The organism is Mucilaginibacter sp. A5337 (assembly GCF_059690695.1).
On record NZ_JCAWEC010000001.1, the window covers coordinates 807,178 to 864,848 of the forward strand.

Annotated in this window: 48 protein-coding genes; 25 read left to right on the plus strand and 23 right to left on the minus strand. The window is 43.0% G+C overall.

Annotated elements, in window-relative coordinates; all coding sequences use genetic code 11:
• The first annotated feature begins 289 nt into the window (after window positions 1–289).
• From AC59JO_RS03260 to AC59JO_RS03270, 3 genes are all read left to right on the plus strand, one after another.
• Window positions 290–1,087: a HipA family kinase gene (locus AC59JO_RS03260; protein WP_413669176.1), complete on the plus strand. Its 798-nt coding sequence runs from the start codon at window positions 290–292 to the stop codon at window positions 1,085–1,087.
• Window positions 1,074–1,448 (plus strand): DUF3037 domain-containing protein, encoded by a 375-nt coding sequence (locus AC59JO_RS03265; protein WP_114936820.1) that lies wholly within the window; start codon window positions 1,074–1,076, stop codon window positions 1,446–1,448. The genes AC59JO_RS03260 and AC59JO_RS03265 overlap by 14 nt, the downstream gene beginning before the upstream one ends.
• Window positions 1,449–1,874: 426 nt before the next feature.
• A complete protein-coding gene (locus AC59JO_RS03270) occupies window positions 1,875–2,720 on the plus strand; it encodes a ThuA domain-containing protein (protein ID WP_497303391.1) in 846 nt (281 codons plus the stop codon).
• Between the two features lie 48 nt (window positions 2,721–2,768).
• Here AC59JO_RS03270 and AC59JO_RS03275 read toward each other — a convergent pair whose 3' ends face one another.
• From AC59JO_RS03275 to AC59JO_RS03305, 7 genes are all read right to left on the minus strand, one after another.
• Window positions 2,769–3,257: a hypothetical protein gene (locus AC59JO_RS03275; protein ID WP_413669178.1), complete on the minus strand. Its 489-nt coding sequence runs from the start codon at window positions 3,255–3,257 to the stop codon at window positions 2,769–2,771.
• 25 nt (window positions 3,258–3,282) lie between these two features.
• Window positions 3,283–5,490 carry a penicillin acylase family protein gene (locus tag AC59JO_RS03280; protein WP_497303393.1) on the minus strand — a complete coding sequence of 736 codons (2,208 nt, stop codon included), beginning with the start codon at window positions 5,488–5,490 and terminating at the stop codon, window positions 3,283–3,285.
• Between the two features lie 450 nt (window positions 5,491–5,940).
• Complete coding sequence (locus AC59JO_RS03285; RefSeq protein ID WP_413669180.1) at window positions 5,941–7,032, minus strand: DUF3810 domain-containing protein; 1,092 nt, start codon at window positions 7,030–7,032, stop codon at window positions 5,941–5,943.
• 134 nt (window positions 7,033–7,166) lie between these two features.
• Window positions 7,167–7,682: a DUF2911 domain-containing protein gene (locus AC59JO_RS03290; RefSeq protein ID WP_091217799.1), complete on the minus strand. Its 516-nt coding sequence runs from the start codon at window positions 7,680–7,682 to the stop codon at window positions 7,167–7,169.
• 322 nt (window positions 7,683–8,004) lie between these two features.
• Window positions 8,005–8,232, minus strand: coding sequence for a hypothetical protein (locus AC59JO_RS03295; RefSeq protein WP_413669181.1), 228 nt, complete (start codon window positions 8,230–8,232; stop codon window positions 8,005–8,007).
• Between the two features lie 5 nt (window positions 8,233–8,237).
• The gene (locus AC59JO_RS03300) at window positions 8,238–8,477 is read right to left on the minus strand and encodes a hypothetical protein (RefSeq protein WP_413669182.1); all 240 of its coding nucleotides are present in this window, start codon (window positions 8,475–8,477) and stop codon (window positions 8,238–8,240) included.
• A gap of 118 nt (window positions 8,478–8,595) precedes the next feature.
• Window positions 8,596–8,802: a hypothetical protein gene (locus tag AC59JO_RS03305; RefSeq protein WP_413669183.1), complete on the minus strand. Its 207-nt coding sequence runs from the start codon at window positions 8,800–8,802 to the stop codon at window positions 8,596–8,598.
• 291 nt (window positions 8,803–9,093) lie between these two features.
• Between AC59JO_RS03305 and AC59JO_RS03310 the strand changes: the two genes are divergently transcribed.
• On the plus strand, window positions 9,094–9,741 hold the full coding sequence (locus AC59JO_RS03310) for a DUF47 domain-containing protein (protein ID WP_497303397.1): 648 nt from the start codon (window positions 9,094–9,096) through the stop codon (window positions 9,739–9,741).
• Between the two features lie 122 nt (window positions 9,742–9,863).
• On the opposite strand, the gene AC59JO_RS03315 is transcribed toward AC59JO_RS03310, so the two are convergent.
• Window positions 9,864–12,347, minus strand: coding sequence for a TonB-dependent receptor domain-containing protein (locus tag AC59JO_RS03315; protein ID WP_497303399.1), 2,484 nt, complete (start codon window positions 12,345–12,347; stop codon window positions 9,864–9,866).
• Window positions 12,348–12,494: 147 nt separating this feature from the next.
• Window positions 12,495–12,908, minus strand: a complete 414-nt coding sequence (locus AC59JO_RS03320) for an EamA family transporter (protein WP_091217818.1) — start codon at window positions 12,906–12,908, stop codon at window positions 12,495–12,497.
• Window positions 12,909–13,064: 156 nt separating this feature from the next.
• Between AC59JO_RS03320 and AC59JO_RS03325 the strand changes: the two genes are divergently transcribed.
• The 9 genes from AC59JO_RS03325 to AC59JO_RS03365 all read left to right on the plus strand — a co-directional run bounded on the left by AC59JO_RS03325 (window position 13,065) and on the right by AC59JO_RS03365 (window position 24,432).
• Complete coding sequence (locus AC59JO_RS03325; RefSeq protein ID WP_413669186.1) at window positions 13,065–13,742, plus strand: response regulator transcription factor; 678 nt, start codon at window positions 13,065–13,067, stop codon at window positions 13,740–13,742.
• A complete protein-coding gene (locus tag AC59JO_RS03330; RefSeq protein ID WP_497303402.1) occupies window positions 13,742–14,989 on the plus strand; it encodes a sensor histidine kinase in 1,248 nt (415 codons plus the stop codon). The genes AC59JO_RS03325 and AC59JO_RS03330 overlap by 1 nt, the downstream gene beginning before the upstream one ends.
• A gap of 78 nt (window positions 14,990–15,067) precedes the next feature.
• Window positions 15,068–16,315, plus strand: a complete 1,248-nt coding sequence (locus AC59JO_RS03335; RefSeq protein WP_497303404.1) for a TolC family protein — start codon at window positions 15,068–15,070, stop codon at window positions 16,313–16,315.
• 1 nt (window position 16,316) lies between these two features.
• Window positions 16,317–17,246 carry an efflux RND transporter periplasmic adaptor subunit gene (locus AC59JO_RS03340; RefSeq protein ID WP_497303406.1) on the plus strand — a complete coding sequence of 310 codons (930 nt, stop codon included), beginning with the start codon at window positions 16,317–16,319 and terminating at the stop codon, window positions 17,244–17,246.
• 158 nt (window positions 17,247–17,404) lie between these two features.
• Window positions 17,405–20,497, plus strand: a complete 3,093-nt coding sequence (locus tag AC59JO_RS03345) for an efflux RND transporter permease subunit (RefSeq protein ID WP_497303408.1) — start codon at window positions 17,405–17,407, stop codon at window positions 20,495–20,497.
• A gap of 56 nt (window positions 20,498–20,553) precedes the next feature.
• Window positions 20,554–21,555 (plus strand): YncE family protein, encoded by a 1,002-nt coding sequence (locus tag AC59JO_RS03350; protein ID WP_497303410.1) that lies wholly within the window; start codon window positions 20,554–20,556, stop codon window positions 21,553–21,555.
• Between the two features lie 130 nt (window positions 21,556–21,685).
• The gene (locus AC59JO_RS03355) at window positions 21,686–22,723 is read left to right on the plus strand and encodes a fatty acid desaturase (protein ID WP_413669192.1); all 1,038 of its coding nucleotides are present in this window, start codon (window positions 21,686–21,688) and stop codon (window positions 22,721–22,723) included.
• 429 nt (window positions 22,724–23,152) lie between these two features.
• The gene (locus AC59JO_RS03360; RefSeq protein WP_497303412.1) at window positions 23,153–23,386 is read left to right on the plus strand and encodes a hypothetical protein; all 234 of its coding nucleotides are present in this window, start codon (window positions 23,153–23,155) and stop codon (window positions 23,384–23,386) included.
• A gap of 137 nt (window positions 23,387–23,523) precedes the next feature.
• Window positions 23,524–24,432, plus strand: a complete 909-nt coding sequence (locus AC59JO_RS03365) for a hypothetical protein (protein ID WP_497303414.1) — start codon at window positions 23,524–23,526, stop codon at window positions 24,430–24,432.
• Between the two features lie 76 nt (window positions 24,433–24,508).
• Here AC59JO_RS03365 and AC59JO_RS03370 read toward each other — a convergent pair whose 3' ends face one another.
• Window positions 24,509–26,728 (minus strand): putative Ig domain-containing protein, encoded by a 2,220-nt coding sequence (locus AC59JO_RS03370; RefSeq protein WP_497303415.1) that lies wholly within the window; start codon window positions 26,726–26,728, stop codon window positions 24,509–24,511.
• A gap of 291 nt (window positions 26,729–27,019) precedes the next feature.
• Here AC59JO_RS03370 and AC59JO_RS03375 point away from each other — a divergent pair, with 291 nt between their 5' ends.
• From AC59JO_RS03375 to AC59JO_RS03410, 8 genes are all read left to right on the plus strand, one after another.
• On the plus strand, window positions 27,020–27,376 hold the full coding sequence (locus AC59JO_RS03375) for a hypothetical protein (RefSeq protein WP_497303417.1): 357 nt from the start codon (window positions 27,020–27,022) through the stop codon (window positions 27,374–27,376).
• A 114-nt stretch (window positions 27,377–27,490) separates the two neighbouring features.
• Window positions 27,491–27,853 carry a hypothetical protein gene (locus AC59JO_RS03380; protein ID WP_413669197.1) on the plus strand — a complete coding sequence of 121 codons (363 nt, stop codon included), beginning with the start codon at window positions 27,491–27,493 and terminating at the stop codon, window positions 27,851–27,853.
• Window positions 27,854–28,042: 189 nt separating this feature from the next.
• On the plus strand, window positions 28,043–28,399 hold the full coding sequence (locus AC59JO_RS03385; protein ID WP_413669198.1) for a hypothetical protein: 357 nt from the start codon (window positions 28,043–28,045) through the stop codon (window positions 28,397–28,399).
• A 147-nt stretch (window positions 28,400–28,546) separates the two neighbouring features.
• Window positions 28,547–28,918, plus strand: coding sequence for a hypothetical protein (locus tag AC59JO_RS03390; RefSeq protein WP_091217873.1), 372 nt, complete (start codon window positions 28,547–28,549; stop codon window positions 28,916–28,918).
• 305 nt (window positions 28,919–29,223) lie between these two features.
• Complete coding sequence (locus tag AC59JO_RS03395) at window positions 29,224–31,581, plus strand: TonB-dependent receptor (RefSeq protein ID WP_497303420.1); 2,358 nt, start codon at window positions 29,224–29,226, stop codon at window positions 31,579–31,581.
• 2 nt (window positions 31,582–31,583) lie between these two features.
• The gene (locus AC59JO_RS03400; protein WP_497303422.1) at window positions 31,584–33,032 is read left to right on the plus strand and encodes a PepSY domain-containing protein; all 1,449 of its coding nucleotides are present in this window, start codon (window positions 31,584–31,586) and stop codon (window positions 33,030–33,032) included.
• Window positions 33,033–33,035: 3 nt separating this feature from the next.
• Complete coding sequence (locus AC59JO_RS03405) at window positions 33,036–33,257, plus strand: heavy metal-binding domain-containing protein (protein WP_413669201.1); 222 nt, start codon at window positions 33,036–33,038, stop codon at window positions 33,255–33,257.
• Window positions 33,258–33,719: 462 nt separating this feature from the next.
• Window positions 33,720–34,013, plus strand: coding sequence for a hypothetical protein (locus AC59JO_RS03410; RefSeq protein WP_091217888.1), 294 nt, complete (start codon window positions 33,720–33,722; stop codon window positions 34,011–34,013).
• A gap of 14 nt (window positions 34,014–34,027) precedes the next feature.
• On the opposite strand, the gene AC59JO_RS03415 is transcribed toward AC59JO_RS03410, so the two are convergent.
• Together AC59JO_RS03415 and AC59JO_RS03420 are read right to left on the minus strand one after the other, a co-directional pair.
• Window positions 34,028–35,266, minus strand: coding sequence for a DUF3179 domain-containing (seleno)protein (locus tag AC59JO_RS03415; protein WP_497303425.1), 1,239 nt, complete (start codon window positions 35,264–35,266; stop codon window positions 34,028–34,030).
• Window positions 35,267–35,381: 115 nt separating this feature from the next.
• Window positions 35,382–36,761 carry an outer membrane protein assembly factor BamB family protein gene (locus AC59JO_RS03420; protein WP_497303427.1) on the minus strand — a complete coding sequence of 460 codons (1,380 nt, stop codon included), beginning with the start codon at window positions 36,759–36,761 and terminating at the stop codon, window positions 35,382–35,384.
• A 219-nt stretch (window positions 36,762–36,980) separates the two neighbouring features.
• On the opposite strand from AC59JO_RS03420, the gene AC59JO_RS03425 reads away from it, so the two are divergent.
• The 3 genes from AC59JO_RS03425 to AC59JO_RS03435 all read left to right on the plus strand — a co-directional run bounded on the left by AC59JO_RS03425 (window position 36,981) and on the right by AC59JO_RS03435 (window position 39,902).
• The gene (locus tag AC59JO_RS03425; protein WP_497303429.1) at window positions 36,981–37,688 is read left to right on the plus strand and encodes a DsbA family oxidoreductase; all 708 of its coding nucleotides are present in this window, start codon (window positions 36,981–36,983) and stop codon (window positions 37,686–37,688) included.
• A 111-nt stretch (window positions 37,689–37,799) separates the two neighbouring features.
• Window positions 37,800–38,471 (plus strand): hypothetical protein, encoded by a 672-nt coding sequence (locus AC59JO_RS03430; protein WP_497303431.1) that lies wholly within the window; start codon window positions 37,800–37,802, stop codon window positions 38,469–38,471.
• A 189-nt stretch (window positions 38,472–38,660) separates the two neighbouring features.
• Window positions 38,661–39,902: an MFS transporter gene (locus AC59JO_RS03435; protein WP_413669206.1), complete on the plus strand. Its 1,242-nt coding sequence runs from the start codon at window positions 38,661–38,663 to the stop codon at window positions 39,900–39,902.
• Here AC59JO_RS03435 and AC59JO_RS03440 read toward each other — a convergent pair.
• The gene (locus AC59JO_RS03440) at window positions 39,865–40,152 is read right to left on the minus strand and encodes a hypothetical protein (RefSeq protein WP_413669207.1); all 288 of its coding nucleotides are present in this window, start codon (window positions 40,150–40,152) and stop codon (window positions 39,865–39,867) included. The genes AC59JO_RS03435 and AC59JO_RS03440 overlap by 38 nt on opposite strands.
• Before the next feature lie 95 nt (window positions 40,153–40,247).
• On the opposite strand from AC59JO_RS03440, the gene nhaA reads away from it, so the two are divergent.
• Window positions 40,248–41,573, plus strand: coding sequence for a Na+/H+ antiporter NhaA (gene nhaA, locus AC59JO_RS03445; protein ID WP_497303433.1), 1,326 nt, complete (start codon window positions 40,248–40,250; stop codon window positions 41,571–41,573).
• Here nhaA and AC59JO_RS03450 read toward each other — a convergent pair.
• From AC59JO_RS03450 to AC59JO_RS03495, 10 genes are all read right to left on the minus strand, one after another.
• Complete coding sequence (locus tag AC59JO_RS03450) at window positions 41,570–42,697, minus strand: glycoside hydrolase family 26 protein (RefSeq protein ID WP_497303435.1); 1,128 nt, start codon at window positions 42,695–42,697, stop codon at window positions 41,570–41,572. The genes nhaA and AC59JO_RS03450 overlap by 4 nt on opposite strands.
• Window positions 42,698–42,818: 121 nt before the next feature.
• Window positions 42,819–44,579: an alpha-L-arabinofuranosidase gene (locus tag AC59JO_RS03455; RefSeq protein WP_497303437.1), complete on the minus strand. Its 1,761-nt coding sequence runs from the start codon at window positions 44,577–44,579 to the stop codon at window positions 42,819–42,821.
• Window positions 44,576–45,799 carry an AGE family epimerase/isomerase gene (locus tag AC59JO_RS03460; RefSeq protein ID WP_497303439.1) on the minus strand — a complete coding sequence of 408 codons (1,224 nt, stop codon included), beginning with the start codon at window positions 45,797–45,799 and terminating at the stop codon, window positions 44,576–44,578. Before AC59JO_RS03460 ends, AC59JO_RS03455 begins: the two co-directional genes overlap by 4 nt.
• Window positions 45,800–46,261: 462 nt before the next feature.
• Window positions 46,262–47,458 carry a glycoside hydrolase family 130 protein gene (locus AC59JO_RS03465; protein WP_413669212.1) on the minus strand — a complete coding sequence of 399 codons (1,197 nt, stop codon included), beginning with the start codon at window positions 47,456–47,458 and terminating at the stop codon, window positions 46,262–46,264.
• A 12-nt stretch (window positions 47,459–47,470) separates the two neighbouring features.
• Window positions 47,471–49,303, minus strand: a complete 1,833-nt coding sequence (locus AC59JO_RS03470; RefSeq protein ID WP_497303441.1) for a sodium:solute symporter family protein — start codon at window positions 49,301–49,303, stop codon at window positions 47,471–47,473.
• 258 nt (window positions 49,304–49,561) lie between these two features.
• A complete protein-coding gene (locus tag AC59JO_RS03475) occupies window positions 49,562–50,440 on the minus strand; it encodes an AraC family transcriptional regulator (protein WP_413669214.1) in 879 nt (292 codons plus the stop codon).
• A gap of 84 nt (window positions 50,441–50,524) precedes the next feature.
• Window positions 50,525–51,067: a carbohydrate binding domain-containing protein gene (locus tag AC59JO_RS03480; RefSeq protein WP_497303443.1), complete on the minus strand. Its 543-nt coding sequence runs from the start codon at window positions 51,065–51,067 to the stop codon at window positions 50,525–50,527.
• Window positions 51,068–51,127: 60 nt separating this feature from the next.
• A complete protein-coding gene (locus AC59JO_RS03485) occupies window positions 51,128–52,288 on the minus strand; it encodes a hypothetical protein (protein WP_497303445.1) in 1,161 nt (386 codons plus the stop codon).
• Window positions 52,289–52,295: 7 nt separating this feature from the next.
• Window positions 52,296–53,960, minus strand: a complete 1,665-nt coding sequence (locus tag AC59JO_RS03490) for a RagB/SusD family nutrient uptake outer membrane protein (protein ID WP_413669217.1) — start codon at window positions 53,958–53,960, stop codon at window positions 52,296–52,298.
• 18 nt (window positions 53,961–53,978) lie between these two features.
• Complete coding sequence (locus tag AC59JO_RS03495; protein ID WP_497303447.1) at window positions 53,979–57,140, minus strand: SusC/RagA family TonB-linked outer membrane protein; 3,162 nt, start codon at window positions 57,138–57,140, stop codon at window positions 53,979–53,981.
• Window positions 57,141–57,671: the final 531 nt, after the last annotated feature.

The window sequence follows — 57,671 nt, forward strand, 5'->3', positions numbered from 1 at the left end:
ACTTGATTTATTCGCTGATTATTTTCTTTTATCGGAGCTCATGAGTTTCGCTGCGCTTCAGTTTTTGGTTACTTTTGTATCAAGACAAAAGTAACAGCCACCGCGGCAATTGAGCGGCGAATGATTGTTGGTTAAAATCTAAGCTCAATTAATTGGGCGTTCCCGTTAGCTAACGGGCGGGCTTTCCGCTCATACGCCTGCGGGGCTTGTCCCGATATTTATCGGGTCATTACGATCGTGGCCGGTATCCGCTGCAATCCCTAACGCTGGCTTTTGTTTAATTAAAACTATGAATTATACACCACCACAGCTCCGCACCGTTAACGTGATCCGTTACGTAACGCCGTTGCGCGAGGGCGGGTCATTACCGGCCATTGCCGAAGCTGATGACGAATTTTTATATGTACTGAAATTCCGCGGAGCCGGACAAGGCGTAAAAGCCCTTATTGCCGAGCTTATCGGCGGCGAGATTGCCCGTTTGCTTGGGTTTAAAGTGCCCGAATTAGTTTTCGCTAATCTTGATGAAGCTTTTGGCCGCTCAGAAGCTGATGAAGAGATCCAGGACCTGCTTAAATTCAGTGTTGGGCTTAACCTGGCGTTGCACTATTTATCGGGCGCCATTACTTTCGATCCGGCGGTTACTATTGTTGATTCCAAACTGGCTTCGCAAATAGTATGGTTCGATTGCTTGCTTACCAATGTCGACCGTACCGCCCGCAATACCAATATGCTGATATGGCATAAAGAACTATGGATGATTGATAACGGCGCTGCACTGTATTTCCATCACTCATGGAACAACTGGCAGGAAATGGCTGCCCGTCCGTTTTTACAAGTGAAAGATCATGTGCTGTTGCCACGGGCTAACCAACTGGATATTGTTGACGCCGAATTTAAGGCGATACTAACACCCGAAAAGATCCGTGATATTGTAGCGTTGATTCCCGATGAGTGGATCACCTACAGAGATTTTGAAGAAACGCCTGATGAGGTGCGAAATATATATGCCGAGTTTTTGATAACCCGATTAGCCGCCTCAGATGTATTTGTTACAGCCGCAAAACAAGCCCTATATGCAGGTATTTGAGTACGCCGTTATCCGCGTTGTACCAAGGGTGGAGCGCGAAGAGTTTATCAACATCGGGGTTATCCTGTTTTGCCCTAAACAAAAGTTTCTAAAAGTACTGTTCAAACCTGACGATGAACGGCTGGCCGCTTTCTGCGGTGATCTGGACCTGGACTGCCTGAAGGAAAATATCAATTCGCTTGAGCGCATTTGTAATGGCGAAAAGGATGCAGGGCCAATCGCGCAGCTTGATCAGCCATCACGTTTTCGCTGGCTTACGGCTACGCGCAGTACAGTGGTACAGGCATCTAAGGTACACCCGGGTATGACTGCCGATGCAGAGGCTACGCTGAACAGATTGTTTGAGCAGATGGTGTTGTGATATGCATATTGCCCGTGAGGACACGGGCAAGGGGGAAAGGCAAAAAACTCGCGCTTGTTTTGTAATGAGTGCGTGGCTGGCTTTGCGTTTGTAACGCAACGGGCGATGCAATCGCCAAACCATATCTTGCGCTCGTTGCAAACGAGCGCAAGATAACAAGGTGGTAAAAATATGTCGTTGCGAGCGATAGCGTGGCAATCTCGTAGCCAATTCATGTTCGCCCTGTATAGCTACGAGATTGCCACGTCGCTCCAGCGCTTTTGCCATTTCCGCTCCTCGCAATGACATAATTTATTTGGCTTGTGGTTGGTGTTTTTACCGCCGGCATCTAACAACCCCTACATCACCTCTCATTACATCGTTTTGTTAACATCATAAAATCAAATCCTTTAGTTTTATAATCACAATTATAAACACACGATTATTATGATCAACCGGACTATGATTAACAGGATGATGCTGTTTGCAGCTCTCATTGTTATGGCTGTTTTTACTGCGGTAAATGTTAATGCCCAAAGCAAAAAGAATTTTAAAGTAATAGCTTTTTATACCGGCCGGAATGACTTGGCGCATATCAGCTTTATGCACGAAGCCAACCGATGGTTTCCGGCTATGGCTAAAAAGTACAACTTTACTTATGATAGCACCAATAACTGGGCAAACATGAACCCCGAGTTTTTAGCCAAATATCAGGTGGTTATATTTTTAGATACCCGAGCCGATAATCCTGAGCAACGTGCGGCTTTTGAGCAATATATGAAAAAGGGCGGCGCATGGATGGGTTTCCATTTCTCTGCCTTTGCACTTACACCATCCGATTTTCCGCAAAACTGGGACTGGTACCATAATGAGTTTTTAGGCTCGGGGCAGTATGTAAGCAATACCTGGCATCCAACGCCTGCTATTTTACATGTGGAAGATCCCAATCACCCTGTAACTAAAGGCTTGCCGGTAACCTTTAAAACGAACCCTAATGAATGGTACCGCTGGGAGCATGACCTTCGAAAAAATCCCAATATTGATATCCTGCTGGCGGTTGATTCAACAAGTTTTCCGTTGGGCACCGGCCCAAAACAATACGAGATCTGGCATAGCGGCTACTACCCCGTAGCCTGGACAAACAAAAACTACCGTATGGTATACTTTAACATCGGCCATAATGCTATGGACTATGATGGCGGTACTAATAAGGAGCTTTCCCAAACCTTTGAAAATGCCGATGTGGATAAGCTAATCATCAATTCGTTGCTGTGGCTGGGGAGAGGAAAGTAGTGTCCCGCCCCTAATACCGGGATTAAATTATAGGCATATCTTTGTTCCTCAATCAAACCCTAAATACTCCTTCTGGTGCACCTCAACTGAGCCGGAGATATTATCATGATTGAGGAATATAACGATATGAAAAAAGTCGTTATCGAAAAGATAGATATCATTTTTGGCATCAGAACCATGAAGCTTCATAATGAGCCCCATGTGCTTTGCCTGGCCTATTAAATTAATGATATGCTGCGATGTCGACGTGGCGTAAGTTACGGTACGCAATATTGTCCCGCTGCTCAGCTTACTGCCAACGCCTATTACAATGGTTTCTTCCTTATTGTCGGGCCCTACCTTGTTTAGGTGCTCAATGCTGTTGCCGTCAATATCCTGGAGATACTGGCGCTTGAATTTTTTACCAAGGGTAAGATAGTTATGAGCTTCGGCGTTTGAAAGATTGGAGATATTTGCCAAATCATTAATAGTTATGCTTTGGGCAAACACGGCTGCACTGCAAAACAACAATAAGGCAATTAATAGGGCTCTCTTCATTTTTTAACTTACCAAATATACTTTTTTACTGTTTAAAATAATCGCCGGGATGATAAGTGTGCTGTGCATGCTTTAAAACATCTTTTTTATAAAACAGCACATCTTTAAATTTACCATCAATAATACCCTGTTCCTGGTCTGTAAAATTTTTTGATGCAGGGTCAAAAGAACTGCCACCATTCACAATGCTTTTAGCTTTTATCCGTGTACCAAATTCCACAACAGCGATAAAACTATTACCCGAATATCCATAGCGCTTAGTAGTGTTCATCGTGCGACTTTGGAACGATGGCAACTGCCCAAAGCCAGAACCTGTTAATCCAACAGGGATACTCGGTTTACTGTCATCAAAGGTAATGCCATCATCGGGGCATTGGTACCGGTTCATATCCCCCCACTCTACTTTCCAGGTGCCAAAACGGCTCTGCAAATTTTTAAGCACATCGTTTAACCATGCTAATTGCTGCGCCGCACTTATGGTTTTAACCAATGTTTGAAAGCGACGGGTAATAAACGTGCTCTCCTGGTCGGTTTGGGGTGGCGGCAGGGCTTTCATCATCAATGTACCCCATTCAATAGCAAGCGAACTCGCTACTGAATGAATTGCTGTATTCCTGTCCCATTGCTGCAGCATCTTTATTGGTTCGTCCAGTGTTTGTTTAACCGAATCGGGCGCAGCGTCATAGGCTTTAAAAAGAGAAGGCAGCAGGTCGTCGAAAGCAGCGAGATAATGATCATAACCTTTGGCTACGAGGCCGTCAAGCGTAAGGTTCCTTGCATCTTTCAGGATCCTGATTGCTGTTATTGCCCGGTAATTTTCGCCATCGGGCGCCATGTAAACGGGATACTTGTTCCTATCCGGACTTGATACGCCCGAAGCGGTGTAGGGGGTTGAATTACAGTTCTGGATCCAACCCGTAGCTGGATTAATATTAGTGATGATCTCGCTGAGTTTATGTACACCCTGCCATTCGGTAGCTGATGTGCTGCCATCGACAGGCAGGCTCCAGTCATACTTCGGATCACGTTTAGGAATGTAGTTTCCGTACCAAAAAATGGTATTCCCCTTATCATCGGCATAAACCGTGCTGTTGGTAGCATTTGATACCAGGCTCATGGCCTTTTTATATTCGGCCAGGTTATTGGCCTTGGTTATCAGCCATGACTCAACTAGTGCATTGTACGAGCGATTATTGGCCTTAAGCGCAAGCCACTTACCGTTCCTTGCACCAAGTACCGGACCATGATGCGTATAATAACCTATTATGGTACGCAGTTCTGTTTCATCGCCCTTCTTTATTTTGAAGGATAGTTTGCGGGATGTAACCGGCCGTAGTTTACCATCGTATTCGTAATACCATTTACCATCCTTTTTACTTACCTTTTCGGCGTACAAATCGGCTACATCTGCATAGGCACTGGTATGCATCCAGCCACAATGCTGATTAAAGCCCTGGTAAATAAAAAACTGGCCCCAGGTAACGGCACCATATGCGTTAAGCCCTTCATCGCTTACCAGCTCAACCTCACTGCGAAAATAGAACGGCACATGCGGATTAATGTATAATAAAGCATGGCCCGAGGCCGACCTTGACGGCGATATAGCAAACCCATTTGAACCGGTTTCGCGCTCATTTACCATATCATAGATATTTTTTGCAGGTTGGCCGGTTACCGCGCCAAGCTTTTCGGGGCCGGCACTGTAAAAGTCTTTTGTTTCGCTTAATTTGAGGCTTCCGGTTTCAGTGGCGGCAACACTACCATCGGTAAACATCAACGCATACCAGGGTTCAAAATGTTTAAATACCTGTGGCTTTACTTCGGGATGTTTGTACAGGTAGTAGTTAACACCATCGGCAAAGGCATCCAACAGTTTCCTGAACCAGGGTGCACTTGTGTGATAATCTTTAATAGCATCGGTACTGTCGGCAATCAGCTGCAGCTGCACATCGGTATATAAATTGGTTTCGCCATCAACCTCGGCCTGTTTACCTAACTGGTAAAGATAATTGCGTTCGATCCCCTTAAAGTTATCCTCGCATTGGGCATACATCAGCCCAAAAACAACCGAAGCATCTGTTTTTCCATAAATGTGAGGAACTCCCCAATTGTCACGAATAATAGTTACCGCTTTTGCCAATGTTTGCGCCCGTTTTATTTCCTTTTGATTAATTTTTTGAGCAAAAACCAAAGCAGGAAGAAACATTAAAGCGATGCCTAAATTAACTTTCATGGTAACAGTAATTTTACTAAACAAATTATCCATATAAATGTGAAGAAAACGATGCTTTTTAAAGATTTTGAGGTAAATTTGGAGATTAATTCATAATAATTACATCGTACTGCCGTTTTTATTCAACTATTCACAATCGGTTTTTTGGAGGTAATTATTTCTATACTGCCAAAGCGGCATAGCGAATTGTTAATGACTTTTCTGTACCGGATTTCATTCCGGTATCCGAATATAAAGAGCTTGGGTATGCATTTAATATGATATCTGAGATTTAGTTGATTCAATATCATTTGAGACGTGATATTGTGTGCGTTCCGGGGTGAGATACGGAACGCATTTTTTGTTTATGAAGGAGATCATAGTTCATAGTTAATGGTTCATGGCAATTAGTGGTAATCACTAACGAGATTCAAATTCGGCCATGATCTATGAACCATCAACTATGAACTACTAATGAACCCACTGGTTTCGGTACCACGCCATAGCCAGTAACACCATGCGGTTATAAGTTTCCAGGCCCTGGGGTTGATTATTGGCTTTCAGGAAATTATCGTAAAAGATGCTGCTTACGGCGCCCAGCTTGTTTTCGTAAGCCAGCCAGTAATTTCGCTCGGTGATATAATCGCTGCGCACTTCTTTGCTGATCATTGCTTTAAGCTCTTTATGGGCAAGAGTATCTCGTGCCCCCAGCGAATACATGAATTCCTGCACGGCAAGGTGGTAGGCCGAATAACGCAATAACCTGTCGTGCGATTTTACGGCGATGACAAAACCGGCAAAGTCAGCTTCATCCTCTGCCCCATACCCCATTTGGTGCGACATTTCATGACAAACCACAAAAGGCCGGTTAAAAACGGGCATCTGGTAATTTACCTGGGCTTCAGAAGTAAAAGGATTATAATAACCCGATGTGCCGATGTAATTTAATAAGGGTGTAAGTATAGATGGTTTAATATCGGGGTTATATGCCCTGAAATTGGCAGAATCTTTACTGAGCGTGTAAATAGCGTGGCGGGCTGTATTATAAATATGGGTGTTACTCTGCGCCCAATCTCCCGGCGTAAGGCGTGCACGGGTAGCATTGGCGCTGTCAATCAGCATGCAGGTTACGGCTTTAAGATCAGCGGTGGTAAAAGCTGTATCCCTGAGTCCAAACCGCTCGGAGGCCGGCAGCCTGAAATAGTTCATCCCCCATAAAAGATAAAAAGCCAATATGCCTGCCTGTACCCCGATAATCAGTCCTAAAAAAAACCGGCCGGCCTTTTGAAATTGCTTTTTAAACAGCAGGGTTACTAACCTGATTACTGCGTAAATCAAATAAACAACTACGGCTACATACAAAACATCGCCAACACTAAATGGAAATACGTTTAAAACTGAATGAAAAACCCGGCAAACAATAATGTAAAAGCCATTGGCATAGTAACGTTCAACAGCGGCGGGATGATTAGCAAATAGCATCAGCAAAAAAATGGCCAATGCCATCAATATTATAGCTATGATCCTTTTTAATACAGGTTTTTTATTGGTTTGATAGCCCATTGTGCAGGGTAAATATAGCGCTTTGGGGGCATGTAAAAAAGATAACTGCGGTATGCGATAAAAACCGGGGTAACAGAAAAGGCCCCGGACAAGGGGCCTTCAAAATTGTGAAAAATAAGGCTGCTGAATATCATTTACTTTACAGAAACAGGCACTACGATCTTATCCCAGAACATGCAAAAGCTTTTTGCATCAACTGTATAAACTAATCTTTCGTGCATTGGCGCTGCTTTGGTTTTAACATCTACACGCAGGGCGTCTTTTGACTCGTCGTATTTAAACGCACCCCACTGCTTAGCTACTTTGTTAAAAATTACTGTCCAGGTGCCGTTTTCATTTGGGATCAGGAAAAATCCATAAGTACCCGCTGCCAATGCTTTGCCTTCAACTTTAATATCTTTTGTTGTTGTAAAAGTAGTGGCTTCATTAGCACCTGCACGCCATACTTTACCGTAAGCTTCAAGTCCGCCCCAAATTTTACGGCCTTTAACCGATGGGCTGCCATAATTAATAGTAATAGTTGAACCTGCAGCTTTGCCGCTAACGCTATCGCGCGGGCTTGCTGGTTTGTCTTGCGCAAAAGTTGCTACCGATACCAATAACGCAAAAGCAAACAGGAACGCTGCCTTAAGCTGAAATGATTTTTTCATAAGATTTCTCATAATTTATTTAATATAAAGATAGATTGAATTTCGATTTAAAAACAACTATTCGTTTAAATACCTCCAACAGGTGATTTTAACACATAAAACATTGAAAATAACCAACTGAGGATTAAACCATTTGAATTTTATATTGTTTAATTAATTGAAGGACCATATTGCAGTTAGGAATAGACCGGAGGGATTCATAGCCCAAAGGTTAAACAATTGTTGTGGTTTTTTTACCCTGCCTACCATGGCAGGGTTTTTTATGTGCCGGCATCACTGCACTTTGTAAGTAAACACCGCGCGGCCAATATTACCTGCTTCATCAATCCATCATCATACAGCAAGTTTTTGAAAGTAAATTGCCATCATGGTCAAAGAAATTAACCTCTCCGTTATTCAACATCCATCTGGTGTATGCCCTTATATGATAAGTCCCCCCGGGTAATATGTTTGAAAGACTAAAATCGCCGGTTGCCAAACCGTTAACCAATTGCAGCGAGATGGATTTCAAGAGAGAATCGGCTGGGCTGACGAGGTCAACGTGTAGCATGCCGCTTAGTTTTGATAGTTCATGTTGTTCGCCCAGGGTAATGTATGCATTAAAATAAAGGGTATCACCTGCGTTATAATAGGACCTGTCAAAATGCAGGAAAGCTTTTCAATCGCTTTGCCGACCGATAGCGTTTGCAGGCGCGACACAACAGTATCTAATGGAATAACTGGCTGATTATTTTGTGAAAAAACAGGCGCAGAACAGCACAATACCGCCAACAGCGGTAATACTATTTTTTTCATAACAGGAAATGATAACAGGTTAAAACTGGTTATATAAAGGCAATTAATTATAAGTATTTATTTACAAATAAAACACTCATTTAAAATCAGTTATATAAAACACCAGTAACCAGGGCAGCTATTGCGTCAGCTCCGCATCCTGCTTCATTTCTTCCCAATAAAGTGTTTCAAGGTATATGCCGTTTTGAATAGCTACACGTGTACGTATTTTTTCTAATTCGGCCTTCACTTCTTCACTGCTGAGCCCACGGCCCAGCGAATGGTAATAAATGGCGTAACCAGTTTTACTGTTTATGCATTTATAATGCTTTTCCCCGGCTTTCATAATCGGATTAACTAATATAAATACAATACTGCAGATGGCAGGATTGTTTTAATTAAACTTAAATGTTACACAATTTTCTTAATTCAACCAGTGGGTTTCTTTTCACTTTAAATCAACCACTTACACCCTTATCAATTTAGTTTTATTACATTGGCTTAACCATTCTTAACATTAACTTAACAATTAGCATCATATTAATGGTTACTTTTATCCGCTGAATAATTTATAGTGACATATTTTAAAATCCGCTTAATATAACTACTGTAAATTCACGACTGATAAAACAGATCAATGAAGAGCACTAACTCAAAATCGATATTTCCAAACTCAAACCAGGTTTTTTACGATTTGTTCAACTCGGCTGTAGCCAATGTTACCGAAATGGCCAGGTTGCTGAACGAAGCCGTTAACGCCCCAACCTCATATGAGCAAAAGTTTAATTTCGCCCATATTGATAAACTGAAATTTAAAAGCTACGAGATCACACACAGGGTATTTTCAGAATCGGGCAGGATGCTGATATCACCGTTTAACCGTAAGGATATGTGCGACCTGGCTTCGGCAATTGATGACGTAGCCGACAGAATCACCATGGCCGCCCGCAGGATAAACCTTTACAACGTGCCCGCCATTACGCAGCCTATGATTGATTTATCGGCACTGATCCTTAAAACCAGTACCGAGCTTGAGAAGGCAGTTAATGCGATGAACAATCTTAGCAAATCATCCGAAATTTTTGAGCTTTGCAGCAACATCAAAAAACTGGAAGCCCAGGCCGATTCGGTTCACAATAAAGCCTTTGCCGATTTGCTTAATAACGAAAAAGATCCTATTGAATTAATTAAATACACCGATGTTTTTGCGGCCATGGAAACCGCTACCGACAGCTGTGAAGATACAACCCTGATTATTGAAAGTATTTTGATCAAGAACGGGTAACCTCACCTAAATCCTCTCCAAAGGAGAGGACTTTTATTAACAAAAAAGCGATGATAACTCATCGCTTTTTTGTTAATGCCGTTTATTATAAAGCCCTCTCCTTTGGAGAGGGTGGGCTGAGGTTACTTTCCTTTTTCAGATTGCGGGCCGTTATCGCCGCCATTATCCTGCTCGTTATTTTTATCCTTTTCCCTGTCTTTCTTAAACTCAAGCTTTCCAAACTTATAGCTCAGGCTTATACCGAACGATTGTACCGGCACCAGCCTCACGTTAGTTTGGTAAAAATTGCTGCCAAATGTTGATGAACTTTGGCTAACATACTTTGCGAAAGGGTTGGTAGCCGTAAGACCAATGCTTGCCTTTTTATTCATGAACATTTTGCGCATGGCAAAGTTGTAAAACACAAACTTGGGGTTGGTACCCTGAATACCTTTTTGTGATGAATTATAGTTACCAAAAAACTCGGCACTTAAATCATGGCCAAAATTGTATTGCGCGTTGAGGTTAAGGCGGTAAGCAAAAGCGCTTACATTGGCAAAGCCCGGATTTGTACTCCTTCTATCACTAAATATCATGTTGGTACGCAGGCTCAGCTTGTCGGTTACCGGCACCGATGCATAAATGTTGATGCCTATCCGCTCTTCCGAACCTATATTATAACGCTGGTTCAATGATACATCGGTATAGGTAGTGCCGTTTACATCGTATGTAGAATAAAAAGTGGTGAACTGCTGAATATCATCGGTATTACGGCGATAGAATGCCGCAACATTGATATTGGCGCCCTTGTCAAATGATTTGTTATAACCTAACTCAAAATTATCCCCTTTTTCGGGCTTCAGGTTGGGGTTACCAGTGCTGATGTTATGCGGGTCGCTGATGTTAAGGAACGGGTTCAGGTCACCGTAATCAGGGCGCTGGATGCGGCGGGTGTAGCTTAATTTAAGTGATTCGCCGCCGTTCCCAAACTTATGAGAGAAAACCAATGATGGCGCAAGGATATTATAAGACGGGATATTTACCCCCTGAAAGTCGGCTGTAGTGGTGGTATATTCATCTCTTAAACCGGCTTTCACATCCAAAAATTTATTAAATACCGATGTTGATGCAGACAGGTAATAGGCATACACTTTACGGTCGTAAGTAAAACCATAGGTCTGGCCCGGGTTGGGCACAAAGGTATTACCTCCAAAAAGGGTATCTGTTACTACATTATTGTTGATATGGTTGAATACAAGCTTGCCACCGGTTTCAAGTGTAAAGTTTTTGCTTACAGGCTGGGTATAATCAACAGAGATATCAGTTTCTCTATCCTTACCGGGATTATTGTTAGAGATGCCTGATGAAGTTATGCCCGAGTCATAATCCTGATGTTGGAATGAGCTGAACGAGTTGCGGCCAAAACTTGATGAGTATAATACATCAAGCTCCTGCCCTTCCTTAGCGAAATTCTTTTTATAATTCAGGCTCACATCGGTTGAAGTACCATTGAATTTGCTGCTTGAGTTGCGGATACTTCTGATATCAGATACCGGGTTACCTGCTGCGTCAACCTCGTTTTGATCCTGATTGGTAATACCGTTGCCATGGTTGCCGAAGTGGTTAAAACCCACACCGGCGGTCAGCTGATCTTTAGGAGTAATATCCCACGAAAAATTGATCCCCGATTCGTAACCATTACGTTTAAAATTATTACTTCCCTGCTGGAACAAGGTAGTTTTATTATTGGCCGAATCAGTAGACACACGGTTACGGGTATTGGGGGCGTTAGTGTTGATCTGGGCGTTACCGCTGAAAAAAGCGTTCACACCAAAATTGCCTTTACGGGCATTCAAGTTAAATGAACCGTTTTCGCGGCGGGTACCTGCCGATAGGTTAACACTGCCATTAACACCCTGCACCTTGCTATCTTTTAAAATAATGTTCACAATACCACCCGTACCTGCAGCATCATACTTTGCGCCCGGACTGGTAATCACTTCAATACTTTTGATCTGGCTGGCCGGGATACTGGCCAAAGCATCGGCAAGGCTGGCGCCGAAAATGCTTGAGGGTTTGCCATTGATCAGGAAACGAATATTAGCATTGCCCTGCAGCTCCACATTGCCGTCAATATCAACGGTGATCTGTGGTACCTTTTTCAAAACATCAATAGCGACCCCGCCCTGTGCACTTAAATCGTTCTGTGGGTTGTAAACCATTTTATCAATCCGGTTTTCAACGGTAGGCACTTTGGCGGTTATGGTTACCCCTTTTAGTTCATTGGCAACCGGAGCCAGTTTGATTTCGCCCAATGATATTGTGCCGTCCTTAACTATCACATGTTCGATAGTGGCCTTTTGGTAGCCTAAAAATTCGGCGGTTATTTTATATTCCCCTGCAGGGATATTGTTAATAGAAAAATTTCCTTTAGGGTCGGTGCTGATACCATTAAACGGCGATGTAGCACCTTGTTTAAATACAGATACTGTGGCGTAATCAACCGGTTGCTTTGTGGTGGCATCGGTAACTTTACCTGTAATTTTCCCCTTTGCTCCCGGGGTTGTTTGGGCGTGTAAGGCGGTTATAAAAACAAAAGAAAATAATATCAAAAAAACAGACTTCATTATATATTGCGGGTATTTGAACCACAAATTTTATAAGAAAGATTGGATTAAATCTGAATTAAATGGTATTGAAGTGTATTTGTTACAATATGATTTTGCAATGTATACATGCTTGTTACATTGTATATGAGCGCGTTACAAAACAAACTAAAAAATCAGCACAATTGTGCCTCCGATAATAAGCAAAGCGCCTATGGCGTTTTTAAGGGTTAGAGGTTCGCCCAGGAAAATAACAGAGAGCGCAATGGCTAAAGCAACACTCAGTTTATCAACCGGTGCCACCTGGCTTACTTTACCCAATTGCAGGGCGCGAAAATAACAGATCCATGAAAGTCCGGTAGCACAGCCAGACAAGATGAGGAAAGTCCAGTTGGTTTTAGTGAGACTGTTGATACCGCCATGTGTTCCTTTAAATAATGCTATGCCCCAGGCCAGTATCAGGATGACCACGGTGCGAATAGCCGTAGCCAGATCGGTATCAACTCCTTTTATACCTATTTTGGCAAAAATAGCGGTAAGCGCCGCAAACAGTGCCGAAAGTAATGCGTATATCCACCACATAATGATCAGATTTTGTATTTAACTTGCAACAAGTGAAGTACGAATTTGCTTACGTATTCTGTATAAAATCTGTGAGTAGTTTTTCGTGGCCCTACCTGCTAACCAAAAAATCCAGAATCCGTACAAATTCACAATCTAACTTTACCTAAAAAAGATTTGAAATTACTGATCATTGAAGACGAAGAAGGCCTGCGCGAAAGCATTGAAGAATACTTTGCCGAAGCCGGCAATATCTGTGAAACCGCGGCCAGTTATACTACTGCCCTTGCCAAGGTTGAACTGTACAGGTATGACTGCATCCTGCTGGATATTACCCTGCCCGGCGGCAATGGTATAGATATATTAAAAGTACTTAAAAACAATAATTATACGGATGGTGTGCTCATCATTTCGGCCAAAAACTCATTGGATGACCGCCTGCAGGGCCTTGATCTGGGGGCAGATGATTATTTGGTAAAACCCTTCCACCTATCTGAGCTTAAGGCAAGGGTTTCAGCCATCATCAGGCGTAAAATGTTTAACGGCAGCAATGTACTTAACTTCAATGAGCTCAGTATCGATCTGATGGCTAAAACGGTAGCAGTAAACGGCACGCCAGTGAAGTTTACCCGTAAGGAGTTTGCCCTGCTCATCTATTTCATCTCCAACAAAGGCAAAGTGATTTCAAAAAATGCTATTGCCGAACATTTATGGGGCGATGGTATTGACATGGCCAATAATTTCGATTTTATTTATTCACACATCAAAAACATCCGCAAAAAAATAATGGAAGCCGGCGGTAAGGACTATATTTATGCGGCCTATGGAATGGGCTACAAATTTGCCGATCAGTAATGAAGCTTTCGGAAAGGTATAACCGGGTTAATTTAATTGCTACTATTGTTATCATGCTGATAACAGGCGCTATTTATTACCAGGCTATCAGCCTGATCCTTACCAATCAAAAAGACAATTCACTGGAGGTTGAGGAGCATGAGATTTTTGATTACGTAAAGCTCAACCACCATCTCCCGCAGGTTTTTGAATCAAAAGACCAGCAGATCACCTTCTTTTCGGCCGAACCAAACTCTGTTAAACGTGAGTTTTTCAATACTACCTATTACCGCGAAAAAGATGAGGCCGAATCTGGCAGGGGGTTAATCACTTCGGTAACAGTTGGTGGCAGGTATTATAAAATCCTGATAGTTGAATCAAAAGTAGAAACAGAAGACCTTATCCAGATCATCTTCGGTATCACTATCGGCGTTATACTATTGTTACTACTGGTACTGGTAATTACAAACCGCCTGATATTGGGCAGGCTTTGGCAGCCTTTTTATAGCATTTTAAGCGAGTTAAAACTATTCAATGTTACCGATAACCGGGAAATGCCAATGTCCAATACCCCCATCGATGAATTTAACGAGCTCCAGGCCGAAGTAACGGCTATGGCCGAAAGGGTAAAAAAGGACTATAAAGACCTTAAAACCTTTACCGAAAACGCATCGCATGAGTTGCTTACCCCCATTGCAGTCATCAATTCCAAATTGGATACCCTGATCCAGACAGAAAACTTCAGCGAGCATCAAAGCAAATTGCTGAATGACCTTTACAGCGCAGTATCACGTCTGAGCAGGCTTAATCAGTCGCTGTTATTGCTGGTCAAAATCGAAAATAAATTATTGAACGACCGTCAGCACCTGGATTTGCAGGAACTAATAGACGAGCTGTTATACCAATTGGAAGATATTTTTGGCGATAAGGAGATAACTGTTATTTCATCGCTTAGCGAAAAGGAAATTGAGGCCAGTAATTATCTCATTGAAATATTATTAAACAACCTCATTATCAATTCGGTTCGCCATAACCGTGCCGGTGGAGAGATCATCATCAACCTCACTGCCGAAAGTTTAACGATCAAAAACACCGGTGAGCAAGTAGCCCTTAATCCCGAAAATATCTTTACCCGCTTTCATAAAGCATCCACATCTGAAGGCAGCGGCCTGGGGCTCACCATCTCTAAACAAATCTGTGAAAGTTTGGGTTATCAGCTGGTTTACAGCTATGAAGCGCCATACCATTGCTTCGCCGTTAACTTTTAAATTTGTTACACTCCCCGTACCAAATTTTTCCAGAATTATCCTGTAGCTTAGCTATTATTTAACACAACATATATTATTTTGACCATCCGGATAAAATGGGTTTGCGGCTTTTTATTTTGCCTGCTTAGTGCTGCTACACAGGCACAAACCTACAATCTTGAACATTATTTGGAGCTTGCCAAAAACAATAGTCCGCTGTTGAAAGACCTGCAAAACCAGGTAGCCTCGGGCCAGTTGGATATTCTCCGGATCCGGGCAGGTTACCGCCCCCAGGTAAATGCTACCAGCGGCGGTCTTTACGCCCCGGTTTCCGGCGGTTATGGCTACGCCCCGGCTATTACCAATGAGCATACACTCAACGCCTTGCTGGGCATCAACCAATCGCTCGACAGTAAAAAGAATATTGCCGCGCAGATAGACGCTGTGAAGCTGCAATCCCAATCGGCACTCAATACCGCTAAAATATCCGAGCAGGATTTGAAAAAGGCAGTTACTGCACAATACATCGCAGCGTTTGGCAGCCTGCAGCAGGTAAAATTTAACCAGGAAGTGATCACCCTGCTTAACCGAGAAGAAGAGTTGCTTAAAAAACTAACCCGTACCAATGTTTATCGCCAAAGTGATTACCTTACTTTTTTGGTTACCCTTAAGCAACAGCAATTAACTTTGTCGCAGGCAAGGCTGCAATATAAAAATGACTATACTACACTTAACTATTTAACCGGCATTGCCGATACCAGTTACATTGAGTTGCAGGACCCGGGCATCCAAAAAACTATCCGGGCAGATATCAGCAATAGCATTTTTTTTAATCAGTATAAAACCGATAGTCTTAAGCTGGTGAACAGCCGTACATTGGTTGATTTCAGCTACAAACCCAAGATCAATCTGTTGGCAGATGGTGGTTACAATTCTGATTTCCTGAGCGGGCCTGCCTATAAAAATTTCGGTGCCAGTATCGGTTTTAGTTTTACGTTACCGCTATACGATGGAGGCCAGCGTAAGATCCAGTATCGCAAGCTATCGTTAGAGGAAGATACCCGCCGCAGCTATAAAGCATTTTTTGACACACAATACCGCCAGCAGCTTGCACAGCTAAACCAGCAGATAGATGGCTCAGAAAAGCTGTTAGCACAGATAGATGAACAAATGAAATACACCGAGAGTTTGGTAAAGGTTGATACCCAATTACTGCAAACCGGCGATGTGCGTGTAGCCGACCTGGTGCTGGCGATTAACAATTACCTTGCTATAAAGAACCTTAAAACACAAACCAATATTAATAAGCTGCAACTTATTAATCAGCTCAATTACTGGAACAAATAATATGAAATTCAAACACATATACCTGGCTGCCGGCCTTTTAACACTACTGTATAGCTGCAAAGGCAATACCCAGCCCGCAGATGACGCGGGCGATGCAGGTTCGGCCGCTCAAACGCCTGTAACCGTAACCGCCGTTGCCGACAGCGCCATGGTTGATTATATCGACCTGAGTGCAACATCTGTTTTTCAGCAAAAAAATATTGTTAAGGCTAACGCAAACGGTTATATCCAAAAGGTAAACATCCTGCCTGGCCACTATGTAAATAAAGGCGAGTTTTTATTCAGCATAAAAACCAAGGAAGCACAAAGCATTGGCAATAGCATTAATGTATTGGACACAACGTTTAAGTTTTCAGGGGTTAATAAAATAAAAGCTGCCGGTAATGGCTATGTTACCCAGCTAAACCATCAGCAGGGAGATTATGTGCAGGATGGGGAGCAGCTTGCCGTAATCAGCGATCGCTCAAGCTTTGTATTTGTGATGCAGTTGCCCTATGAGCTGCGCAGCTATGTAAAAAACAACCAGGATGTGCAACTTTTACTCCCCGGCGGCGAAAAACTAACGGCACAGGTAAGCTCATCAATGCCCGCTGTTGATTCACTTTCCCAAACCCAGGGCATTGTACTTAAAGTAAACAGCGCTAATCCAATTCCCGAAAATTTAGTAGCTAAAGCACGCATCATTAAATCGGTACGGGCTCACACAGTTTCACTACCAAAATCGGCCATATTGAGCAACGAAACCCAAACCGAGTTTTGGGTCATGAAACTCATTAACGCTACTACCGCTGTAAAAACACCGGTAACAAAAGGTATAGAAACGGGCGACCGGATAGAAATTTTAACACCCAAATTTTCGGCGAATGATAAAATAGTGGTCACCGGCAATTATGGGCTGGCAGATACGGCTAAAGTGAAAATTGTAGAGTAAGCCCCTCTAAATCTCCCCTAAAGAGGAGACTTTATTGTCGTTTCACGTATAGTACAAACGAGATCAGGATTTAAATAAAATCTCACTGAATATCCCACAATCAGAGAGACATTTCAAAAGCCCTCCCCTTTGGGGAGGGTTGGGTGGGGTTTTATACTATGAACCAGCGCAAAAACTACTTTATAACCCATCGCAAGCCGTTAGGCCTGGTGCTGGCCCTGTTTATTATGGGCGGGCTGTTTGCCTATTCAAAACTGCAAACTTCACTATTCCCTGAAATTACATTTCCTAAAATAAAGATCATTGCCGATGAGGGCCTGCAGCCGGTAAATAAAATGATGGTAACGGTTACCAAACCGTTGGAGAATGCTATTAAACAAGTGCCCGACCTGCAACTGGTACGCAGCACCACAAGCCGCGGCAGCTGCGAAATTTCGGCCCTGTTTAATTGGAACGCTGATATTGACCTGAGCCAGCAGCGCATCCAATCAAGTATTGACCAGATCAAAAACGATTTGCCTGCTGATGTAAATATCAGCGTAGCCAAAATGAACCCGTCCATTTTGCCGGTAAGCGGTTATACTTTAGAGAGCCATAACCTGTCGCCTATCGAATTAAGGCAATTGGCTACTTATACAGTAAAACCATTTTTATCGCAGGTTGACGGGGTATCAGAGATCAGGGTGATTGGCGGTAAACTAAAAGAATACTGGCTCACGCTCGATCAGCAAAAAATGACCTCGTTGGGGCTAACACCTGATATTATCAGCACCACACTTGCTACTACCAATTTCGTAAAATCAGAGGGCTATCTGTCTGATTATAAGCGCATGTATCTTACCGTTACCGATGCCACCATCAACGCCAAAGATCAACTGGAACAATTGGTCATCAGCAATAACCGTAAACGGATAGTGCGCCTCAAAGATTTTGCAAGCATCCGGGTAAACGAAGGAATCGAATACACCCGCATCAATGCTAATGGGCACGATGGAGTATTAATAGCGGTAATAAAGCAACCCAACGCCAATCTTATATCTGTTAGTAATGACATGGCCGATAAGGTTGACGCATTAAAAAAATTGCTTCCCAAAGGGGTAAGTATCAGGCCGTACTATATACAAGCCGATTTTGTGAATGATTCGGTAAAAAGCGTAAGCGACAGCCTTTGGATAGGTTTGCTGCTGGCCATTATTGTTGCAGTAATTTTTTTAAGGTCATTTAAGGCAAGCATCACCATATTGATTACTATCCCTGTTACACTCGGGCTTACCTTGCTCATATTGTACTGGCTTGGTTATACCTTCAATATCATGACCCTGGGTGCCATAGCAGCTTCCATTGGTTTAATTATTGACGATGCCATTGTGGTTGTCGAGCAGATCCACCGTGTACACGAAGAATACCCGGATGAGCTGAGCAGCCATCTGGTTCGCAAAGCCATCGATTATCTTTTCCCGGCCATGGTAGGTTCATCTATCAGCACCATTGTAATTTTTATACCCTTTGTGCTGATGACGGGCGTGGCAGGAGCCTACTTCAAGGTATTAACCGATACCATGATCATTACCCTCTTGTCCTCGTTTTTTGTAACCTGGATAGGCTTGCCGGTAATTTACTTGCTTGTAACCCCTAAGCCTAAATTAAACGCTGCGGCAAAGACCAAAAAAGAAGAGGTACATACAGTAAAGCGCCAAAAATGGGTAAGCTTTTTTATCCTGCGCCCATATGTAAGCCTCATTATCATTGCCGCATTGGCAGCAGTAATTGTGATTGTACCACCTTTGCTTGAAACCGGGTTCCTACCCGATATGGACGAAGGTGCCATTGTGCTCGACTATAAATCGCCTCCCGGAACTTCACTGGAAGAAACCGACCGCATGTTAAAGCAAATAGAAAAGCTGATCGTAAAACATCCCGATGTAACTGCTTACTCACGCCGAACCGGCACCCAAATGGGCTTTTTCATTACGGAACCCAATAGCGGCGATTACCTCATCCAACTAAAAAAAGACAGGACTAAAAGCACTGAAGAAGTAATAAGCGACCTGCGCAAAATTGTTGAGGAAACTCAGCCCGCGCTGGAGGTAGAATTCGGCCAGGTGATATCAGACATGCTTGGTGACTTAACCACATCGGCCGAGCCTATTGAGATTAAAGTTTTTGGCGATAATCAGCAAACCCTCCAAAGCCTGTCGAGACAAATAGCCGGACTGGTTGAAAAGGTAAAAGGTGCTGCCGATGTACTGCCGGGCATCATTATAGCCGGCCCTACAGTAAGTATCCAACCTCACTACAGCAAGATTGCACAGTATGGAATTACCGCCGCCGATTTGCAAATGCAAATCCAGACAGCTTTGGAAGGCAATGTAATTGGCAGCTTATTGGAAAAGGAGCAGCTTTCCCCTATCCGTATGGTTTACCCCGGTAACCGCTCGCTCAATGTTAACGATATTCATAACCTGCACATATTTTTACCAAATGGCAAGCTTATTCCTATAACAGAACTTGCTTCGGTTGAATTAAGGCCCGGCGATGCCGAGATAAACCGCGAAAACCTGCAAAGCATGAACGTAGTGAGCGCAAGGCTGGAGGGCAGCGATCTGGGAACCGTAATAGCAGCCATTCAAAAAACCATTCACGATAATGTAAACCTGCCAACGGGTTATCATGTGGAATATGGCGGGGCATATGCCCAGCAGCAGCAATCGTTTAAAGAATTGCTTATCATCCTGGTAACTGCATGCCTGCTTGTTTTCGGGGTGATATTATTCCTGTTCAGGCAATTCAGGATAGCCTTGCTTATTTTGGTGATCGGTATTCTCGGTATCAGCGGCAGCTTCCTGGCTTTATTTATTACCGGCACGCCGCTTAACGTAGGCAGCTACACCGGGTTGATCATGATTGTGGGCATCATTGGCGAAAATGCTATTTTCACCTTCCTGCAGTTTAAGGAAAGTGCCATCGAAAATGAAAATAAAAACATTGATGAGGCTATAACTTTTGCCATTAGTACCCGTTTAAGACCCAAACTAATGACCGCTTTAGGCGCAATTATAGCACTGATGCCGCTTGCTTTAGGTATAGGCGCAGGCGCTCAGTTGCACCAGCCATTGGCCATAGCAGTTATTGGTGGTTTTTTAGCGGCATTGCCATTATTACTTATTGTTTTACCGGCAATGCTCCGTATATTGTACCGCAAAGGGTTCAGCACCCACTTAAATGAAATTAATGAAAGCCACAACGGTTAACACAGCATTTTTACAGATTCGGGACTTAATTTCATGGCAATAAACAATCCCGAAAAATGAAAAAGCAAATTTTGGCCGTAGCCTTGCTTATTGCAGGTATAGCTCCTTTTAAACTCAGCGCACAAACCTATGTGGCCGATAAAACTATCGTGCTTCCGGGTGATGGCGGTTACGATTATCTATCTATTGATAAAGTAAACCGCAATCTGTACGTATCGCACGGCACATCGGTAAATGTTATTAACCTGGATACCGAAAAGCCCGTTGGCGTTATTGATAACATGAAAGGGGTACATGGTATAGCCATAGTAAATAAACTTAACAGGGGCTTCATTAGTGATGGCAAGGCAAATGCTGTAGTGGTTTTTGATTTAAAAACTTTTAAAACCATCACCACTATTGCCCTTACGGGGGCCAATGGCCCGGATGCCATTATGTATGACCCTTACTCAGATCGCGTGTTTACCTTCAACGGCGAAAGCGATAACTCGTCGGTAATCAATCCGGCGACGCTTAAACAGGTTGGTACTGTTGCACTTGGTGGCGGACCTGAATTTGCGGTATCTGATGGGAAAGGCAAAATTTATAATAACCTTGAAGATAAAAGCAGCCTCAATGTTATTGATAGCAAAAGCCTTAAAGTAATTAAAAACTATCCTCTTGCACCCTGCGGCGGCCCGACCGGCTTAGCACTTGATGCTGTTAATCAAAAACTGTTTACTGTTTGCCGCGAAAATAAAGGCGTAAGTGTTGTTGATATCCAAACAGGTAAAGTAACTACTACCCTGCCAATTGGTGCCGGCGTTGATGCTGTTGTTTATGACCCGGAAACCAAATTGATATTTTGCTCATGCGGCGATGGTGTTACTACCATCATTAAGCAAAAATCGGCCAATGAATACGAGGTAATCCAGAACCTCAAAACTGCTGAAAGAGCCAGAACAATGGCACTCGACGCCAAAACCCACAAAATTTATTTAAGTGTAGCACAATTTGAACCTGGTACACGTAAAACAATCCCAAATACTTTTAAGGTACTTGTTTTCAAACAAAACTAAAGTAAATTTTATATGAAATTTATATGAAATGATCATGAAGATTTTCCTTATTCCTGATATTACTAATAAATTTTTACAAAAAAATGAACTTTTGTGCACGTTATCGTTATATTTAACGTTTTAACACTATATGATTAAAAAGACTGATTTTGTTTATTCCCAGGAGTCTGAACCTCATCGCATCCGCACAAAAAAAATCTTAAAGCAGTTTCCGCAATTGCGTAAGCTTATAGGCAAAAACCCGGCAACCATTTGGGCTATTGTTGGTTTAGTAGCTTTCCAGGTTGTTTTGGCCTGGTTTGTACGCGATCAATCATGGTGGATAGTTTTTGGAGCGGCCTATTTGCTTGGAGCTTTTGCCGATCATGCGTTGTTTGTAATGATCCACGAATGCACACACCAGTTGTTATTCAAAAATCGCAACGCTAACCGCTGGGCATCTATGTTTGCCAATTTACCGCAGATACTGCCAAGCGCTATTTCGTTCGAAAAATATCACATCAAACATCACTCTTTTCAGGGTGTACATGAGCTTGATGCCGATTTACCAAACCGCTGGGAAGCCAAACTGATCAGCAATTCGTTTTTTGGTAAAGCAATCTGGCTTTTGTTTTTCCCGGTATTTCAGCTTTTCCGTTTATCACGTTTAAGGGAAATCCATCCGTTTGACGGCTGGATCCTGACCAATTGGTTATTACAGGCTGCATTTACAACCGCTATCGCTTACTTTATGGGATGGCATGCAGTAGCGTTTCTGCTGTTAAGCTTCTCTTTTTCGGTTGGCCTTCACCCATTGGGTGCACGCTGGATCCAGGAGCATTACCTTACCGTTACTGAAGAACAGGAAACTTATAGTTATTATGGCAATTTCAATGCCGTAGCCTTTAACGTAGGCTTTCACAACGAACACCATGATTTTCCTTCTATCCCATGGAATAAACTTCCTGAGATCAGGAAAACTGCCCCTGAGTACTACGATACTTTACACTATCATACTTCATGGACAAAGCTATTCTTCCAGTTTTTGTTCGACAGGGAGATCTCGCTATTTAACCGCATTCTGCGTAAAGACCGCGGTCGTGTAGCATTAACAGACGTTTCAAAGCCAGATATCGATCTTACTAAAGCTGAAGCATCCAAGCAGGAGCTTGCAGATGTTGAAAAATAAGAATAACAAAAAAGGGCCTGAAATAAGGCCCTTTTTTATTGCGGCAACCTGCTAATTGTCATTACTTGCGATAGCGTGGCAACCGCACGGAAGCATATCCGCCCTGTATAATGTGCGATTGCTTCGTCGTTCCTCCTCGCAACGACATATAAAAAATCACTTTCATTTCCCCTTGCATCACAGCAAATAATTTTCGTATTTTGCTAATAAAATTAGCAAAATAAAATATCTAAGTGTAGCCGATCAGCTCATGATTTTTAGCCGTTATATCGGTCAGCAAGTTATGATCATCAGTCTTTTAAACAAAGCGAAGTCAATATTGGCATCCTTACGGGGGTAAAACACAATGCAATTGCCGTTACCACTGATAATATCATACGCTGGATTCCGCTTTATGATAACTTCAGGCTTTGTGAAATCAAACTGCTTTTGAAACCTTTAAAAAAGCTTACTGCCGAAATTGTTTCTATAGCTAATGACCTTCCGGTAAAAGCATTCATCACCCCATATTACCAGCAGCAAGGTTACGATATGCCCGTTTTTATTGAACCCGGACATCCCTGCAATTGCAAATATGCTCAGGAGCTTGAGCTGGCCGATTACCGCAGCCCTGCCGAAATATGCCAGCAAAACGCTTTATTACATGCCTTTGAATCGGCATAATAGTTTCATGGTACGAATATTGTGTGCTATCTGCGCTGTTTGTTATACATTTTTCATATAGTCGTAACAAAATCAAATAATTAATATCAACTTCATACTAATGCGCGTAATTTGCGTTATTGTTTGCAAGAAACAGAATGAGCCGGTCAAAAAAATTAAATATACTTCTACCCATTGTATCCCTTCTTTTCATGGGGGCCTTTGCCAAGCACAGGCTTTTTGACAGACAGGATATCACAGGTACCTTAAGTGATAAGGAGATGGATGAAACGTCGGGTATTGCGGCATCATCCATTAGTCCGGATATTTACTATGTACATAACGACAGCGGCGATACCAGCCGTTTCTTTGCTATAACTGCCGGTGGCAAGCTTAAATCAACTATCTATTTTAAAGGCGACAGTACGCATAAACTGGGCGTACAGGATTGCGAAGATATTGACGTAGGCCCCGGTCCACAAAAAGGTAAAAGCTATGTCTATCTTGGCGATATAGGCGATAACGCTCAAAACCGCCCCTATATTACAGTTTACCGCATGGCCGAAAAAAAATCCTGGGCCACCGGCGATGCCGCGAATGTAAACACCGAAGCAGTAAGAGCAGATTTTAAATATCCTGATGGCCCTAAAGATGCTGAAACAATGATGATCGATCCAATTGCCCAGCAATTGATCATTGTTAGCAAAAGAGGTGATACCGTTGCTGTTTATACCACTCCATTAAAATACAAAGCCAATACAACAACGGTATTAACCAAACGCTGCAAACTATACTTTGAAGGCTTTAAACCTTTTAAATGGATCACCGCCGGTGACATTTCAAAAGATGGGCAGCAGATCCTGCTGAAGAGCTATGATAAGGTTTATTACTGGCGCCGCCAGCACAATGAGCCAATATGGGAAACCATGATACGTAAACCACAGGAGCTTAATTATAAAGTTGAGAAGCAGGGAGAAGCCATAGGCTTTCAACCCGATGGCAAAGGTTATTACACTACGAGTGAGGGTGTTTTTTCGCCGATATATCATTATGATGTGCCGAACTGATTTTTATTAAACTACTGCATATAAAAAAGGCCTTTGTCGAGTAAACAAAGGCCTTTTGATATTAAACAAAATCAACTTACATAGCCCGGATTAGCTTTACGCCATGCGGTGGTATTTTGAAAGTATATTTATGATTAACTGCTATCAGGTATTTTTGTTCCCAAACATCACGGGCTTTGGCAAAGCCTTTTAACAGTTTGTCATTAGCATCAAGATTAACGGTTTGGTATTTATCAGATGTATTGAAGAAACCTATAGCCTTTTCGCCTTTGTTAAGTTCCTTTACCCAAATCTGCTGATCATCTGTTTTGGAAGCCTGCCTTGCGCCTTTGCCTAAAGCATCCTGGTCAATAGCCAGTACTTCGTCATTGGTTAGCAAACTAAGCGTAAACCTGTCTAAATGCCCCATGTCACAACCAATTAGTAATGGTGCAGACAATAAGCTCCATAAGCTGATGTGAGTATATTGCTCATCATAGGTCAAACGGCTGTTATGCAAGCTTGGCCCCCAGCCTACTTTACCAACAACCAGCATATCCGGATCATTAAAATGCCCCGGACCGGCATATGGCGAAGCAGGATCCTGGCTAAAACCGATATCGCTCATACTTCTCCAGGTATCCTGGATATCGCCTGTAGTACGCCAGCTGTTACCGCCGGTTTCTGCGCCCCATTTCCAAACATCGCCCCAGCCGTACTGGCAAAAGCTAAACATGATATCACGGTTCACTTTGTTTAAAGATGAACGCATTAGCTCATATGGTTTCTTAAGCGCCGGCAGGTCGGGATGTGGCGGGGTAACTTCTGAATATGAGCACCAGTCGTATTTTAGATAGTCAAAACCCCAGTCGGCATAAGTTTTGGCGTCCTGGTCCTCGTGTTGCCAGCTGCCCAAAAAGCCACCGCAGGTACGCGGGCCGGGCGATGAATATATACCGGTATGTAAACCAAGGCTATGCACATAATCTGTCAAGCCTTTCATATCCGGAAATTTGCTGTTTGCTACAATTGCGCCATCAGCTGCACGGTTTTCTGCTTCCCAGCCGTCATCGATGTTAATATAGTTCCATCCATAAGCGCTCAATTTATCTGACATTTCTTTGGCCGAAATTTTTACCTTTTCATCGTTTACGCTCAATCCCCAGGCATTCCAGCTATTCCAACCAAGGGCTGGCGTAAGGCCAATTTTATCACCAATGCTTATGGTAAGCGTTTTGGTTTTGCTGCCTAAACTATTGGTAACAGTAAGCGTTACCGGATACTCCCCTTTCTGGCCTATAGAGCCGGTGATAATACCTGTTTTAGCATCAAGCGCTAAACCGGCAGGCAACCCATCTGCTTTATAAATAAGCGGTTTTTTGCCGGTAGCCGGGATCAGATACAGAAACGGATTCCCTGGTCTGGCACCGTAAACATCGGCGCCATTTATTTTTGGTCTGGCCGATGGATAAGGCGTAAGGATATACGGTGTAGTTTCGGTTTTAACAATGTCTTTACCCGATTTTTGGTCGGTAAAAGTATAGGCAATGGTATATGATTTTTTTGCTAACCGGGCTATCACGAACGAATAGGTGAATGGTTTGCCGGCAGTAAAGTTTGCCGGGTTTGTTTTTTCATAGATCACCGCCCCGTTTTCAGGATCTGTAACTTTAAAAGCTAAAGTACCCTGGTACTGGTATTTATTGGTAGTGATCAGCTTAACTGATTTTGCCAGGCTGTTATTTTCTCCGAAGATGAAATCACCATCGGTATTTACCGCAACATGATCCATTACATCGGCCATGCCAAGGCTAAAATTATCACCATAAATGCCACCATCGCCACCGGTATCGTAAATACGGATAGCAAGAACATTTTCTTTATCCCACAAAATGGCCGGATCGGAAGCTGAAATATTATAAGTTCGCGGCCCATAATTTCCATCTTTAATAGTTCCGCTGTGCCCACCATATTTGGCGATCAACTTGCCGTTTAAATATACCTCATCATTATCATCAACACTGGCCAGGTGTAAACGAAGGCTATCCTTTAAATAGGATTTTTCTTTAAGTGATGAAGGAATCACTATATGGATCCGGTACCAGCCGAAACCATCATAATTAGGGTGTCCCTGCGCCTCCCAGGAGTGGGCAACATCAATGTTTTGCCAGTTTTGATCATTAAAAGTTGGGGACGACCATTGCGCAGAATCGCCAACGGCAAATTTCCAGCCTTTGTTAAGCTGAACATCCTGTGCAGAAGCGCCCAGGTAACTGCCGCTCAGCAAAAGCAATGCAGTAAAGATCTTTTTTATCATATAGGTTGTTTAAAATGTATGGCGAAACAGGATTTCGCCCGGTTAGTATGCAGATTTAAAGGTACAATCATTTTGAATAATTAGAAATGTGTTGTTAACATTTATATAGAGATAGTCATAAAAAGCCCCTAAATACAAGTAAAAGTAAAAAAATCAATCCGGCGTTGATCATCAGTCTGTTGCAGTACAATTTTTGTTTACAAACAGATAGCAATCCTAACGCTAAATTTAATGTACAGTTTACGTTTTGGTTTAATATCGATTATACATTTACCGATGAAAACAACAGCTATGAAAAAAACTTTTTTAACCTTAGCCCTTGTAGCCGCTTGCTTTGCGGCCTGTTTTGCCGCCATTGCCGGAATTGCCGGTAAATGGGAAGGTAAACTTGAAATGGAAAGCGGCGAAGTTTATCCGTTACTTTATAATTTCCAGATCGACGGCGATAAACTAACCGGAACAGCCAAAACACCTAAAGGCGATATGCCAATTGAAGACGGCAAAATAACCGGCAATGATTTCAAATTTACCGTAAATATCGAAGACATCCACATTGCTCACACGGGCAAATTCTACGGTGATTCGGTTGGGGTGGATATTGAAGCAAATGGATCAAAAATACATAGTACTTTAAAAAGAGCTCAATAACCTTGATTCTCCTGATTTAAGGATTACATAATATTTAAATCGTTTAAAATATCATGTAATCATTTCATCCTATAAATCAAGGTTCTTATATTTATAAACCAAAACTCACATTTTATGAAAAAGATTTTTACTACTACACTATTAGTAAGTTGCTTTATGATATGCCTTGCCGCTATAGCTGATTTAAACGGCAAATGGGCAGGTAAACTGGTTACAAGTGACGGGCAGGAATACCCTTTACTTTACAATTTTAAAGTTGACGGTGATAAATTAACCGGTACAGCTTTAACCCCCGAAGGTGATGTAGATATTAAAGAAGGCAAAACCAATGGTACCGACTTTTCGTTTACAGTAGCTACCAGCGGTATCGTGATCCCTCATACAGGTAAATTCATGGGCGATTCGATTAGTGTTGAACTGGATATCAACGGCTCAAAAAGCAACTCGGTGTTGAAAAGGCCGGTTGATAAGAAGTAAAAGATTATAAACTTTGAAGAAGGGACTGACCGTCTGAACCTGTCGAGGAGACCCTGCTTTCTAAAATATAAAAAAGGAAAAACCTTACCCTTCGGTAGGGTTTTTTCTTTTTTATTAAACTTAAAGGCAACAAAATTGTATATAGTTTAAAATTACTGCATGTAGGCATCTGCTTAAACTATATCAACAATGAAAAAAGAGTTCCTGGCGATTAGTGCGTTTGTTATCATTACCGCTTTTAGTTTTATTTCGATGGCCGATATCAACGGCAAATGGATAGGTTCATTAAAACTTCCGGGCGATGATCATTTTCCCTTAAGTTATACATTTAAGATAGACAGCGGTAAACTTACAGGTACAGCCCATGCCCCACAGGGCGATGTAGTCATTACCGACGGCATGATTAACGGCGATAACTTTTCATTCAGTATCCCGGTACCAGGGGGCAGCTCGCCCCATACAGGTAAAGTTTATGCAGATTCTATCGGCATGAACCTGGTTTACAAAGGCCAGCATATGCATGCTACGTTGAAAAGAGATAAATGAAGTCGGGAGTCTTAAGTTCTAAGTCTTAAGTCACTACTTACTACCGGGGCTTAAGGCTACCGACTTAGAACTTCGGGCTTAAAACTTAAGACTTACGACTTTAAACAAAATATTGCTTATTAAACGCGCAGGGCGTACCTTTGCGCCATGCTGCAACGTATTACAGCCTATTTACTCATCTTTTCGCTGATCACGGTCAACTTCTCGCGCTTTTTCATTTTCGCGGGTTTTGAGCTGAACAGGAATTACATTGCCACCAAGCTTTGCGAAAACAGGAACAAACCCTGGCTGCATTGCGACGGTAAATGTTACTTCGCGAAAAAGATCAAACAGGCAGAGGACAAGCAGGCCAGCGACGAAAGGCAGTCGCAAAAAAGTCTCTTTCAGGAGGTTTATGTCATCAGTTCAACTGATGTAAAATTCCACTCCAGCCTGTTGCAGGTTATTTCAACCCCCTACACCCCAACCGTACCGGCAGATCGCCCGGCTACGATATTCCAGCCTCCGCAGTTAGGATAATCATTTCATTTTTATTGGTTTTTGATTGATGATATTGAATAGTTATGCTTACGATATAACTACAACCATGTCATTACGAGCGCAGCCTGGCAATCGCACGTATGCAGAACCTATTTGCATGAGGCCGCTTTCGTTCCCAATCATTAAATCAACAACTCATTTCCTTGCAAAGGAGACGTCATAGTTGCAAACCTGCAGGCCTGCTTGCAAAGTTCGCGATTGCTTCGTCGTTCCTCCTCGCAATGACATGTAGTATGCTTCTACCCATTTTTTACACCGGGAGGTAACTCCTGTAATACTATATAATGAAACGATATTTAATCCTACTTATAACTTTTATACTTATTAAAACACTGGCTTACGGCCAAACTACTATACAAGGCACTGTTACTGATGCCATTACGCATGAGGCTATCGCCGGTGCGTCAATCTGCAATGCAGATGTTCAAAACAGCGCAAAACTGGGCATGACCAATGCCAAAGGCCATTTCAGTATCAATGCTCAGGGTATTACCCGGATTAAATTTGCCATGGTAGGTTACAGTGCGCGTATTATCGAAGTATCTGCCATAAAAGGCCAAAAGCTTGATATCGCGTTAGAACCCTCAATGGTGGATTTGCAACCCGTTGTAGTAACCGCCAGTCGCGAAGGCCAGGCCAGGCAGGATGCTCCTATCGCCATCAGTAAAATTAACTCTACCCAAATTAAGGATACCAAGGCTACTGCCCTTTACCAGTTACTGAACAAGGTAGCAGGTGTTTACATGGTGAACCTGGGTAACGAGCAACATACCATGGCTATCCGTCAGCCTATCACTTATAATGCGCTTTACCTGTATATGGAAGATGGCGTACCTATTCGCCCTACCGGCATCTTTAACCATAACTCACTATATGAGATCAACATGTCGGGTGTTAAGGACATTGAAGTAATTAAAGGGCCGGCATCATCGCTTTACGGCAGTAACTCAATAGGCGGCGCGGTTAACTTTATTACCCAGGGGCCACCTACAGGCTATGCAGGCAATGTTTCTGTTCAGGGCGATAATTACCATTACCGCCGGGTAGATGCTGATGGAGGTTTTACACAAGGCAAATTTGGTTTGTATGTTGGCGGTTATGTAGCCCACCAGGCCGATAGCTGGCAGGACTATTCTGATTTTGATAAATACTCGGCCAATTTCAAAACTACTTATGATTTCAGTGCAAAAACCAAGCTTACTACTTCTGCAGCCTACAATTATCTAAACACCCAAACTCCCGGCAGTTTGGACAGCACCCGTTTTTATAACAGAAGCTATGGAGCCAATCAGCGTTTCACTTATCGCAAGGTAAAATCATTCCGCGCCAGCACCCGCCTCGATCATCAGTGGGATGATAAAAACAGCACCTTTGTAACGCTCTTTTTCCGTGGCAATTCAACCGCGCAATTGCCAAGCTATTTTATATCCGACGTTCGCGATGCCAACGGTGTTTACAAAAGCAGCAACGGACAGGTGAATGATCAGAAATTTAACAGCTATGGTTTACTGGCACAGCATCGGGTTGATTTTGATTTCCTGCATTCGAGGTTAATAGGCGGTGTTTATATGGATGATAGTCCGAGTTCATACTACGCCCAATATCTTGACATCACCAAGGATGTAGCTAATAACTACTATACCGGCTTTACCAATACAGGCAGGTACATCGATAATTATAAGATCAAGTTATTTAACACAGCGGCTTATGTTCAGTATGAGATCAAACCGGTTGAAGCGTTAAGAATAGTAGGCGGCTTACGGTACGACAGGGTTCATTACAATTTTGATAATGAAATACCGGCTGGCCAAACTAAATACAAACAGCAGGAAACCAACAATTTTAATATTGTCGCCCCTAAATTGGGCATTACCTATAACTTTGGTAACAACAAAGGCTTGTATGCCAATTACAGCGTAGGTTTCCAACCGCCAGAGACTGGTGATTTGTATAGCTCGCGCCAGCTCACCCAGCTTAAACAGGCCACCTTTGATAACTACGAAGCAGGCGGCTGGTTCTCTGCCTTTAACAAAAAGCTGTATTTTGAGCTGAGCATATTTGATTTGGAAGGCCATAACGAAATCATTAACCAATTACTGCCCGATAACACCACGCAAAATCAAAACGCCGGCGCAACACGCCATCGCGGTATTGAATACTCGCTTACCGTAGCCCCTGTTAAAGAGCTTACCTTCAGGTTCAGCGGCACCAATGCAAGGCATACCTATGTTGAATACAGCGAAGTAACCACCAATTACACCACCGGCACCAACACGGTAACCAACTATGACGGCAAACGCATGAACAACGCCCCGGCCTGGATTGCCAACTCCGAACTTACTTACAAACCGCAATACCTTCCCGGTTTCAGGATAGCAACAGAGTGGCAACATATCAACCAATACTATACTAATCCTGCTAATACCAAAACCTACTCGGGTTATGATATTTACAACCTGCGCTTAGGTTATGATGTAAAAAGCAGCGTATTGAAAGGTGCAGGCATTTGGTTCAATGTACTAAATTTAACCAACAAGCTTTACGCTACAACGGTTACCAGCAGCCAGTATGGCGACACTTATAACGCCGCGCCACCGCGTACCTATACCTTAGGTATCAGTTATTCATTTTCAAAATATTGATCATGGCATCAGCAGCAGTAAAAAGCAAATTTTACAAATGGCACCGGGTACTGGGCTTAACAGCCCTTATCCCGGTCATATTCTGGACATTGAGCGGGCTTTCGCACCCGTTCATGTCCAACTGGTTCAGGCCATCAATTGCCGAGGAAGTGTTTAAGCCATTACCGCAAAGCCAAATGAAACCGCTGCTCAGTATTCAGCAGGTGCTGGACAAAAACAGCATTACTGCCATCCGGAATTTTGGCCTGGTTAATTTTAATCACAGCACTTTTTATCAGGTATTGGGTAAGGATAGCGTATATAACTATTATTCGGCCAATGATGGCGTATTGCTAAAAGATGGTGACAGGCTATATGCCACTTACCTGGCCCGCTATTTTACACAGGATTCAACATCCAAAATCAAAAAAATAGATTACCAAACAACTTTTGATGGGCAATACCAGCCTATCAATCATCTTCTACCTGTTTGGAAGATCAGCTTTGACCGCCCTGATGGGATGGATATTTATGTAGAAACCAGCCAGAGCCGCATGGGTACGTTTAATAACAATACCCGCAAAGCGTTCCTATGGCTGTTTGAGCAATTTCATACCTGGCAATTTCTGGCCGATATCGGTGGCGATACTTTCCGCAACATTGTATTACTCATTATTATGACCGTAATGCTGTTTGCGCTCATCAGCGGTTTAACAGTTTATGGCTTGATGTGGAAAAAGTTTAAATCCATCACCCAAAAACGTAAAGAAAACGGCGGGGAAGACAAACGGTTCGTCCATCGTTTCCACAGACAAATAGGGCTCATTGTTTCTTTTGTGATGTTTACTTTCGTGATCAGCGGGGCATTTCACCTTGCGGTAAAGCTGCATAATACAGAAACACCAAAGGCCGATTACGGACAGGTGATAGACAGGAAACAATTAGCCATATCAAACCTGCAGCTTCCTATTGCCGATAGTCTCATCAAAAGAGTAGCGATAGTTAGCTTTGACGGTAATAGCTATTACCAGGTTACAGATAACAAAAAGCAGGTCTCCTATTTCAATACTGCAACCGGCAAGGAGCAGCTTAACGCCGATGAAGAATACGCCCGTTTTTTAAGTACCTATTATCATACTAACCAGGATCCCGGCAAGTTTTATGGCAGGGTAAAAGTTAGCCGGATAAAGCAGTTTGACAATGAGTATGGTTTCATTAACAAACGCCTCCCGGTTCAACGGGTAAGCTATCCGGATGGCAGCAATTGGTATATTGAAACAACTTCATCAAAACTGGCTACAAAAGTTGCAGGGATTGACCGGGTTGAAGGGCTGTCTTTTATATTTTTACACAAGTATTTTGGCATGACCTGGGCGGGTAAGGATATCCGCGATATAGTGAGCATGCTGGCTGCCCTTGGTGTGCTGGTAGTGTCATTGTTCGGGCTTGCCTCATTCATTAAAAACAAATAACCAATGAAAAAAAGCTTTATCATTTTAGCCTTAGCCTGCTTTGCACTTGGCGCCTGCAACAGTTCTGTTAAAAACACCGGCAAAGCCGACAGCACTGCAACCGCGAAGAAAAAAGGCAAATATACCTGCACCATGCACCCCGATCTTACTTTTGATAAGCCCGGTACCTGCCCCAAATGCGGTATGGCTTTGGTTGAAAGGGATACAACGGAGGATAAGAATTAACTATATGAAAAAGTGTCATTGCGAGGAGCCGCACGAGCCTGCGTAACGGGGCGACGCGGCAATGGTATATTTCTTAAAGTTTATCAGAAGAGGCTGTATCATTGATCAGTCTCATTTTTGTTTTCAGATACTTAAGCGATACATAGTTTTCATTTAATTAACTTTATTAACAAAATGGGGGTTAACAGGGTTAACACAATTTAGCGCTAATTTTTACTTAAAATATTTACAATAAGATAGTTAAGTGTTTTTTAGGCCAAAAAAGTGTTAACCCCCTTTTGCGCAATATTATCACCAAAGTTTAATTTATAATTAACACAACACCGGGTTGTAAATTTGCTTTATGATACAACCTCTTTTGTTCGTAACAATTGCGCCTTGTACCCGTCTCATACTTGCAAACAATACAACAAATATCCCGTTATACCCCTTGTTACAAATAAATCACTAATTTTGGCGCTGATGAAAAAGGTGGAAGTATTAAAAATGATTGACCTGGTTGAAGAGATCAAGAAACTTGATGATCTCATACAGCAAAGCCGTAAGAAAAAAACTTCCGACTTTGTGATCAACCAGTACGAGGCCAAAAAACTTAAACTCATTGGCTCAACTATCACCGAACTGGCATCAGCTCCTATCCAGTCTATTGAAAGCTACCAACTTATCCAAAAAATCCTGAATAAGTATTATCCGTCTATCTCTGAAGATAATCTGCTGAACGATGATGACATCAGCAAAATAGCAACCGCTATTTAATTAAAGCTGTTGCCTTAAAACGGAGGGTAAATAGATGCCGTTTGCTCCAATGATTCATCACCTTTCCAGAATGAGGTGCCGGGATGAAAATGTTTCCATGAATGCCAGTATTCCTGGTAGGCCTGTATTTTAGCAAGGCGTTGCCCTTTTTGCGTACCGGTTAGGCATAGACCGTCCCAATCCCAAACCGAAGCTGTTTCCTCATCAGTAAGCATGCCCTTATCATCCAGTTTAAAATGAAGAGTTTTGCCGCTTACTGATGTATTCCAGGCGTGATAGCTGAGGCTGTCCTTCTCAATAGCTATCAGCAGCGAACTTTTATTCCATTCGTCATTAAGCAGGCGTTTGGCATACATATGGCGCCAGTCATAAGCTTTGGCTTTTCCGTTGATGATCACACCTATCACCCAACTTTTGCGAAACAGGGAATCTTTATTCTTTATAGTACTGTCGCGATCTATAGCCTGAACGCGATCATAGTTTTTCAGGTCGGCATAATCGGCGGTATATAATCTGTCGGGTTGTAATATCAATGTTTCGGGGTGCTTCTGTAACCAGGCTGCAAGTGTCAATTGCTCATAAGGCAGTTCGGTTAGTTGCTGTCCTTTAAGTTTGCCAACGGCGGCATTACCCGTAGCCTGGTACCACCAGGTTTTAGTACTTTCATCCTCAATAATGGCGTTATAATGCCTTGCCCCTACCAGCCTGAAGTTTTGCCTTACACCATTTATAACCGGACTATAAACCCTGCCGGTACGGCACATGGTGCAATAAGTAACCAAAACAGGTTTGTTGCCCACATCATCCTGCAGTTTATGATGATAGCCTAAATATATCAATGGATAAGCCTTGGCCACACCGTTATTCACAACACCAACCACCAGGTAGTTTAACGGCACCCTGTTTTTTAACCCGTTGACAAAAACAGCGTTTGCAGTTTCTTTAAACATAGTTTCGGCTTTGTACATATAATCAGTTATATAAAAGCTGCCTATACAAAGCACAAAAACTGCGGCCTTAACAATCTTTTGTTTAAAAGTATTTTTAGCGTAGAATTTAAACAGGTACCAAACTATGAACAGCATCCCTATTAACCGCAGGGGCATGATCACCTTTTCGAGATAATAGCAAACGGTTATGGCATTCAGATCCTGGCTGCCGGGAAAGGGCATTAACAGGTAAGCATGAATAAGACCCGGCACTACCAGCAGGATAATGCCTATCCAGAATATTTTAGCACTGTTCCATCTCATGCTTGTTCAATAGATCTTGAGCAATGGGCTTAATCTCAATAATTTTATAATCGGTTTATAATTTCCTAATTTATAAAAATTTACAATTACAAAAAATTATCTGCCAACAAATAAATCACTTAATCAGGTTTATCGCGTATAACGATCCATCAGCGCTGCCAAAATAAATCACCCCATTGTCAATTACCGGCGATGACACAACAGACCCGAGTGTATATAATTTATTCATGACATCGATGCCTGTTTGATAAAGACTGTTATCGGCTCCTCCTGCTGCATGAGCAAAATTAAGTGTATCATCCTTTAAAACATTAGCAGCATTTAACTTTCGGCCCGGAACTATAAATACGTCCGTTGCTTTGCCCGATAAAAGGTTCACCGCAAAAAGTTTACCGGTAAAATCACCAAAGAAGGCCGTATTTGCTGATAGTGCCGGCGACGAATACAGGTAACCGTTACCTTTATAAACAAATTTGGGTTTACCGGTGTGCGCATCGGCTGCTACAAACTGGTAGGTATCTGATGTACCAAAGTAAACCGTATTATTTTGCACGGCCGCCGTGGTCAGTATCCATGAACTATTGGCGCTGTATTTCCATACCTGCGTACCTTTTTCGGCATTAAGCGCATAAAAATAACTGTCCCTCGATCCAAAATAAACCATGCCATTGCTGCAGGTTGGCGAAGCCTGGATACCCTCAAGCAAATGATAAACCGGCTGACCGGCTGTTTTAAACTTCCATACCAGTTTGCCATCCGCAGTATTTAGGGCATACAGGTATGTATCCCAACTGCCAAAATAAACCTTGCCATGATATACCGCCGGACTGCTATGAATAATACCATTTGTTTTAAAAGACCATCTTAGTTTTCCTGTACCTGCATCCAGGGCATAAAACTTACCATCGCTGCTACCAAAATAAACTGTCGGATTATTTATGTCATCATTAAAAACAGGCGACGACAGGAAAAAATCATACAGGTCATCCATGTATTTATTAAGTGGTTTCATAGTCCAAAGGCCTTTAGCACCCACTTTTCTCTCTCCGCCGGTTTTAAATTTCCATTTTAACTTCCCGGTGTTCGCATTCAGCATATAGTAGTAACCATCATAGCTGCCAAAGCAAATGCTACTACCGTGTATAGCCGGCGATGAGCTTACAGCTCCATTGGTGGCAAATTTCCAAACCTGCTTACCACTTTGTAAATCAATGGCATAAAGATTATGATCTTCGCTGCCTATATAAGCTTTACTACCGGCAATTAAAGGCGATGAAAATATTTTTCCTTTTGTGGTAAATTTCCATTTTAAGCCCCCGAATGTGCTATAGTTCATTGTAGTATAAACACCGTTATGCTGTGCGTTTGCAGCAAAGGATTTGTTTGTTAGCGGGGCGTTTTTTTGAGCGAGGACAGTGAAGCTGCCTAATAAAGCAATGACAGTAAAGTATTTTTTCATGAAAGGATTATAATTCAGGTATACAAGTATAGGCATACTTTAAGCGTATAAGCATTATCAACAACTGATAATCATAATTAGTATTATCTCCGTGCACTTGATTTTCCCTTACTTTTTTTTAAAGCTGAAGCTATGTAAAGCAATTAATGCGCGTCAAAATAATTTTATCGCACCGAACCCTTTTAATTTTACTTTGCCCTTACGGGGATAGCAATCCATATGCGTTAAATTTGTTTAAACATTTAAAACGAAATAATGAAAGTAGAAATATGGTCGGATGTGATGTGTCCGTTTTGTTATATAGGCAAGCGCAGGTTTGAGGAAGCACTGGCAAACTTTGAAGGAAAAGAGCAAATTGAGATTGAATGGAAAAGCTTCCAGTTAAACCCCGATCTAAAAACAAACCCTGATATCAGCATTAATCAATACCTGGCAGATATTAAAGGCTGGACGTTGGAGCATGCCGAACAAATGAATAATCATGTTACCCAAATGGCTGCACAGGCAGGATTGACTTATAATTTTGACAAATCGGTTGTGGCTAACAGCTTTAACGCTCACAGGTTAGCCCACCTCGCTAAAAAGCACGGTTTAGGCGATGCTGCTGAAGAGGCTTTGTTCAAGGCCTATTTTACCGAAGGGGGTAATATTGATGATACTAAAACGCTAACAGAACTCGGTACAGCGATAGGCCTGAATCCCGAAGAAATTAAACAAACACTCGAAAGCGATGCTTATGCCGACGATGTAAAACACGATATTGCCGAAGCTCAATATTTAGGCGTACGCGGCGTTCCGTTTTTTGTAATGAACCGCAAATATGCTGTATCAGGAGCACAGGAAGTGGCTGTATTTAATGATACTCTTGCAAAAGCATTTGCAGGATGGCAGCAGGAAAATCCCAAACCTGCATTTGATATTATTGAAGGCGAATCATGCAGTCCGGACGGAGATTGTAAATAATGTAAACTTTTCTTAACATTATTTGTATCAAATAATTCTGCATTCACGTACAAATGGCTAAAATGCTTATATTTAAATCATTAAAGCCATAAACTATCACGCCCTTTGTACATGAAAAAAATCTACTATAAAGTATTTATGCTGTTCATGGTAACAGCTTCGGTAAGCAGTTGCAAGCTTGATCCCCCTCTTGGCCCTGATAAAGAAAAAAAAGCAGTTGATGTAACCCCTACCACAAATACGGGAACTGGGACTGGGACCGGTACGGGAACTGGGACCGGAACAGGAACGGGAACAGGAACGGGAACAGGGACCGGCACAGGAACGGGAACAGGGACAGGAACTGGCACGGGTACCGGAACTGGAACCAGTACAGCCGATGATGGCTCTGATTACCCGGCTGCCGCACAGGGGACTATTTCGTATCAGGTTAACGGAGGCGCTAAAGTTGTAGTGAACGGGCCATCGCTTGTGTCTAACGATCCGAATATCTTTTCCGATAAAGGTCAAAGTATCATATCCAACTTAAACGGAAATACCTCGCTTACGTTTCAGCTACTTGCAAGTACCCTGACCACCGGCACTTACGACATTGTTGATTGTGGTGTAGATTTAGGTACAAACGTTAACGCAACTTTTTTTGGCGGCAAAGTTACTTTCACTACGTTAAATCATTCAAGTGCCATGAAAGGAAATGCAGTGGGCACATTTAAAGCTGAGTTTAAAGATTTAAGCACAGGCACAACATATACAGTTGTTGGCTCATTTAATGTAAAAGGCTAAAAAGAACAGTATATTTCAGAAAGCGGTCATTTACCTGTAAACTGGTGAAAATGATCGCTTTTGCATTTTAAACAGCGTTAATTCACCAAAAAGTAAAAAACGATTTAGCTTGTTAAAAGTACAATTAATTACCTTATATTTGTGTCGTTAATTCATAGTGTCAATTAGACACTATGGCATCACTAAAACATGAATAATACCCCTCCAAAAACAGACACTATAAACAAATTAACGCTTCGCATTGCTGTGGGCGCCATGTTTTTTATGGCGGGATTAAGTTTCTCAAGCTGGGCATCGCGAATTGCTACGGTTCAGCAAAATTTAGGTTTGTCTGATGCCGGGTTGGGTGCAGTATTATTTGCCCTACCGGTTGGCCTTATGTGCTCCTTGCCTTTTTCGGGCTGGATCATTACCAAAATAGGTAGTAAAAAGCTGGCAATAGGTGCCCTATTAGTTTATGCAGCCGCTTTGGTAAGTTTGGGACTGGCTCAAAATACTTTTCAGCTTATCGTATGCCTTTTGTGCTTTGGCTTTTCGAGCAATTCGGTAAACATTGCTGTAAATACACAAGCCGTCGCTACAGAGCAGCTTTACCAAAGACCAATTATGGCCTTTTTTCACGGACTGTGGAGCCTGGCCGGTTTTGTAGGTGCAGGTATAGCTACCTTCATCATGATAGCTAACCGAATTTCTCCTTTCCATCATTTCACAATAATGCTCGTCGTGATTGCCATAGGCGTTGCTGTAGCTGCCCGTTACCTTAAAGATGATAAGGTAACCGACGCCGGGCCGGTATTTGTCATGCCCGATAAGTCACTGATAACACTGGGGATCATTGCATTTTGTTCTATGATCTGCGAAGGCGCCATGTTCGATTGGAGCGTAATCTACTTTAAAAAAGTTGTACTTGCCCCTGTAGAACTTGAAGGCATAGGATTTACCACCTTCATGCTCACCATGGCCGGAGGCCGCTTTGTTGCCGACTGGTTTGCACACAAATTTGGTTTAAAACGCACTTTGCAAGTAAGCGGCTCATTAACCGCAACAGGCTTATTGATAGCAGTAGCTTTTCCCTATGTTTATACAGCAATGGCTGGCTTTTTACTGGTTGGCGCTGGCGTATCATCTGTAGTGCCTATGGTATATAGTGCTGCCGGTAAATCAAAAACCATGTCGCCGGGAGTTGCATTGGCTGCAGTATCAACCATTGGTTTTATGGGTTTTTTGGTTGGCCCGCCGGTTATTGGTTTTATTGCCGGAATTGCCACCCTCAGGGCATCTTTTATCCTGATAGCCTGCATGGGGATTTCGGTGGTAGTTGGATCAACCATGGCTAAACTTGATTCGGACAATGCCAAAGAAGAATTACCCGGCGAAACAGCAACGGTTGATTTTAGCCCCCCTGTTCCAAATCCTCAACAGCAGGATTAAGCAGGTATTCAAACTGTTCATACCCGTTGTGAAAAATAAATTTCAGCCTTTCTTTCGGTAAATTAATATCCAAAGCCATCAACGCAAGCGTTTCAGGCAGGTTATCCCTAATCAGCTTAAGGTCTGTCACATGTGGCATTTCTACAAAGATATCATCTCCCTGCGGCTTAATCTCCCAACCATTTACGTGGGCATTTTTCAATGTGTTTATCCATTTTTGCTGATAGTTGTTCATAATATCCTGTTTCATTGATAAATGTTTTATAGCGGCTTTTTGTTTTAATGAGACAGTAATCGGCTGGTCAACCTTCCGAAAACAAAATAATTCCTTATTTTACATCATCTATGAAACAAAGCTACCCTATTGATAAAATCACGCAGCCGGTAAGCAAATTCATAAAGCAGGAGCATACCGGTGGCATAGTGCTTCTCATTAGCGTAATTGTGGCTATTGTATGGGTAAACTCGCCATTTCAGCATAGTTACCACCAACTTTGGGACCTTAAACTATCGCTTGGCTTTGATAAATATGTGTTAGACCATCCCCTGCATCTTTGGATCAATGATGGCCTCATGGCTTTATTTTTCTTTGTGATTGGCCTGGAACTAAAGCGTGAGTTTATGGCCGGCGAATTATCATCCGTAAAAAAGGCTTCGCTGCCTATGTTTGCCGCTTTAGGCGGGATGCTGGTACCGGCTTTGATCTTTTTCCTTTTCAACGCAGGTAAACCCTCTGCCCATGGCTGGGGAATCCCAATGGCTACTGATATAGCCTTCGCGCTGGCTTTATTGTCTATGGCAGGTAAGCATATTCCGTCATCGGTAAAAGTTTTCCTCTCGGCATTGGCTGTAGCGGATGACCTTGGGGCAGTGCTGGTCATCGCCTTATTCTATAGCAGCCACATAGCACTAATACCGCTTACCGTTGGTGTTTGGTTATTGGTATTACTACTTATCGGCAATAAAATGGGGATCAGGAGCACAGCATTTTACCTGATAACAGGCTTTGCTGTTTGGATAGCCTTTTTACTTTCGGGCGTGCACGCAACTATTGCCGGGGTACTGGTGGCTTTTACCATCCCTGCCCGTACCCGCATCAGCGAGACCGCGTATGCTCAATCAATAAAGCAATACCTCACCGATTTTGAAAACGAGCAACCCAACAACAGTACCCTCGTAACACCAGAACAGCATCACATCATTGATAAAATAAAAAAGCTAAGCCTTGATGCCGAAACACCGCTCCAAAAAATAGAACATGCCCTGCACCCCTGGGTGGCTTTTATCATCATGCCGCTTTTCGCTTTGGCTAATGCGGGGATTGTAATAAGTCATGACTTTTTTTCATCACTCATTAACCCCGTTAGCATGGGGGTGGCCATAGGCTTACTTGCCGGAAAGTTCACGGGGGTATTACTCTTTACCTGGCTTATGGTAAAATTTGGTGCACAATTACCCGCAGGTTCATCATGGAAACAAATGACTGGTGTGGCACTACTTGCAGGCGTGGGCTTCACCATGTCATTGTTTATATCGGCATTAGCCTTTGACAGCGCAGCTATGATTGATCAGGCAAAGTATGGGATCTTATTAGCTTCTTTACTGGCCGGAATATCGGGAGTGGTTGTTTTAAAAGCCCCCCAGCCCCCTAAAGGGGGAGCTTTTGATTAGCGGGTTTTCCAATTCGGTTTACCATAAATACCTAAAGGCGTTATACGGTTTTGGAAAATGGTTTGCGGACTGTTATAAAACTTCATAAAATCATCGGCACTTGACTGACCGGGATATGGTACGTAATAATGATGCTCGTTTCCGTTACGCCAGGCCATTACGTAGGATACTTTATGTTTGGCAAGGGTTTTCAGCAGTACATCCGTCCACCAGTTGGCCATGGGGACACCTTCATAACCGGTTTCGGGCAGGCATGATAATTTATGATGCTTTGCGGCGATGGCATCAACAATAGCAAGACGTTTATCCAGCTTAATTTGATAGTGCTCCACGCTATTAGTACAATAGTTATCAAAGCCGATAAAATCTGCATAAGCATCACCAGGGTAGCGTTCCAGAAACTCATCTTCCGATTCAAAATCAGCCGCCGAATATACGATGAGCAGGTTGTGCAACTTCTTTTTATCGCGCAGATAATCGATAGTAAAACACCACAGCGCCTTAAATTCATCGGGCGTGCTGGTGTTTTTGCACCACCAAAACCAGTTACCGGTAAGCTCATGAAAAGGCCGGAACAATATGGGGATAGCTTCACCTTCCGGCCCCTTCATATCGACTAAGTAATTAGCTGCCCAGTCAAGGTAAGCAACATATACATCGTGAAATGCGCCGCCCGGGATAAGATCTTTTACAGTGTGTTGAGTGGTATCCCAGGCTGTTTTCCCGTTAGCTGGATTATCCATATGCCAGCAAAAGGTATTGATACCACCACGTGCATAAACATCCTTAACAAACTGCTTTTGCTGCTTAAAAGCTATGCCGTTAATATCATGAATGCTATCATGCTCAATTTTGGCCAGATCCCAACCGTACAACGCCGGATATGATCCGGTAACACTTTTCACGTCCGAGCGCCCGTGTTCATTACGCCAGCCAACGCCATAAGCCAGGTCATCATGATGGCCAAATATCACCCCCGCATTCAGCAGGCGCTGCATACCGTAAAAAAGCTGCCGGGTTTCGGCGGTAGCTTTTTTATCGGCAGTTTCAAACAGTTGCGCCATTGCGGTTGAGCTCTTGATCAGCAGGCATAAAATGATAATTGCTTTAAAAACATTGCTCATGATGACTGTTCTTTTAAATGGTGTATCCTTGCTATGAGAAGACTTACGAAGTTTTAAAAACCTCGTAAGTCTGGGTTCTATTAATGCATTCAAAACTAAACATAAGCTATATTCAGACGTATTATTTTTTATCGGTTACTAAAAAAACAACGCCTCTTGCCGGCACACTTACTTTAATACCCCCGCTGGTACTGGTTAAACTTGCAGCTATGGATTTATAATTTGACGGGCCTCCATAGGCTATTGTCGGGCCAATACCGTTCACCAGTACTTTAGTCGAGAACTCGCCGTTATCGGTACCACCTTTAAGCGTGTAGTAATAATAATTGCTGCCGGTATAGTAGTTTTTAAAATTGATGCTTACCACCTGGTCGGTAGTACTTTTGTTCACCAGTACTACACCAGCCTCGCCCGAATTGAACGATGAAGCATAGCTCACAATATCCGAACTTCCGCTAACCGAAGAACTGATCATCCTGTCGCCAAAATATTTCTGAAAGTAATACATGTAATAAAATGCCGGCCGTGGTGTAAAATCAGGGGCATCCGGCTGACCAATGCTAAACAAACCATGATCGTCGCCCGGGTGGTTAGTATCCCAGCTATTTGCCAGATCCCATCTGCTGGCCTGGCCATATTGATCTTTGATAATTTCGCCCAAAACCATTACGGCATGTACACCGGCAATATTTGAGATCTGTTGTTTTGAACCTGATGAAAAAATATTCCATTCGGTAAGTGCGATGGGCTTTTGTGCCACACCCGCCGTTTGGATGGCCCCTTTAACATAATCCATCATTGTTTTTGACGATTCCGGAGCGGTATTGAGGATGGTTAGCCCAGTAGAGTTTTCGTTGTAGTTGGTGTAATAGTTATGTACGATAAAAAAGTCGGCCTTGTCACCTATCTGACCTAATACACCGGGATTCCAATTAGGTACGATGGTGGGATTTGAATTGTCGGTGGTTTCATGCAATACAGCCCCAATTTTTATAGTTGTGCCAATATCGGCAGCGGCTTTGCGCATCGAATCTGCAAAAACTTTGAAATGCCTACCATACAAATCGCCAGTAATTATAGCCGGCTGACCATCTTTATTTTTGCTTACATCAATGCGATAACAGGCTTCCCAATTGCCATAACACTCGTTACCAACTTCCCAATATTTGGTTTTGCCCTTATCATACCTTACCCATTGCGCGGCCAGGTGTGCGGCAGTAGCCACAGGGTCATTGCTGGTACCGTAGCGGGCATAGGCGTAATTTACGGTGATGATACCGGTAGTATTTGTTTTTTGCAGCAGGCTGTAATAATTACTTAAACTTAACGACCAGCTATCATTTACATTACCGCTCCAGTAACCGGTATTCGTATCAACCGTACCATCCGGCTTCAATGGATGATCGGGTGCATCGGCAGGCTTGCCATACGCAGGTAAATCCCAGAAATAAATATCAGATAAGCTGCCTCCCGGCGCACGGATAATATTTGGCGACAGGTTGGTAATATTAGTTACCGTACCGGCATCGGTATATTGGCCGGTAAAAGGGTTAATGTTATTACCAAACATGTATTTGGATACTTTTGATACTACCTGGCTAAAATCGGCCGTTATGGTGATGGATGTGCTCCCAGCAGGTTTGGCGGCATCAACAGTAGCAGGTTTGGTGAAAGTTTTCCCCTGCCAGTCGTCCAGGAAAAAACCCTGGCTTGCCGCTACTGCAGGATCAGTTGGTGCCGTGATAGGGCCGGTTGCGCCACCATTACCCGGGTCAACGACAACGGGGGTTGGGTCGGGCGCTGGCTTACTGCCCTTTTTGCATGCCCCCACAATCAGGAGGGCGAGCGGGATAACCGCTACGAACATTTTTATTAATTTCATTTTAATGTCTTTATCCGATTAATAATTTCAATACACGCACGGCTGTTGTGGTAGGGGCATTTCCAAAGGCCAGCTTTGTCCTCGCCGGGCATAATACTGCCATCAGCCCTGATGCCCCAAAACCATTCGCCGTTTTGTTTATCCAGTATTTTATCTTTTACAAAAGCCCAGTTATCAAGGGCAAGTTGAAGGTATTTATCATTCCCGCTTAACTGCCAGGCATTATAAAAACCAACCATGGCTTCGGCCTGCACCCACCAATGTTTTTCTTTGATGAGATGATCTTCTGCCGGTTCATATTCATACCATAAACCGCCATCCGCATCTAAGCCATGCATAGTTGCCTCAGCTATCGTGATACAAATCCTGTTAACCCTTTTTATCATTTCCTGGTTATTAATAGCCCCGGCCGCTTCAAGTAAAAGCCAGGTGGCTTCTATATCATGCCCATATGATACCGTGTTTGACCGGCGATTCCAGTCCTCGTCAAAAAACAGCACAAGGTGTCCGGCTTCAGCATCAATAAAATGATCAAAGAAGTTATTGATCAGGGTTTCTATCTGCTGTTTAAGTCCATCATCAGGCCAGATGCGGTAGAGGTTGGTATAAGCTTCCAGTACATGCAGATGGGTGTTCATGGTCTTTTTTTCGTTGGCATCTTTGGCACTCAGCCGCAAATCACCAAGGGGCTGCCAATCGCGCGTAAAAGCTTCGAGATAACCGGTTTTATCCCAATCATAGCTTTTGTCGATCAAAAGCCGATACAGGCCGATAGCTTCCTCTTTTACTGTTTCCAGTTTTGAGGCGGTATAATATTCGCTAAGCGCATAAATGGTAAAAGCATTGGCATACACCTGCTTTTTGGTGTCAAGCTTGTTACCCTCGTAATCGACCGACCAATACATGCCGCCAAACTCTTCATCAACAAAATGTGCTTTGATATAATCATATGCCCGGGTTGCCGCCTGCAAATAAGCTTCATCAGGGTTTTGATTGTATGCAGCTGAGAAGCTCCACAGGATCCGTGCATTTAACACCGAACCTTTCGCGGCATCAGCAGTAACCTGATTTTCGTTATCAATCTTCCCCAAAAAACCACCGTTCACTTCATCAACCGTGCGGCTGAGCCAATAGTTGAGTATGTTTTTCAACTCTTCTGTTAGCTCGTTGCTGAAGGCAGTGAGTTGATCTTTTAAAACAGCGTTTGATGGTTGAAGCATGTTATTTGTCATAGTTTACAGGCACACCTTTTCCATAACAGTTTTTAACATGCTGTTAAGTGGTGTTTGGTTTTAGATGTTTAGTAATTAGTTCGGGTTTAGTGCGGAGTGCTTCATCGATTGAAGAGAACACAGCCTTAAACCCTTTTTAAGTTCCTAAGTGTACACATCTTGTCAATGAATATCAATCATAAAAACCCAATGTCATTTCGACGAACCAGTTTGGGAATGTGCGGGCGCGGTGAGGAGAAATCTTATACATCCAGATTTAAACCATGCATACAGATTTACAAGGCGTATAAGATTTCTCTTTCGCTCCCCCTCAGTCCTCCTCTGCTCTATCGAAATGACACTTTCTTTTACTTAAAGAAATGTGTACAAAGTATCGCCTTTCAAGAGAGGGGAATCGCACCTACCCCAAACTTGAAAGATAAAGAATATGTATAATCAGAGTCTAAGTGTTCAGGCGCTGGCTTCCTGTAACTGACCTAAACCTTTGTTTTTATCGATAATATTATAAACCGCCTGCACTGATGATGCCGAACGCAAACCATCTTCCGGCGTGTTCATGGTGTAGTCAATCAGTTTATCAATGGTGGTGGTGGCTACATGCATGCGGGTATCTGAAGAAGCATAATAAACATAAACAGTACCGTCATCATCGGCTATCCAACCATTGCAGAATACTACATTTGATACATCACCTACACGTTCCTCTCCTACCGGGGCTAAAAAATAACCGGCTGGCTGGTAAATTACCTTTGTTAAATCGTGCAGATCGGTCATGAACATGTACAGTACATAGCGTAAACCTGCGGCTGTATTGCGAACGCCATGTGCAAGGTGCAGCCAGCCTTTTTCTGTCTTGATCGGTGCAGGACCCTGGCCATTCTTGGCTTCGTATACGGTATGATAGTTTTTGTTATGGATGATGGTTTCCTGGTCAACAACCGCATTCTCCATAGTATCACATAAACCAAAACCTATACCGCCGCCGGTACCTGCGCTGATAAAACCATCCTGCGGACGGGTATATAGTGCATACTTACCACCAACAAACTCAGGATGCAACACCACGTTACGCTGCTGAGGCGAATTGGTTTTCAAATCGGGCAGGCGCTCCCATTTCACCAGGTTTTTTGTGCGGGCAATACCACATGCCGCTATCGCCATCGACTGATCATGCGACGGCGCTTCCGGATCTCGGCGTTCAGTGCAGAATAAACCGTAGATCCAGCCATCTTCATGCAGGGTAAGGCGCATGTCGTATACGTTAGTATCAGGTTCAGCGGTTTGAGGCAGCTCAACCGGGTAATCCCAGAATCTAAAACCATTGATGCCGTCAGCGCTCTCGGCCACCGCAAAAAATGATTTACGATCGGCCCCTTCAACGCGCGCTACCATGAGGTATTTACCGTTAAACTTTATGGCTCCGGCGTTAAAAACAGCGTTGATACCAAAGCGTTCCATTAAATGAGGATTGGTTTTGGCGTCGAGATCGTACCGCCATTCAAGCGGTGTATGAGCCGCTGTAAGCACAGGGTATTTAAACCGGCTAAAAATACCGTTGCCTGTTTCCTCAACCTCGTTTTCCCGGTTAATTAATTGCGCTTGTTCGGCTTGTAACTGAATGAGCCTTTGGTTAAATTCCTGCGTCATATATATCTTTTATCAATAGTCTTTTAATTTATCCCACCAGGTTTTTTTCAGAATAGTAATGGTAACCACCAGTATAGCTATGGTAACTATGAGGGATGTTTTTTGTGCCAGTATCAGGTACATGGGCAGTATGGTAAGGCTGCATTGCGTAATGGTGCCGATAACCACATTGAACATGTTAAGCTTAAAGTTTTTGTTGGGCACAAATGAAGGATCATTCTCCATCACAAGCGCCTTAACAGGTCCCCAAACGCCCCACGGCCTCACCGTTGTATAAAACGACTTCAACACGGCCAGATCTGTCGGCGCTGTAGCATACGAACCGATAACAGAGCCCGCCAGCGAGATAGCAAACAACACCGGAAACCAGTACAACAACTCAACCGAAGGGATAATAAGCGAGAAGATCATCGCTGATAAAATTCCCGAAAGCATTCCATAAAAAAAGCCGTTGGCGTTAAAGCGCCACCAATGCCATTTGAGTACGTTGCTGGCTATATACCCCCCATAAAGCGCCGATACAATCCATTGCAGCACACTGTTCACATCTTTTACAAAAAAGCCCAATATCACGCCTACCGCTACCACAAAAACGCCTACCAGGTAATTTGCAGTAATGATTTTTTTGGTTGATGCCTTTGGGTTGATGTATTTAAGGTAGATATCATTCACGATGTAAGCCTGCGCTGCGTTCATGGTGCCGCTGAATGTGCTCATGAAAGCCCCAAGCAAACCCGCCAGCAGCAAGCCCACTAAACCTACCGGTAAAAAGTTATTGATAACAGCCGGCAGGATGCGTTCAAAATCGATAACACCTTTGGCATCTTTCAAATTCATTTGGTGATAAAAAAGAACGCCGAGTATGGTTAAACTTATAATAAGCGCATAGCGGATAGGCAGCAGGATGATATTTACAAAGCCGCTCATTTTGCTGGCCTCTTCAGGCGAACGGGTGGAGAGGATCTTTTGCATATCATAATTAGGCGCCGGCCCGGCTACTGCCGAAAAGAAGCCTTTAAAAGTCATCATCATAAAAAACAGGCCGAACAGCGAATAACCATCTGACTTGATCTTATCGTTTACCTCGCTGATGATCCCCGTCCAGCTCAAGCCAAGGTTTTTACCGAAGAAGGGGCTATACCAGCCATCGGGTACATTGAGATGATTTCCATGCAATTTCCCTGCGGCAATAAAGCTGATCCATACGCATGCCACCGTCATTATACCATATTTGATCATATCGCCCAGCACAATACTGTGCATGCCGCCTATGATAGAGTAAAACATGGCGAACAGCGTAAATATGATCCCATATACATGCGGTACATACTGAGGCGCTACGCTGAAAGGCACATAAGCTTTAACCAGGTCCCAGGGGATAAATATTTCAATGAACTTGCCCAAACCAATAAACCCGTAAGCCAAAAAGCCGAAACAACTTAACAGCGCAAAAGCGATAACCACCACATTTGAGCCTGTTACCCCATGGCCGGTTTTGCCGAAGCGCGTTGCCAGCCACTCGGCACCGGTAGCCGCGTTTGACCGGCGCAGCCAGCGCGACAGGTACATCATTAAAAACACCTGGTTAAATACCGGCCAAAGCCAGGGGATCCAGATGCTTTTCATACCATAAACAAAGCACAGGCTTACCATCCACATGGTACCGCTGATGTCGAACATATCGGAGGCATCGCTTAAGCCCAGCTTATACCAGGGTAAAGATTTGCCACCCAGCATATAGCTTTCCTTGTTTTCACGGGCCTTTTTACGGTACCATAAACCAATAAAAATGGTGCTTAACAGGTATAAAACTATAATGGCAACATCAAGTAAGTGTAACTTCATCTTGTCTGATTTTGTCTGAACCGGAATTTTTTGAATTAAATAATTGTCAGAATACTACAATCCTGGTTTAAAAATGGCCAAATACAATAAATTCGATGAATTCATAAATTCCAAAAATTCGAGTTCAGACACCTTAATTGGCATTATTCAAAAATGAATTTATTATCAACAATTTTATAATACTTTTTTAACATTCTATTTAACTTTACAGACAGGCTGATACATTTTTCCCCAGCTATAAAGCCAAATAAATACCAATTAAATAAATACGCGGTTTCCGGTATAGGTTTCCCTGAATTCTTTGGGGATACACATCTTTTTGCGCTTAAAGATCCTGTTGAAGTTGGAGATATTATTAAACCCGCATTTGTAAGCAATTTCGGCCACGGTGGTTGTTGAGTCGATAAGCATCCTGGAGGCATGACCAAGCCTGATCTCGTTCAAGCTATCAATAAAGGTTTTACCGGTGCGCTTTTTGATAAACCTGCTAAATGAAGCTTCGGGCATATTGGCAATTTTAGCTACTTCGGCAAGGGTAATTTGCTTATTATAGTTAACATTCATATGCTCAAACACCTTCTCAATGCGGCGACTGTTGTAATAAAACTTCTCATTGGTAAAGCTCGGATCCGACAGCATTTTCATATTGCGGGAGATCGACAGATCATGCAGGATAGATAAAAGCTCCAGCACAGAGTCAAAACCACTCTTTTTGTCCAGCATCATTATCCTGTCCTTAAGCGCATAAATCGTTTCCGGCGAAAAGGAAATCCCTCTTTGCGAGCGCTCCAGCATACTTTTCACAAAACTTAACTGATTGCGTTTCAGAAACTTTTCATCAAACAAATCCTTATGAAACTGAATAGTAACCTCGGTTATATCCTCGCTCTGGCATTGGTGCGTAAACCAGGCATGATACAAATTAGGACCAATCAGCGCCAGCTCAACCTCTTCAATAACTTCAATATGCCCGCCCACTACCCTTTTGGCGCCTTTGGCGTTAATTATTAAATTAAGCTCATACTCGTCATGATAATGAAGCGGAAAATCAAATTTCTTTTTTACCCTCGAAAAAATGGTAAAACAATCACTTGGAGTTAGCGGAGTTATCTCCCGCATTACATTACTTGTCATCATAAAATCCCACTAAAAAAGTTTGCTAATTGATGATACTAATTTAACACTTTTATATCAGCAAAATAACGTTTACACAATTAATTATTAATTTTTTGTTACCTCATTACTCATTATCGCCTTCACAGCAACATCGTCAATTAAAAACGTACCTGTAGCGTTACCCATTGCCAAAAGCAATCTAAAACGTATAGCACCTGCGGGTATTAAAAGCTCTTTTGAAGCCAGCTCCCAGGGATGGTCGCCTGTTAGGGTAACAATGTTTACTCCTTCGCAAACCTTTTTATCAGCCTTATCTAAAAATTCAACACTAAAAACTGCGCCATTCCACTCGTCTTTACCCTTTACTACATTGATGGTCTTAAGCCAGGCACTAAATTCCAACTTACCTGCCTTTTTGGGAATTACCACCTGTTGATCGATACCAAGCCAGTTGGTAGCATTAGTTGAGATAATTGCACAGCTGCTTTTCCCGGCTTTCACATCCCATGGCGTAAGTTTTACGCCGCCGTCATTCCAGCCATACATTTCATCTTCAAAACCGCCGTTGGTTACCAGGTTCTTTTGGGCCTGTACATTGCCTGCCAGCAGCAATAGTACCACACCGGTTATTAAGCTATAAATTTTCATGCTGTTAAACATTTAAAGCAAAGGTCACTGCCTGTTACCCTGGCAGTGACCTCATAAAATTTAAATAAACCCAAGGTCATCAACATAGAAGGTGGCTGGTGCCCCAACTCCTAATGTTTGGAAAGTAATTTCGGATATGGTTGACGGGTTACCCAAACTGCTTAACGGAATAGTGAAATCTGTATAAGCGCCCGGTACAATGGTAAGCGGCACGGCCTTGTCATACCCACCGTTTACAACCACCTGTATCCTATCGCCGGTTTTGAAATTAGTGCCACCGTAGATAGATACCTTTATCGATGTTAAACCCGCTGAAGCCACGTTTAAAGTAGCACCTCCATAGCCCAACTGCAATGCACCATAACCGTTGTCAACATTAACGGCAATGGCATGTGTACCACGTTTTACATGGGCTGTACTGGCATAGTCGCGGGTACTGCCGTAGCCATCGTAGCCACCACCGTTGCCGCCCCAGTACAGGGTAAGATCATCACCGTAAATTAAATATTTGAAACCGAACGAAGCTGCCGACTTGGTTGTACCGCCCGCCGTAGTAACGTACACATAAGCCTGAACAATACCTGCCGGTACTTTAACTTTTATTTCGGTAGCTGTTGGTGTACCTACAATTTCGGCAGGAGTGTCATCAAACTTAACACTAACAACATCATTGAACACGCTGCCGGTTATGGTTACAATATCACCGGCACCTGCGGCAAGCGGCGCAAATGAGGTAATTACCGGAGGAGGCTGTGCTATGCTGAAATTATAATCAACCTGGCCCTGCGTAGTAACAACGGTAAGCTTGTTTGACTGACTTGGGCCAAAAGGTACATTAGCGTTAATAGTTACAATAATGATTTTATCACTTACCAAGGCGGGATTAAAATAAACCTCAGTACCGTTAAAATACACATGAGTTGTGTTCAGCAAATTTTCACCAACGATAGCATATTGGGTGTTTAAACGCCCCTGTGTTACTGTCGAGTCAAATTTAACGAGTTTAATATCGTCATAAACGTTGGACGAATCGAGGTTTACCGGGTGCGATACATTTTTAATCGTATCCGTTTTACTGATATACCTTACCCTGGTAATTTTAGGCGCCCCGGTGCCACCGGTACCCCTATCGTTATATTTACGGCACGATGCCATACCAAACACCATCAAAACCGACAGCATCCAGTAAAATGATTTGGATTGTTGAAATATCTTTTTCATGGTTTGATTATTTAAATACATAAGGTACCGGTGCGTCTTTTAACTTAGGATTTGATGCTACTTCGGTAGCGGGATATGCCAGCCTGAAATTAGCATCGGTAACGGTAGAATTATATTCGTTACCGTAACGTTGAGGTGGGGTACTGTTGTCAGACGTTCCCCTGTCCTGATTTTTGATGATGCTGATAGCTATCGGGTGCGAGGTTACATTATATCCATCCAGGCGGCCCAGATCAAACCAAAAATCGTTTTCAAAAGCAAACTCGCGCCTTCTTTCGTCCAGGATATCGTCCCTGTAAAGCTCTTTCGGTGTATTGGCCGGGGCTCCTGCCAGTTTAAGTGCCGGGTTTGGCAGGTAATAACCACGCTTAATAGTGGTAAGGTTACCTAAACCCGCCCTGTTCCGGATTTTGTTGATGGCCGCCAAAGCTTCCGGATCACTGCTGGTTTTAGCACCGGCCATAATAGCTTCGGCCTTGATCAAGAAAACTTCGGCGTAACGCATCATGTAGGTATTGTTGGCAGCAGATTGCGCCGCCCCCAAACCTCCGTTATCAGCAGGGGTACCAACTACGTATTTTTTAACCTGGGCATGCGTACCTTGCGAGTTGGCATTGTCGGGCAAAGTATAACCGCCCGCGGCCTGGTTTATTTCAGGATAATGATCGCCCGGAAGCATAATGGTTGCTTTCCTGCGTAAATCGCCCGATTCATACATGTCCTGCAGGTCGAAGGTTGGGGCTAATACACCATAACCATCCCCGGTACCGGTTATTACCGAATTGTAAGCAAATGAAGCCTGTTGCGGGTTGCCTTTTCCGTAACCGCCTGTAGCCGACCATTGCAACTGAATAATAGACTCTTCATTGTTGTTGTTGGCTGTCAGATACAAATCGGCAAAGGTTTTACCGGCTACGTCAACACCATATAATTTAAACTCGCCGCTGCTGATCACCTTATTGGCCTCGGCCAGTGAGTTTTGGTAATCCTGCATGTATAGGTAAACTTTGGCAAGTAACGCTGATGCCGATCCGCTTGAAACACGACCTGATGATTTACCGCTCCTCGGTCCCATTTTAGTGAGGTTATCCTCAGCAAACTTCAAATCGTTAACAATAAACTTATACACATCAGGGATAGGGTTGGTATTGATCTGGTAGTTTGATACATAATCCAAACTATTCTCAATAATTGGCACCGGCCCCCATGTCCTTACCAGGTGGAAATAAGCTAAGGCACGGAACAGGTGCGCTTCGCCAAGGGCATTGTTTATCACAGCCTTATCAACCCCGGCACCTACTTTTACGGGCAGGTTATTGATCAAAGCGTTGGCCTGGGCCACTACAATGTATAGTGAGTTCCATGCGCCTCCCAGCTCAAAGTTGGCATCGGTTACCGAAAAATTTTCAAAGTTTACCACATCCGATGAATAGGTACGGCCATTGCCTCCCATCAGCTCGGTTATTGACCAGCCCGCTTTACCGCACCAGCCAAACCATACCGCACTATACAAATCATTTGTACTGGCAACCACCTGGTCGTTAGTTTTATAGTAGTTATCCAAAGTGATGGCACTTTGCGGCGGACGATTAAAGAAGTCCTTTTTACAGCTACTTGCCGTAACACCTGTTACAACCGTAAGCCCTAATAAATATTTTATATATCTTTTCATATCAAGTTCATCCAAAAATTAAAACTCAGCGTTAACTCCAAATGTGATGGTACGAGGTGAAGGGTACCTGCCGATATCAACACCGTTTAAAAACGCATCCTGGTTTATTGACCCAATTTCCGGATCGAGGCCTTTGTAAGGTGTAAACACGTACAGGTTTTGGCCGCTTACATAAACTTTAAGGCGGTTAAGTTTGATGTGCCTGATCCATGATAGTGGCAGGTTATAACCAAGACTTACATTTTGCACCCTCAGGAACGATCCGCTTTCGATAAACCTGTCTGAATTTTTCAGGTTAGGGTTATCACCGCCGCGTGGGGCCGGGATGTTTGAATTGGGATTTTGGGGCGTCCAGAAATTAGCCACCGAAGCCAGTTGATTTTGGTAAAGGCCTGATAAGCCACTGATAGAATAGTTGAGCACGTTAAAGATCTTAGCGCCGTATGATCCATTAAGGAAGAACGAAAGATCAAATGATTTATAGCTGAACGAGTTGGTGATACCGTAAGTAAATTTAGGGTTACCACTACCCAAACTGGTTTGATCTGCTTCGTCAATTTTACCATCGTGGTTTAAATCCTTATATTGAATATCACCCAACCAGGTACCTGCCGAGTTATTAGCCACCGGGCGGCCAAACTGGACAGGTGCGCTGCGCAGCTGATCGGCAGTTTTGAAAATACCCTGAACTTCATAGCCATAAAACTCACCTACCGGACCACCAGCTACCGTACGGGTAACCGGTAACGACAGGAAGCTTACGCCAACACTCCTGTTGATGAAGGGCACACCATTGGCAAGTGATACAACTTTGTTTTTATACTTTGAGAAGATCAGCGTAGTGTTCCACCTGAAATTAGTTGTGGCGATGTTTCTTGAATTGATAGTGAACTCAATACCACGGTTATACAATTTACCACCGTTAACATAAGGCGGAGCAATTACGCCCGTGCCCGAATATTCGGCACTTTGGCCTAACAGAAATGCCGGTAATGACGCCTGGAACAGGAAGTTTTTTGAAGTTTTATCAAAATAATCAACACTTGCATCAACCCTGCCGAATAAAGAGAAATCAATACCGATATCGGTTTGGATAGCCGTTTCCCAGGTTAGGTTAGGGTTCGCCACTTTATCAATAGTAAAGCCTGTACCCAAACCGGTAGTTAACGAATTTAAAGCAGAACCGTAAAGGTAATTTGGTACGGCCTGATTACCAACCTGACCATAACCTACTCTTAGCTTCACGTTATCAGCAATTTTCTTAATTCCAGCCAGAAAAGGTTCTTCAGATAAACGCCATGATACTGCGAATGATGGAAAATAACCCACCTGATGCCCTTCGGCAAATTTTGATGATTTATCACGACGGATAGTAGCTGTGATACTATACTTATTGTTGTAAGTATATATGGCGCGTGCAAATTGCGACTCAAGTGCCTGACCATCTTTATACTCTCCGTTAGTGGCCGTTTTCGCATCACCCAGGTTCAGGGTTTTAAGGTCATTACCTAAAAAGTTCTGAACACCGGCGTCAACGCCACCCCAGGTTGATTCGTTAACTTCATAACCCAATAAACCTACCACATTATGTTTTTTGCCGAAAGTGTGATTATAGTTTAAATACTCCTGCCAGCCCCAGTATACAGTATTGGCAATGTATTCGTTAAGCTTTGCAGTTGGATTAACAAATAAAGGCCCGTAGCTATACGATGGTTGAAATACTTTAGCGTTTGACCAATTGAAATCACCGTTTAACTGGCTTCTTAATGATAGGTCGCGGGTAAATTTCATTTCGGCATAAACGCCTCCGTTAAAATTACTGCGCACCAGGTTATTGTAGATACTTAGTGCCTGGGCTACCGGGTTAATTTGCCCGCCCTGTTGATTAGCCTGTGGCAGCGGACCAGAAAATGATCCGTCCGCATTACGTACCGACTGATCAGGCGCGCTTAGCAAAGCACCGTAAATAACACCGTTATTATCACCGATTGACACATTTTGATTAGTACGACTACCGGATATGGTAGTACCTACCTTCAACCAATCCTTCACCTGCGAATTGATATTGGTACGGATGGTGTAACGTGTAAAGTCGTTACCCAAAATTGTACCTAACTGCCTTAAGTAACCGCCAGAGATATAATAGTCTGTACCTTCCTTACCTCCTGATATAGATACCTGGTGACTTTGCATGGGCGCATTCCTGAAAATTTCATGCTGCCAGTTGGTACCGTTACCCAACAAGCTTGGGTCGGCAAATTCGCCGCGTTTTTGAACACCGATAACATCGGCAATGGCATTTTGCAATGCAGCATATTGCTGTAGGTTCATCATCTTTAAAAATTTGCCCTGCTCCTGGTAACCCACATAGCCATCGTAATTAACGCGTGCACTACCGTTTTTCCCCCTCTTTGTGGTGATGATGATCACACCGTTTGATGCCCGGCTACCATAAATTGCCGTTGCAGATGCATCTTTCAGCACATCGATAGATTCGATGTCGCTCGGGTTAATCAACGCCAGCGGACTTACTGCATTCTCATCATTGTTAGATGTTAATTGCGGTGAACGGCCACTGGTTGATTTATTGGTAGCATCACCCGAAATAGGCACACCATCAATAACATACAGCGGCTCGTTTGATAAGCTTAACGATGTAACACCACGCACCCTAACCGAGGTTGAGCTACCCGGAGCACCCGAGTTTTGGGTGATGGTTAAACCTGCGGCCTTGCCTTGCAGCAACTGATCGACACTCGGCTGCGGAATATTGGCTATATCAGCTGCTTTTACTGATGATATAGCACCGTTAACATCCTGCCTCCTCTGCGATCCGTAGCCAATAGCTACCACATTAACATCAGTAAGCGCCGTAGTTGTTGATTTAAGGGTAATTGTAAATGCTGTTTTGTTACCTATGGGCACCTCTTGTTTTTCGGTACCGATGAAGGTAAAAACAAGTATTTTGGCGTTGGCCGGTAAAGCGAGACGAAATTTACCGTCAACATCGGTAATCACTGTCGTCTTACTATCTTTAACAGCAACTGTAACGCCTGGCAGGGTGACGCCCTTTTCGTCTGAAACTGTTCCCTGTACCACCGTTCCCTGGCTTTGTGCCATCCCCCGGACGCACATAAACATTAAGGAGAACAGGAAGGCTATTCGTAGAATTTTTCCCATAATTGATTGTTAGTTAATATTGATTTATTTAGATTTTAAGCTCTTAATTATACAGACTGGATAATACCGCGTCTTCCCTTGTCCGATGCCTGATCTGCCGGAATAAATTATCTATCCTCCGTAATGACATCTCCGTTTCATCAATTGATATTGACGGATTATCCTGTTAATAAATTGGTTTGTTACTTATTAGGTTTATATCAACCCTTGCCCTGGCAAATGATTGTGGTTAATATTGATTATAACGATGGTAAAATTATATGCAACAAACAGCCCGGTTGTGGATAAATAGGGGTACAAATGTCAACTATGCATAACTATTTAATAATCAATAATTTAATATAGAATATTGCCATAAAAAGGTTGTAACAGTTACAAATGTGCACCCTTTGATATGATTTGTAATGATATTTTAGTGCGATAATAGTATCACCAGATGCGGTTTATTGGGAGATAAAAGAAGGTGATTTTAAAATGAAGAGATTCCGCCATCTCCGGATCAAACCCATAAATATTTGAAAGTAAATTTTG

Excerpts from the sequence above, each read along its gene's own strand:
- AC59JO_RS03305 (WP_413669183.1), bottom strand. The coding sequence starts at position 8,802 with ATGAAAGCCGGGGAAAAGCATTATAAATGCATAAACAGTAAAACTGGT.
- AC59JO_RS03295 (WP_413669181.1), bottom strand. The coding sequence starts at position 8,232 with ATGCTACACGTTGACCTCGTCAGCCCAGCCGATTCTCTCTTGAAATCC.
- AC59JO_RS03345 (WP_497303408.1), top strand. The coding sequence starts at position 17,405 with ATGAACCAGCGCAAAAACTACTTTATAACCCATCGCAAGCCGTTAGGC.
- AC59JO_RS03340 (WP_497303406.1), top strand. The coding sequence starts at position 16,317 with ATGAAATTCAAACACATATACCTGGCTGCCGGCCTTTTAACACTACTG.
- AC59JO_RS03350 (WP_497303410.1), top strand. The coding sequence starts at position 20,554 with ATGAAAAAGCAAATTTTGGCCGTAGCCTTGCTTATTGCAGGTATAGCT.
- AC59JO_RS03430 (WP_497303431.1), top strand. The coding sequence starts at position 37,800 with ATGAAAAAAATCTACTATAAAGTATTTATGCTGTTCATGGTAACAGCT.
- AC59JO_RS03280 (WP_497303393.1), bottom strand. The coding sequence starts at position 5,490 with ATGAAAGTTAATTTAGGCATCGCTTTAATGTTTCTTCCTGCTTTGGTT.
- AC59JO_RS03270 (WP_497303391.1), top strand. The coding sequence starts at position 1,875 with ATGATCAACCGGACTATGATTAACAGGATGATGCTGTTTGCAGCTCTC.
- AC59JO_RS03375 (WP_497303417.1), top strand. The coding sequence starts at position 27,020 with ATGAAAAAAACTTTTTTAACCTTAGCCCTTGTAGCCGCTTGCTTTGCG.
- AC59JO_RS03460 (WP_497303439.1), bottom strand. The coding sequence starts at position 45,799 with ATGCTTCAACCATCAAACGCTGTTTTAAAAGATCAACTCACTGCCTTC.
- AC59JO_RS03450 (WP_497303435.1), bottom strand. The coding sequence starts at position 42,697 with ATGAGCAATGTTTTTAAAGCAATTATCATTTTATGCCTGCTGATCAAG.
- AC59JO_RS03480 (WP_497303443.1), bottom strand. The coding sequence starts at position 51,067 with ATGAAAATTTATAGCTTAATAACCGGTGTGGTACTATTGCTGCTGGCA.
- AC59JO_RS03405 (WP_413669201.1), top strand. The coding sequence starts at position 33,036 with ATGAAAAAAAGCTTTATCATTTTAGCCTTAGCCTGCTTTGCACTTGGC.
- AC59JO_RS03425 (WP_497303429.1), top strand. The coding sequence starts at position 36,981 with ATGAAAGTAGAAATATGGTCGGATGTGATGTGTCCGTTTTGTTATATA.
- AC59JO_RS03315 (WP_497303399.1), bottom strand. The coding sequence starts at position 12,347 with ATGAAGTCTGTTTTTTTGATATTATTTTCTTTTGTTTTTATAACCGCC.
- AC59JO_RS03435 (WP_413669206.1), top strand. The coding sequence starts at position 38,661 with ATGAATAATACCCCTCCAAAAACAGACACTATAAACAAATTAACGCTT.
- AC59JO_RS03370 (WP_497303415.1), bottom strand. The coding sequence starts at position 26,728 with ATGATAAAAAAGATCTTTACTGCATTGCTTTTGCTGAGCGGCAGTTAC.
- AC59JO_RS03330 (WP_497303402.1), top strand. The coding sequence starts at position 13,742 with ATGAAGCTTTCGGAAAGGTATAACCGGGTTAATTTAATTGCTACTATT.
- AC59JO_RS03265 (WP_114936820.1), top strand. The coding sequence starts at position 1,074 with ATGCAGGTATTTGAGTACGCCGTTATCCGCGTTGTACCAAGGGTGGAG.
- AC59JO_RS03470 (WP_497303441.1), bottom strand. The coding sequence starts at position 49,303 with ATGAAGTTACACTTACTTGATGTTGCCATTATAGTTTTATACCTGTTA.
- AC59JO_RS03475 (WP_413669214.1), bottom strand. The coding sequence starts at position 50,440 with ATGATGACAAGTAATGTAATGCGGGAGATAACTCCGCTAACTCCAAGT.
- AC59JO_RS03320 (WP_091217818.1), bottom strand. The coding sequence starts at position 12,908 with ATGTGGTGGATATACGCATTACTTTCGGCACTGTTTGCGGCGCTTACC.
- AC59JO_RS03395 (WP_497303420.1), top strand. The coding sequence starts at position 29,224 with ATGAAACGATATTTAATCCTACTTATAACTTTTATACTTATTAAAACA.
- AC59JO_RS03410 (WP_091217888.1), top strand. The coding sequence starts at position 33,720 with ATGAAAAAGGTGGAAGTATTAAAAATGATTGACCTGGTTGAAGAGATC.
- AC59JO_RS03465 (WP_413669212.1), bottom strand. The coding sequence starts at position 47,458 with ATGACGCAGGAATTTAACCAAAGGCTCATTCAGTTACAAGCCGAACAA.
- AC59JO_RS03285 (WP_413669180.1), bottom strand. The coding sequence starts at position 7,032 with ATGGGCTATCAAACCAATAAAAAACCTGTATTAAAAAGGATCATAGCT.
- AC59JO_RS03440 (WP_413669207.1), bottom strand. The coding sequence starts at position 40,152 with ATGAAACAGGATATTATGAACAACTATCAGCAAAAATGGATAAACACA.
- AC59JO_RS03310 (WP_497303397.1), top strand. The coding sequence starts at position 9,094 with ATGAAGAGCACTAACTCAAAATCGATATTTCCAAACTCAAACCAGGTT.
- AC59JO_RS03455 (WP_497303437.1), bottom strand. The coding sequence starts at position 44,579 with ATGAAATTAATAAAAATGTTCGTAGCGGTTATCCCGCTCGCCCTCCTG.
- AC59JO_RS03485 (WP_497303445.1), bottom strand. The coding sequence starts at position 52,288 with ATGAAAAAGATATTTCAACAATCCAAATCATTTTACTGGATGCTGTCG.
- AC59JO_RS03490 (WP_413669217.1), bottom strand. The coding sequence starts at position 53,960 with ATGAAAAGATATATAAAATATTTATTAGGGCTTACGGTTGTAACAGGT.
- AC59JO_RS03290 (WP_091217799.1), bottom strand. The coding sequence starts at position 7,682 with ATGAAAAAATCATTTCAGCTTAAGGCAGCGTTCCTGTTTGCTTTTGCG.
- AC59JO_RS03260 (WP_413669176.1), top strand. The coding sequence starts at position 290 with ATGAATTATACACCACCACAGCTCCGCACCGTTAACGTGATCCGTTAC.
- AC59JO_RS03365 (WP_497303414.1), top strand. The coding sequence starts at position 23,524 with ATGAGCCGGTCAAAAAAATTAAATATACTTCTACCCATTGTATCCCTT.
- AC59JO_RS03415 (WP_497303425.1), bottom strand. The coding sequence starts at position 35,266 with ATGAGATGGAACAGTGCTAAAATATTCTGGATAGGCATTATCCTGCTG.
- AC59JO_RS03275 (WP_413669178.1), bottom strand. The coding sequence starts at position 3,257 with ATGAAGAGAGCCCTATTAATTGCCTTATTGTTGTTTTGCAGTGCAGCC.
- AC59JO_RS03300 (WP_413669182.1), bottom strand. The coding sequence starts at position 8,477 with ATGAAAAAAATAGTATTACCGCTGTTGGCGGTATTGTGCTGTTCTGCG.
- AC59JO_RS03400 (WP_497303422.1), top strand. The coding sequence starts at position 31,584 with ATGGCATCAGCAGCAGTAAAAAGCAAATTTTACAAATGGCACCGGGTA.
- AC59JO_RS03380 (WP_413669197.1), top strand. The coding sequence starts at position 27,491 with ATGAAAAAGATTTTTACTACTACACTATTAGTAAGTTGCTTTATGATA.
- nhaA (WP_497303433.1), top strand. The coding sequence starts at position 40,248 with ATGAAACAAAGCTACCCTATTGATAAAATCACGCAGCCGGTAAGCAAA.
- AC59JO_RS03390 (WP_091217873.1), top strand. The coding sequence starts at position 28,547 with ATGCTGCAACGTATTACAGCCTATTTACTCATCTTTTCGCTGATCACG.
- AC59JO_RS03420 (WP_497303427.1), bottom strand. The coding sequence starts at position 36,761 with ATGCCTATACTTGTATACCTGAATTATAATCCTTTCATGAAAAAATAC.
- AC59JO_RS03355 (WP_413669192.1), top strand. The coding sequence starts at position 21,686 with ATGATTAAAAAGACTGATTTTGTTTATTCCCAGGAGTCTGAACCTCAT.
- AC59JO_RS03385 (WP_413669198.1), top strand. The coding sequence starts at position 28,043 with ATGAAAAAAGAGTTCCTGGCGATTAGTGCGTTTGTTATCATTACCGCT.
- AC59JO_RS03495 (WP_497303447.1), bottom strand. The coding sequence starts at position 57,140 with ATGGGAAAAATTCTACGAATAGCCTTCCTGTTCTCCTTAATGTTTATG.